This window comes from Pseudomonas cichorii, from assembly GCF_018343775.1.
GTDB lineage: Bacteria > Pseudomonadota > Gammaproteobacteria > Pseudomonadales > Pseudomonadaceae > Aquipseudomonas > Aquipseudomonas cichorii.
In genome coordinates, this window is record NZ_CP074349.1 from 4769608 (window position 1) to 4827278 (window position 57671).

Annotated in this window: 50 protein-coding genes and 1 tRNA gene (2 of these 51 only partly in view); 28 read left to right on the forward strand and 23 right to left on the reverse strand. The window is 58.1% G+C overall.

The genetic code is table 11. The annotated features are described in order from the left end of the window. The 3 genes from KGD89_RS20315 to KGD89_RS20325 all read left to right on the forward strand — a co-directional run. Positions 1-154, forward strand: partial view of a pseudouridine synthase gene (locus tag KGD89_RS20315; protein WP_025261601.1) — the 3' end only. The gene continues 539 nt to the left of window position 1, outside the view; only the last 154 of its 693 coding nucleotides appear in the window; its start codon lies beyond the left edge, outside the window; the stop codon is at positions 152-154. 307 nt (positions 155-461) lie between these two features. Further along, positions 462-1343, forward strand: coding sequence for an alpha/beta fold hydrolase (locus KGD89_RS20320; protein WP_025261602.1), 882 nt, complete (start codon positions 462-464; stop codon positions 1341-1343). Positions 1344-1501: 158 nt separating this feature from the next. After that, positions 1502-1575 (forward strand) — tRNA-Gly (locus KGD89_RS20325). 970 nt (positions 1576-2545) lie between these two features. On the opposite strand, the gene KGD89_RS20330 is transcribed toward KGD89_RS20325, so the two are convergent. Together KGD89_RS20330 and KGD89_RS26180 are read right to left on the reverse strand one after the other, a co-directional pair. Further along, positions 2546-2791: a hypothetical protein gene (locus KGD89_RS20330; RefSeq protein WP_143008668.1), complete on the reverse strand. Its 246-nt coding sequence runs from the start codon at positions 2789-2791 to the stop codon at positions 2546-2548. A 321-nt stretch (positions 2792-3112) separates the two neighbouring features. Continuing rightward, on the reverse strand, positions 3113-3238 hold the full coding sequence (locus KGD89_RS26180) for a hypothetical protein (protein ID WP_074568800.1): 126 nt from the start codon (positions 3236-3238) through the stop codon (positions 3113-3115). 177 nt (positions 3239-3415) lie between these two features. Here KGD89_RS26180 and KGD89_RS20335 point away from each other — a divergent pair, with 177 nt between their 5' ends. Continuing rightward, entirely contained in the window at positions 3416-4477 is a 1062-nt protein-coding gene (locus KGD89_RS20335) for an SDR family oxidoreductase (protein ID WP_025261604.1), read from the forward strand. Between the two features lie 85 nt (positions 4478-4562). On the opposite strand, the gene KGD89_RS20340 is transcribed toward KGD89_RS20335, so the two are convergent. The 4 genes from KGD89_RS20340 to yiaY all read right to left on the reverse strand — a co-directional run bounded on the left by KGD89_RS20340 (position 4563) and on the right by yiaY (position 8824). Further along, complete coding sequence (locus KGD89_RS20340) at positions 4563-5627, reverse strand: DUF4118 domain-containing protein (RefSeq protein WP_025261605.1); 1065 nt, start codon at positions 5625-5627, stop codon at positions 4563-4565. Positions 5628-5712: 85 nt separating this feature from the next. Further along, entirely contained in the window at positions 5713-7227 is a 1515-nt protein-coding gene (locus KGD89_RS20345; protein WP_038400574.1) for a sensor domain-containing diguanylate cyclase, read from the reverse strand. 114 nt (positions 7228-7341) lie between these two features. Further along, positions 7342-7665 (reverse strand): DUF2025 family protein, encoded by a 324-nt coding sequence (locus tag KGD89_RS20350; RefSeq protein WP_025261606.1) that lies wholly within the window; start codon positions 7663-7665, stop codon positions 7342-7344. 10 nt (positions 7666-7675) lie between these two features. Next, a complete protein-coding gene (gene yiaY / locus KGD89_RS20355) occupies positions 7676-8824 on the reverse strand; it encodes an L-threonine dehydrogenase (RefSeq protein ID WP_025261607.1) in 1149 nt (382 codons plus the stop codon). Positions 8825-9061: 237 nt separating this feature from the next. On the opposite strand from yiaY, the gene KGD89_RS20360 reads away from it, so the two are divergent. Further along, positions 9062-9961, forward strand: coding sequence for a DMT family transporter (locus KGD89_RS20360; RefSeq protein ID WP_025261608.1), 900 nt, complete (start codon positions 9062-9064; stop codon positions 9959-9961). Here the strand turns inward: KGD89_RS20360 and KGD89_RS20365 are convergent. The 3 genes from KGD89_RS20365 to KGD89_RS20375 all read right to left on the reverse strand — a co-directional run bounded on the left by KGD89_RS20365 (position 9954) and on the right by KGD89_RS20375 (position 12624). After that, positions 9954-11171, reverse strand: a complete 1218-nt coding sequence (locus KGD89_RS20365; RefSeq protein WP_025261609.1) for a class I SAM-dependent methyltransferase — start codon at positions 11169-11171, stop codon at positions 9954-9956. The two genes, KGD89_RS20360 and KGD89_RS20365, sit on opposite strands and share 8 nt — an antisense overlap. Before the next feature lie 111 nt (positions 11172-11282). Beyond that, positions 11283-11900: a TPM domain-containing protein gene (locus KGD89_RS20370; protein WP_025261610.1), complete on the reverse strand. Its 618-nt coding sequence runs from the start codon at positions 11898-11900 to the stop codon at positions 11283-11285. Between the two features lie 13 nt (positions 11901-11913). Continuing rightward, on the reverse strand, positions 11914-12624 hold the full coding sequence (locus KGD89_RS20375; protein WP_025261611.1) for a TPM domain-containing protein: 711 nt from the start codon (positions 12622-12624) through the stop codon (positions 11914-11916). A gap of 260 nt (positions 12625-12884) precedes the next feature. Between KGD89_RS20375 and bglX the strand changes: the two genes are divergently transcribed. From bglX to KGD89_RS20415, 8 genes are all read left to right on the forward strand, one after another. After that, positions 12885-15191, forward strand: a complete 2307-nt coding sequence (gene bglX, locus KGD89_RS20380; protein WP_025261612.1) for a beta-glucosidase BglX — start codon at positions 12885-12887, stop codon at positions 15189-15191. Between the two features lie 77 nt (positions 15192-15268). After that, entirely contained in the window at positions 15269-17038 is a 1770-nt protein-coding gene (locus KGD89_RS20385; protein ID WP_025261613.1) for a sensor histidine kinase, read from the forward strand. Further along, positions 17032-18354 (forward strand): sigma-54-dependent transcriptional regulator, encoded by a 1323-nt coding sequence (locus tag KGD89_RS20390; RefSeq protein ID WP_025261614.1) that lies wholly within the window; start codon positions 17032-17034, stop codon positions 18352-18354. The genes KGD89_RS20385 and KGD89_RS20390 overlap by 7 nt, the downstream gene beginning before the upstream one ends. Positions 18355-18432: 78 nt before the next feature. Next, a complete protein-coding gene (locus KGD89_RS20395) occupies positions 18433-20127 on the forward strand; it encodes a molecular chaperone HscC (RefSeq protein ID WP_025261615.1) in 1695 nt (564 codons plus the stop codon). Between the two features lie 5 nt (positions 20128-20132). Further along, a complete protein-coding gene (locus tag KGD89_RS20400) occupies positions 20133-21731 on the forward strand; it encodes a molecular chaperone DnaJ (RefSeq protein WP_025261616.1) in 1599 nt (532 codons plus the stop codon). A gap of 183 nt (positions 21732-21914) precedes the next feature. Further along, positions 21915-23243 (forward strand): MFS transporter, encoded by a 1329-nt coding sequence (locus KGD89_RS20405; RefSeq protein WP_025261617.1) that lies wholly within the window; start codon positions 21915-21917, stop codon positions 23241-23243. Positions 23244-23598: 355 nt separating this feature from the next. Then, positions 23599-23991, forward strand: coding sequence for a hypothetical protein (locus KGD89_RS20410; RefSeq protein ID WP_025261619.1), 393 nt, complete (start codon positions 23599-23601; stop codon positions 23989-23991). A gap of 106 nt (positions 23992-24097) precedes the next feature. Further along, positions 24098-24721, forward strand: a complete 624-nt coding sequence (locus KGD89_RS20415) for a flavin reductase family protein (protein WP_025261620.1) — start codon at positions 24098-24100, stop codon at positions 24719-24721. On the opposite strand, the gene KGD89_RS20420 is transcribed toward KGD89_RS20415, so the two are convergent. Next, the gene (locus KGD89_RS20420) at positions 24722-24961 is read right to left on the reverse strand and encodes a hypothetical protein (RefSeq protein ID WP_025261621.1); all 240 of its coding nucleotides are present in this window, start codon (positions 24959-24961) and stop codon (positions 24722-24724) included. Positions 24962-25136: 175 nt separating this feature from the next. Here KGD89_RS20420 and KGD89_RS20425 point away from each other — a divergent pair, with 175 nt between their 5' ends. Together KGD89_RS20425 and KGD89_RS20430 are read left to right on the forward strand one after the other, a co-directional pair. Then, positions 25137-25307, forward strand: a complete 171-nt coding sequence (locus tag KGD89_RS20425) for a hypothetical protein (protein WP_162883700.1) — start codon at positions 25137-25139, stop codon at positions 25305-25307. 140 nt (positions 25308-25447) lie between these two features. Further along, complete coding sequence (locus tag KGD89_RS20430; RefSeq protein ID WP_162883701.1) at positions 25448-26896, forward strand: MDR family MFS transporter; 1449 nt, start codon at positions 25448-25450, stop codon at positions 26894-26896. Between the two features lie 3 nt (positions 26897-26899). On the opposite strand, the gene KGD89_RS20435 is transcribed toward KGD89_RS20430, so the two are convergent. Both KGD89_RS20435 and KGD89_RS20440 read right to left on the reverse strand, forming a co-directional pair. Continuing rightward, positions 26900-28030 carry a DUF3396 domain-containing protein gene (locus KGD89_RS20435; RefSeq protein ID WP_025261623.1) on the reverse strand — a complete coding sequence of 377 codons (1131 nt, stop codon included), beginning with the start codon at positions 28028-28030 and terminating at the stop codon, positions 26900-26902. Positions 28031-28499: 469 nt separating this feature from the next. Then, on the reverse strand, positions 28500-29132 hold the full coding sequence (locus tag KGD89_RS20440) for a TetR family transcriptional regulator (protein WP_025261624.1): 633 nt from the start codon (positions 29130-29132) through the stop codon (positions 28500-28502). A gap of 236 nt (positions 29133-29368) precedes the next feature. Between KGD89_RS20440 and KGD89_RS20445 the strand changes: the two genes are divergently transcribed. The 3 genes from KGD89_RS20445 to KGD89_RS20455 are packed head-to-tail and all read left to right on the forward strand — an operon-like array spanning position 29369 to position 35124. Beyond that, on the forward strand, positions 29369-30529 hold the full coding sequence (locus tag KGD89_RS20445) for an efflux RND transporter periplasmic adaptor subunit (protein ID WP_025261625.1): 1161 nt from the start codon (positions 29369-29371) through the stop codon (positions 30527-30529). A gap of 3 nt (positions 30530-30532) precedes the next feature. Then, complete coding sequence (locus tag KGD89_RS20450) at positions 30533-33667, forward strand: efflux RND transporter permease subunit (protein ID WP_025261626.1); 3135 nt, start codon at positions 30533-30535, stop codon at positions 33665-33667. Further along, positions 33664-35124, forward strand: a complete 1461-nt coding sequence (locus KGD89_RS20455; RefSeq protein ID WP_025261627.1) for an AdeC/AdeK/OprM family multidrug efflux complex outer membrane factor — start codon at positions 33664-33666, stop codon at positions 35122-35124. The genes KGD89_RS20450 and KGD89_RS20455 overlap by 4 nt, the downstream gene beginning before the upstream one ends. A gap of 58 nt (positions 35125-35182) precedes the next feature. Here the strand turns inward: KGD89_RS20455 and KGD89_RS20460 are convergent, their stop codons facing one another. From KGD89_RS20460 to pcaR, 5 genes are all read right to left on the reverse strand, one after another. Continuing rightward, positions 35183-36487: an MFS family transporter gene (locus KGD89_RS20460; RefSeq protein WP_025261628.1), complete on the reverse strand. Its 1305-nt coding sequence runs from the start codon at positions 36485-36487 to the stop codon at positions 35183-35185. 128 nt (positions 36488-36615) lie between these two features. Beyond that, entirely contained in the window at positions 36616-37827 is a 1212-nt protein-coding gene (gene pcaF, locus KGD89_RS20465) for a 3-oxoadipyl-CoA thiolase (protein ID WP_176767535.1), read from the reverse strand. Beyond that, positions 37824-38603, reverse strand: a complete 780-nt coding sequence (locus KGD89_RS20470) for a CoA-transferase subunit beta (RefSeq protein WP_025261630.1) — start codon at positions 38601-38603, stop codon at positions 37824-37826. Before KGD89_RS20470 ends, pcaF begins: the two co-directional genes overlap by 4 nt. Then, positions 38603-39460, reverse strand: coding sequence for a CoA transferase subunit A (locus KGD89_RS20475; protein ID WP_025261631.1), 858 nt, complete (start codon positions 39458-39460; stop codon positions 38603-38605). Before KGD89_RS20475 ends, KGD89_RS20470 begins: the two co-directional genes overlap by 1 nt. A 151-nt stretch (positions 39461-39611) precedes the next feature. Continuing rightward, on the reverse strand, positions 39612-40454 hold the full coding sequence (pcaR, locus tag KGD89_RS20480) for a pca regulon transcriptional regulator PcaR (RefSeq protein WP_025261632.1): 843 nt from the start codon (positions 40452-40454) through the stop codon (positions 39612-39614). Between the two features lie 796 nt (positions 40455-41250). Between pcaR and KGD89_RS20485 the strand changes: the two genes are divergently transcribed. Both KGD89_RS20485 and KGD89_RS20490 read left to right on the forward strand, forming a co-directional pair. Further along, entirely contained in the window at positions 41251-41448 is a 198-nt protein-coding gene (locus KGD89_RS20485) for a hypothetical protein (RefSeq protein ID WP_025261633.1), read from the forward strand. Between the two features lie 210 nt (positions 41449-41658). Continuing rightward, positions 41659-43131, forward strand: coding sequence for an inorganic phosphate transporter (locus KGD89_RS20490; protein ID WP_025261634.1), 1473 nt, complete (start codon positions 41659-41661; stop codon positions 43129-43131). 42 nt (positions 43132-43173) lie between these two features. Here KGD89_RS20490 and KGD89_RS20495 read toward each other — a convergent pair whose 3' ends face one another. From KGD89_RS20495 to purU, 3 genes are all read right to left on the reverse strand, one after another. Then, positions 43174-44652, reverse strand: a complete 1479-nt coding sequence (locus KGD89_RS20495; protein ID WP_025261635.1) for a helicase HerA-like domain-containing protein — start codon at positions 44650-44652, stop codon at positions 43174-43176. Between the two features lie 111 nt (positions 44653-44763). Then, positions 44764-44940 (reverse strand): hypothetical protein, encoded by a 177-nt coding sequence (locus tag KGD89_RS20500; RefSeq protein WP_117148172.1) that lies wholly within the window; start codon positions 44938-44940, stop codon positions 44764-44766. A gap of 113 nt (positions 44941-45053) precedes the next feature. Beyond that, entirely contained in the window at positions 45054-45905 is an 852-nt protein-coding gene (gene purU, locus KGD89_RS20505) for a formyltetrahydrofolate deformylase (RefSeq protein WP_025261636.1), read from the reverse strand. Between the two features lie 349 nt (positions 45906-46254). Here purU and mvaT point away from each other — a divergent pair, with 349 nt between their 5' ends. Beyond that, positions 46255-46632, forward strand: coding sequence for a histone-like nucleoid-structuring protein MvaT (gene mvaT / locus KGD89_RS20510; RefSeq protein WP_025261637.1), 378 nt, complete (start codon positions 46255-46257; stop codon positions 46630-46632). Positions 46633-46710: 78 nt separating this feature from the next. Here the strand turns inward: mvaT and sbcB are convergent, their stop codons facing one another. After that, positions 46711-48147: an exodeoxyribonuclease I gene (sbcB, locus tag KGD89_RS20515; RefSeq protein WP_025261638.1), complete on the reverse strand. Its 1437-nt coding sequence runs from the start codon at positions 48145-48147 to the stop codon at positions 46711-46713. Positions 48148-48275: 128 nt separating this feature from the next. Here sbcB and KGD89_RS20520 point away from each other — a divergent pair, with 128 nt between their 5' ends. From KGD89_RS20520 to KGD89_RS20550, 7 genes are all read left to right on the forward strand, one after another. Then, a complete protein-coding gene (locus KGD89_RS20520) occupies positions 48276-49001 on the forward strand; it encodes an RDD family protein (RefSeq protein ID WP_025261639.1) in 726 nt (241 codons plus the stop codon). After that, positions 48998-49978, forward strand: a complete 981-nt coding sequence (locus KGD89_RS20525) for a stage II sporulation protein M (protein ID WP_025262630.1) — start codon at positions 48998-49000, stop codon at positions 49976-49978. The genes KGD89_RS20520 and KGD89_RS20525 overlap by 4 nt, the downstream gene beginning before the upstream one ends. Further along, positions 49965-51554 (forward strand): DUF4129 domain-containing protein, encoded by a 1590-nt coding sequence (locus KGD89_RS20530; protein WP_025261640.1) that lies wholly within the window; start codon positions 49965-49967, stop codon positions 51552-51554. Before KGD89_RS20525 ends, KGD89_RS20530 begins: the two co-directional genes overlap by 14 nt. Beyond that, positions 51551-52780 carry a DUF4350 domain-containing protein gene (locus KGD89_RS20535; RefSeq protein ID WP_025261641.1) on the forward strand — a complete coding sequence of 410 codons (1230 nt, stop codon included), beginning with the start codon at positions 51551-51553 and terminating at the stop codon, positions 52778-52780. Before KGD89_RS20530 ends, KGD89_RS20535 begins: the two co-directional genes overlap by 4 nt. A 166-nt stretch (positions 52781-52946) precedes the next feature. Beyond that, a complete protein-coding gene (gene hmpA, locus KGD89_RS20540; RefSeq protein ID WP_025261642.1) occupies positions 52947-54134 on the forward strand; it encodes an NO-inducible flavohemoprotein in 1188 nt (395 codons plus the stop codon). A gap of 226 nt (positions 54135-54360) precedes the next feature. Then, positions 54361-55416 carry an AAA family ATPase gene (locus KGD89_RS20545; protein ID WP_025261643.1) on the forward strand — a complete coding sequence of 352 codons (1056 nt, stop codon included), beginning with the start codon at positions 54361-54363 and terminating at the stop codon, positions 55414-55416. Further along, entirely contained in the window at positions 55413-56756 is a 1344-nt protein-coding gene (locus KGD89_RS20550) for a DUF58 domain-containing protein (protein ID WP_025261644.1), read from the forward strand. Before KGD89_RS20545 ends, KGD89_RS20550 begins: the two co-directional genes overlap by 4 nt. 10 nt (positions 56757-56766) lie before the next feature. On the opposite strand, the gene KGD89_RS20555 is transcribed toward KGD89_RS20550, so the two are convergent. Continuing rightward, positions 56767-57126, reverse strand: coding sequence for a PilZ domain-containing protein (locus KGD89_RS20555; RefSeq protein ID WP_025261645.1), 360 nt, complete (start codon positions 57124-57126; stop codon positions 56767-56769). A gap of 199 nt (positions 57127-57325) precedes the next feature. Beyond that, a protein-coding gene (locus KGD89_RS20560) for a tetratricopeptide repeat protein (RefSeq protein WP_025261646.1) crosses the window boundary here: on the reverse strand, positions 57326-57671 show its 3' portion. Its footprint extends 29 nt past the window's final position; only the last 346 of its 375 coding nucleotides appear in the window; the start codon falls outside the window, past its right edge; the stop codon is at positions 57326-57328.

Sequence of the window (57671 nt, forward strand, 5' to 3'; positions counted from 1 at the left end):
AGGCCGTTACCATCAGGTAAAACGGATGTTCGGTCATTTCGACAATAAAGTATTGATTCTGCATCGAGAAAGCATGGGGCCTCTGGCCCTGAACCCCGAGCTAGAGCCCGGCAGCTATCAGGCACTGAGTCGCATACAAATTCAGTCGATCTGAAAAAGTCACTACCATTCGGCGGAACGGTCCGATCAATTACGAACGGCACTTGCGGGTTCCCGGATCCCCTGCTTGAATCCAATCGTCAGTCCACATGTGACTGGCAAGTCAGCAACGCATTCTAAGAAACCTTTTGCCGTATCGAACCCTCGGGTTCACGACAAATTGCCCGCCAATAACAATACCTGTCGAACAGATCGTTCGGATCGACATGGGCCTTCAAGGCTAATGCCTACCTGTCACCAAACCGTGCATTTTTTTATTTGCGCTAGCGCATACGCATATCTGTAAGTCAGGAGACATACATATGAGGCCAGAAATCGCCGTGCTTGATATACAAGGACAGTTTCGGGTTTACACGGAGTTCTACCGCGCAGACGCCGCGGAAAAAACCATCGTCATGGTTAACGGCTCGCTGGCCACCACTGCTTCTTTTGCCCAGACCGTTCGCAATCTGTATCCACAGTTCAACGTAGTGCTTTACGACCAACCCTATGCTGGGAAATCCAAGCCGCACAACCTGCATGAAAAACCCCTGACCCGGGAAATGGAAGGCCAGATCCTGCTGGAGCTGATCGACCACTTCAACGCCGAACACGTCATGTCGTTTTCATGGGGCGGAGCCGCCGCCATGGTTGCCCTGTCGCACCGGCCAAAACGCATCGAGAGCGCTGTCATCAGTTCGTTCTCGCCGATCCTCAACGATCACATGCGCGACTACCTGAACCGTGGCCTGAAGCACCTGGGCGAGCACAACCGCCATGAAATGGGCCACCTGATCAACGACACCATCGGCAAACACCTGCCATCGCTGTTCAAACGCTTCAACTATCGTCACGTCAGCAGCCTGGACCTGCACGAATACGACCAGATGCACTTTCACATCAGCCAGGTGCTGGAACTCGACCCGAGCAACTACCTGACGGCTGCGAAAAACATCAACGTACCTGTGCTGTTCATGAACGGAGTGCGGGACGAATACACCGCAGCGGATGACGCGGTGCTCTTCGCCAAGTACGTGCAGAACTGCAGCTTCAGCACCATCGAAGCCGCCGGGCACTTTCTGGACATGGAACACAAAGCCGCCTGCCGCGACTCCAAAAAGGCACTGATGAGTTTCCTGCAACCTGTCGTAGAACCCGCTCGCCACGCCTACAGCCAGACTCAACACCATGCCTTCGCCTTCTGAGGCCGGCGCTCGACAGAGCCGAGGAACCATTCGCCAACGCAGGGAAAGCAGCAACTGGCGGATGGTCTCCCTGGGCGCAGTACAGCCAGAAAGCGCGGCTGGATGAATTTAGCGCTTTAACTCGCACCGGGCATCTGGTACAAAGTCAGCCGCTCAGAGCGGGTATAGTTTAGTGGCAAAACGAAAGCTTCCCAAGCTTTAGTTGAGGGTTCGATTCCCTCTACCCGCTCCACCTTCCAGCCAGTGTTTCCGGGCCTTTCAGGCAATTCCCCAGAGCCCTCAAGCCCAGAAAAACCTTCCCCCACAACAGGTCCAACCTCCCCTAAGCCCCTCCAGCAGCCACCAAAGTTTGGTGCACCGTCGACTCGTCCCAAAATTCGCTCCAATAGACCACCGCCGTGACTGTGGCAGCCCAACCCCCCCCTAAAAACGCAGATGTCGTTGGACACGAGCTCTGCAAGCCTCGCAATTTTTTCGGTTTCGCCGCCAGACATGGTCGTTCCCGTCACAAAATGAATGCGCAGGAACGAGGTCGGCCAGGGATCGTTGGCCCGTGCCGCTTGAATGCGTCCTGCAGTAAATATAGCTTCATGCCACTACAAACTACCGCAAAACGGTAACGTCGCCCATCACGGGATCAATCTTGGTAGGCGCTATTCGTCGGGATGGAGGGTTCCCGATCGGCCCAATGACACCTCAAAACAAGGAAATTTCGCTTCGGCCCCTTTTCAAAGCCCACCTGGGCTGATCCGCCTTGAGGGCACCGTTTTATTAGGTTTGAAAAGCGTGAAGGCTTGGATTGTAGTACCCAACTCAAATCGCCCAAGCTGCCCATCATGACTTACAGCATGTTTGCGGTCGCGGAGCACCTTGCTATCATCTGTTCATGGTGCCTAAACCAACGGCGGACGGTGCACCTTGGTGCACCGTGAAAATGCGTTGGCCTTTTCTGCATTTACGGGGTGTCATGGGCTGATCCCCCCTACACACATACACGCTTCTCGGGGGAAATGGCCAATAAAAGTTCGATTTCCTTCACCCGCTCCAGTTTCAAAAGCCTCCACTCTTCAGGCACTCCTTCACACAGAAGACTGCTGCCACAACACTCGCCAATGACCCTGGAAAACATCGATAACGACTAACCAAGGTCAATCATGGCTCAATACACAATATGAACTGCCCTGCCTGCATTATGGATACCGCTAACTATTACGCGGCATCGGTGGATGCATTCCCTGATCGAGCCTTATATTTACAATCTTTTCATAGCGCAGCACTTTCAAATCAGTACCATCCTGCTCGTCAAGCGTCAACGCATCAGTATCAAATTTCACGACCACGCCAATGCGGTCCGTGGTCAGTTTTGGAAAGTCAAAATACCCCGCTATACGAAGCTTTGACCCACTGGGGAAACTTTCAACTGTCTCCTTGGCTTCCTTATAGTCCATTTCTCTCACCTGCCTGTGGATGTATGACACCCTCAATATGGCCAGCGAGAGGTATTCGAACAACTGCGACAATTGACAGTCGACAATAATGATTGGGCATGAAAAATCCGCCCCATCATCCATTACAGGCATAACCGAATTTCAAACGGCGTGATAATAATAAAAGACAACACACGCGCCATTTTTCAGATGCAAACGGGAAAACCTCGATAGACGTATTCCATCTATCAAGGTGTCAGCGGCACATGATGCTGAGACGGGATTAAAAGCCGGCCCCGGCTACGTGCGCGGGGACTGGCTTTTAAGCGGGCGATCGATAATTCAGCATGCCCCAGGTGGAATGCCGTTCTTGTTGAAGTCCTTCAGCCGCTCTCTTTCCTCCTCGGTCGAATGCGCAGGGGTATCGTTCTCAGGTTTGTCCTGTTGTTTCTGCTTATCGTCACTCATGGTCTGACCTCCTTAGGCCATTAGTCCAGACAGGTTTTACGCCTGGTATTCAAAAGAGCCTGACAAGTGGATAACAGTTCCTGCGGATTGCCCCGTTACAGAGAAACCGACGGGTATCGCCTTTGAACTTTTCCGGAACGATGGGTTTCAGACACCTGAATTCTTGGAGAAAACCTTATGACCCAGACAGCATTGGTCGTCGGTGCCAGCGGCATCGTCGGTAGCGAAACCACTCGACTCCTGATTGAAAACGGCTGGCAGGTTGCGGCGCTTTCGCGCAATCCATCCCCCGAGAAAGGCGTGATCCCGGTCGCAGCAGACCTTCAGGACCCCGCATCGCTGCGCTCGGCGCTGGCAGACCTGAAACCCACGCATGTATTCATCACGACCTGGTCACGGCAAGCGACCGAAGCCGAGAACATCCGGGTCAACGCCGCCATGGTGCGCAATGTGCTGGATGCCGTTCGCCCAGCCGCAAGCGTGAAGCACGTAGCACTGGTCACGGGCTTGAAGCATTACCTCGGCCCTTTCGAGGCCTATGGCAAAGGCAGCCTTCCACAGACGCCGTTCCGTGAGGATCAGGGCCGTCTGGACATAGAGAATTTCTACTACGCGCAGGAGGATGAAGTGTTCGCCGCCGCCGAAAAGGACGGTTTCACCTGGAGCGTACATCGCCCGCATACAGTCACAGGTGTCGCCGTGGGCAACGCGATGAACATGGCGACAACCCTCGCCGTCTACGCCACCATCAGCAAACACACCGGACGCCCGTTCGTGTTTCCCGGCTCACGGGTGCAATGGGACAGCCTCACTGACATGACCGACGCCCGGCAACTTGCCAGACAGCAGCTCTGGGCCGCGACTACACCAACGGCGGCCAATCAGGCATTCAATATCACCAACGGCGATGTATTTCGCTGGAAATGGATGTGGGGCCAGATCGCCAATTACTTCGGCCTGCAGCCGGCCGACTTTCCATCGGCGCCCTCTCCACTCGAAACGCAGATGGCCAACGACCAGAGCGCCTGGAGTCAGATCGTTGCCGAGCATGATCTGCGCGAAGCCGACATCAGCCGCCTGATATCTCCCTGGCATACCGATGCAGACCTGGGACGCCCGATTGAAGTGGTCACCGACATGTCGAAAAGCCGGACATTGGGGTTCAGCGCCTATCAGGCCAGTGACCAGGCCTTTTTCGATGTCTTCGACAGGTTACGTTCGGAGCGTTTGATACCCTGACTTATAAGGAGAGGCCTTGGCCGCGACAGCATGAAGTCGCGTCCAAAGCCCCTCTCACAGGGTGTAAGTGCCATCCCTGTCTGCATCAATTCTGCACCACCGGAAAACTCAAGACGGTCGTAGCCCCGGTCGGATCTCCCGTGGTCGCGACAAGCTCGCCACCCAATTGCGCAGCCAATGCCCGGGTGAGTTTACGACCCAGCCCTTTGCGTTGCAGCGTGGAGTCATGGGTTTCGTCAGGCAAACCGATCCCGTCATCTGAAACCGTCAGTACAAACTGTTGGTCAGTGCGACAAAAATCCACGGTAATTTTACCTGTGCGCCCATCGGGGAATGCATGCTTCAAGGCATTGGTAATGAGTTCATTGGTGATCAGCCCCACAGAACCGGCACGATCCAGAGGGAGTTTAAGAGCCTGCGCCTCAACGAGTATTTCAACGGGCCGGGTTTCGGCCATGCTGTAATTCAACCCGGTGACCAGGTCCTGGAGGTATTCATTCATGTCTACGGACATTTCACCATCGTGATGAGCCAGCCGATCATGCATGGAAGCGACAACGTTTATCTGGCTGGCCGCCTGCCTGAGGGCAGAGGCGACGTCGGGAGCCGAGTGGACGGCTTGCAGATGCAGGGTGGCGATGGTGCGCTGCATGTCGTTTTTAACCCGGTGCCCGAACTCGACGAGCAGCAACTGCCGTTCGCGCTCGCCTTTTTCGGCCAGGGCACGCGCCTTCTCTGCATCCTCATGGGCGATAGCCGTCTGACGTTGTAATTGCTCGCTTCGGAGGTAGGCATTACGCAATGCCGAGCCCATTACCGTAATAAGCGCGCTGGTCAGGATGAACAACGCGAGGCTGAAGGCGGCATTGGGCGCAGCAATACCCAGATTGCCAATCGGAGGAAGGAAGAAATAAGCAGCGATAACTGAACTCAGGGCTGTGGCAAAAAAACCGAAACGCCGTCCGAAAAAAATCGCCGAGAACAGAATGGCCGGCAAAAAAAACAATATGGGCAACGGTGGAACAGCGGTGAATACTTTTGCTCTCAACAAATACGCGACCCATACAATCAGCAACGTTACTGCCCATTTAAGGGGCTGGGGCACATCCAGACGAATCAATGCGTGTACATCAAACCGGGTAACAGACATTACGTGTTCCTGAATAACCTGACTGACAAAACTCCCTTTCGTGACCGCTCAAACAAAGACTGAGCACAGCGCCATGATGCAAGGATCACCCTGTTTCAACCCGATTACGTCCCTGACTCTTCGCCCGATACAACAACCGATCCGCCACGCCCAGATTTGCAGCATAGCTTTCACCCTCAGCCAACCGTGCAGCAACCACACCGCCACTGATGCTGACGACATTCAAAGGGCTGGCCGAATGTTCAATACCCTCGGCAAATATGGCTGATCGTATGTTTTCGGCCACATTCAATGCACCCGCCAGGTCTGTATCCGGCAGCAGGACGACAAACTCTTCACCGCCATAGCGTGCGAGAAGATCGGCAGGGCGGCGGATGTTGGCTTGTATAAGGCGCGCAACCTGTTTCAGACATTGGTCGCCTGCGACATGGCCGTAGGTGTCGTTGTATTGCTTGAACCAGTCAATATCGAGAAGGATCAGCCCGATACTTTGTCCGCTGCGCCGGGCCTGGGCTTCCTCTTTCTGCAACGCGGCATCAAAACATCGTCTGTTGGCCACATTGGTGAGGCTGTCTGTTTGCGCCAGGATTTCAAGTTCGCGGCGGGCGATATTCAGCTCTTTTTCAGCGTTCAGCAGTTTCTGAACCTGGCTGTAAAGCACAACACCCATCACGGTCAGTGCTGAAATGATCAAGCCGACAACTGCGAACGAGCGATAGACGTATATCCACCAGTTGGCGAATACGTAATCGTACGAAAAGCCCGCAGCCGCGACCATGGGCAGGCCTTGAAGACGCCGATAGGCATATATGCGTTCTATATCATCCACTACGGAAGTCATGATGGCGGTGCCACTGTCGCTTGTGCTCAAGTACTTGCTGAAGATTTCACCCTTGGAAATATTGGTCACCACCAGGGTGCCAACGGCCGGGCGACGGGCCAGCAGGTCGCCGTTTTCAAGGGCGAGAAAGATGACGCCTGTGTCATCAACTTCCATACGCTCGAAAAAACGCTGGAAATAAGCGGCTGAAATCGTGGCCAGTGCAACGCCGGCAAAACGACCATCCGGGTACTGGATACGGCGACTGACCGGAATCACCATTTCTCCGGTCGTGCGACTTGTGATGATCGAGCCGATATGAATCGAGTCGTTGTTGTTTTCACGGTGATAGATGAAGTAGTCGCGGTCGCTGTTATTTTTCTTGCTGACATTTGGCGAGAAGGAGTTGGCAACCCAGTTTCCGTACTCATCGTAGATAAAGAGCCCCTGGATGCTCTTCATGACGGCAGTGTCCTCGGACATGAGCTTGTGCAGGCGCAGTTGCTGAGCCCTGTTCACACCCTCGCTTTCTACCCGTTCAACGATATCGCGCAGCTTGTAGTCAGCCTGACGAATGGTGTCCTGAGCCTGTTGCTCGGCAGCATTCACGATATTGGCAACGTCCATTTCTGCATCGGCCAGACGTTCATCAGCCGATTGTTTCATCTGCCAGGCAGTGGCCAACATCAGGGAAGAGCAGACCAAAACGATGAAACCTATGAGTGCTGCCGACAGGCCTCTAGGTGTAAGTCGTGCCGATACGAAAGGTATGGGCTTCATGGTTTCTCGTCATGTTTTTGGCACATCCGTGCTTTCTTGCACATTTCGTACCGAAGGTAATGACGAAAATCGTAGGACACGACCCTGTCGCTGGCAAGCCGCCGACCTCAGCCACTACACCTTCACCCAGCGCTCCACCTTGATCTCCGGTAAATCCTGGCGGCGCATGTAAACCCGCAGCGGTTCGGTGATGTTCAGGCGGCTGTCGATGTTCTGGTCGAGCAGCAGTTGCAGGCGCTCGCGGCTAAGGCTCATTTGTGCGCCGCTGCCCACGCTCCAGACGAACTCACTGGTTGGGGTAATGCTGTCTTGCGTGACGTCCATGCCGAAGGCGTCTTCGCTGAAGCGCACGATGAAATGCTTGTGCTTGTGGTGGTAGCCCACAAAGCCTTCAAGTTGCTCGGCCGCCGCGCAAATATCGCTGGAAGTGGTGCTCATCGTGGTGTCCTCAAAGAGCCTGACGGAAGATGCCTTCAATCTGTTCCTGAGTAGCCGGGCGCGGGTTGGTGAGGCCGCAGGCGTCTTTCAGGGCATTGGCGGCGAGCGTCGGTATGTCCTCCTCTTTCACACCCAAGGCCACGAGGCCCGAAGGGATTTCCACCGAAGTGGACAGCTTGCGGATCGCCGCAACTGCCGCACGCGCGCCATCCTGTGGGGACAGACCGCGAATGTCGGCGCCCATGGCGTGGGCCACGTCAGTCAGGCGAGCGGCACTGACCGTTGCGTTGAAGCTTTGTACATGAGGCAGCAATACCGCGTTGCAGACACCATGGGGCAAGTCATAGAAACCGCCCAACTGGTGCGCCATGGCATGCACGTAACCCAGCGAAGCGTTGTTGAACGCCATACCCGCCAGGAACTGCGCATAGGCCATGTTTTCCCGGGCGACGATATCCGTACCGTCAACGACCGCCTTGTACAAGTTGCCCGCGATCAGGTTCACGGCCTTGATCGCACAAGCGTCGGTGATCGGGGTTGCGGCAGTCGATACGTAGGCTTCGATGGCGTGGGTCAGTGCGTCCATGCCAGTGGCCGCGGTCAGGGATCTGGGCATGCCGACCATCATTTTCGGGTCGTTCACCGACAGGATCGGTGTGACGTTACGGTCGATGATCGCCATTTTCACGTGACGCACTTCATCGGTGATGATGCAGAAGCGGGTCATCTCGCTGGCGGTACCGGCAGTGGTGTTGATCGCAATCAGCGGCAGTTGGGGTTTTTCCGAGCGGTCCACGCCTTCGTAGTCGCTGATATGCCCGCCGTTGCTGGCGCACAGGGCAATGCCCTTGGCGCAGTCATGGGGTGAGCCACCGCCGAGGGAGATCACGAAATCGCATTGGCGTTCTTGCAGCAGCGCGAGGCCTTTTTCCACGTTGCTGATGGTCGGGTTGGGCTTGGCACCGTCGTACACCACCGCATCGATGCCCTGCTCCAGCAGCAGACCCGCGACCTGAGCTGCGATACCGGCCTTGGCCAGCCCGGCGTCGGTGACGATCAGGGCCTTGAGGAATCCGTATTTGCGGATGGCTTGCATGGCTTCCTCAATACAACCGGAGCCAATGATGTTCACGGCGGGAATGAAAAAGGTGCTGCTCATGGCTGATCCTCGTCTCTGGCTGGCTCAGATGACGGGCTCCTGAGCCTTGGGTTTGCCAGTAGCTTCGGCCTTCCGGCAGACGGCAGCCTTGATCCAGCTCAATGAAGCGCAACTGCAGGCTACCGGTGGTCGCAACTGTACGGTTGAATCAGTGCATAGCTGTAGGCGTCCGATCTGGCTGACCTGTGGCTATATGCCCATTCTGTATACAAAAAACATTAAAAATGGATTGGGATCATGTCTTCTCGTGAAAACACCGGTATGGCTCTGGGCCTGCTGGGCGTCATCATTTTCAGCCTGACGCTGCCGATGACTCGCATCGTGGTGCAGGAACTTCACCCACTGCTCAACGGCATCGGTCGTGCGCTGCTGGCGGCGATTCCGGCGGCGGCCCTGCTGTACTGGCGTCGTGAAAAATGGCCGACCCGGCAACAGCTCAAAGGCCTGACCCTGGTCATTCTGGGCGTCATCATCGGCTTTCCGGTGCTGTCGGCCTGGGCCATGCAGACCTTGCCCGCCTCCCACGGTGCGCTGGTCAACGGTATACAACCGCTGTTTGTCGCGATCTATGCGGCGTGGCTTTCCCATGAGCGTCCATCCAAGGCGTTCTGGGGCTGCGCAGCACTGGGCAGCGCCTTGGTGCTCGCTTATTCACTGATGAGTGGCGCTGGCGGCATTCAGGTCGGGGACCTCTGGATGCTGGCTGCCGTTGCTGTGGGCGGGCTGGGTTACGCGGAAGGTGGCCGACTGGCCAAGGAAATGGGCGGCTGGCAGGTAATCTGCTGGGCGCTGGTGCTGTCGAGCCCCTTGCTGATCGGCCCCTTTATTTATTTCGCCGCACAACACCAGGGGCCTGTGTCCAGCGGAACCTGGTGGGCCTTTGCGTATGTGGCGTTTTTCTCGCAGTTCCTGGGCTTCTTCGCCTGGTATTCAGGGCTGGCGATGGGCGGGATTTCGCGGGTCAGTCAGGTTCAACTGCTGCAGATTTTCTTCACCATCGCCTTGTCGGCGATGTTCTTTGGCGAGCATGTCGAACCCATTACCTGGGTCTTCGCCGCTGCCGTCATTGCCACGGTAATGCTGGGGCGCAAGACCTCGGTCATTGCGCCGCCAAAACCGGCCACGTCACTCAGCTGAGAAATCCGTCTGCCTGGAGCAAGGTTTCCAGGCAGTGCTCGGTAATGCCGTAGAACGCCTTGAGTTCCTGGATGCGCGCCAGCAACTGCGCCGGGTCGACCGGCTCGGCGCGTTTGACCGCCAGGATCATCTTGTTCTTGTTGGTGTGCTCCAGGGAAATGAACTCGAACACCTTGGTTTCGTAGCCACAGGCCTCAAGCAGCAAGGCACGCAGGCTGTCGGTGACCATTTCCGCCTGCTGCCCCATGTGCAGACCGTATTGCAGCATCGGGCGCAGCAAGGTCGGGCTCTGGATCTGCAGGCGGATCTGTTTGTGGCAGCACGGCGAGCACATGATGATCGACGCACCGGAGCGAATGCCCATATGGATCGCGTAGTCGGTGGCGATATCGCAGGCGTGCAGGGCAATCATCACATCCAGGGCGCTGGGCGCCACGCTGCGTACGTCACCATGCTTGAACACCAGGCCAGAATGCTCAAGCCGTTCGGCTGCGGCGTTGCACAGGTTCACCATGTCTTCGCGCAGTTCAACGCCGGTCACCTGCCCTTGGGCCTGCAAGGTGTTGCACAGGTAGTCGTGTATCGCGAACGTCAGGTAACCCTTGCCGGAACCGAAGTCCGCCACCTTGACCGGCTGATCGAGCTTGAGCGGCGATGAAGTCAGGGCGTGGGAAAACACTTCGATGAACTTGTTGATCTGCTTCCATTTGCGCGACATGGCCGGGATCAGCTCATGCTGTTTGTTGGTCACGCCCAGATCCGTGAGAAATGGACGGCTGAGTTCCAGATAGCGTTTCTTCTCACGATCATGCCCGGCCGATGGCGCCTCGCGTTCTTGCTGTGCCTTGCTCTTGAACAGCGTGCTCTTGCCCTTCTTGCCGAACTCCAGCTGTACCTCATCGGTCAGCGACAGCAAATGAGCATTCTTGAACGACTCGGGCAGCAGGCCAGCAATGACATCCACGGCCTCGCTCAACGGGAAGTTCTTGGTGATGTCGCGGGTTTTATAGCGATACACGAACGACAGGCAGGGCTGATCCTTGACCGTCAGCGGCTTGATGATGACCCGCTGCAACTCGGCTTCGGAGCCCACGTATCTGGCCAGAACCAGCTTGATGAGGGAGTTCTGGGAAAGGCTGGTATCCAGCAAACCCAGAAACTGCGCGCGATGATCCGGCGCGGGTTTGGAGGAAGTGACAGTGGCTGACATCGAAAAACGCCTCGGGCGGCTGGATCTGAACAGGAAGCGGGCTATTTTAGGCGGGTTGAGCGCTCAGGGTTAAGAAATATGTAGGCCACCGGCACTCATGTACCAGCGGCCTTATCCCAGGACCACCAGCCGGTTGGTCAACTCGCTGCGTTCACGGGTCACCGGCACATGATCGGCCAGTAATTCGCCGCAGGCATGAATACAGCCCAGGAAGCCCTGCAATGCCTGCCCGTCCCTGATCTGCTGGGTAAAGACATCGACCATCGCTTTCCAGGTGTCGCTGTGCAGGCGAGTGGCAATGCCGTGATCCACCAGAATTTCGACGTAACGCTCAGCCTCGCAGACGAACACCAGGATCCCGGTGCCTCCCGTCGTCTTGTGCAGGTTCTGTTCGAGAAACAACCGACGTGCCAGATTCCCCGCCCGCCAGCGCCGGACCGAAGTGGGAACAAGATGGCTGGTCACCGCCGGAATGCGGCACAGCAGGGCCACAAGAATGAAAGTGCTCATCTGCGCCAGCAACAGTTCGTTGGCACTCAGCATATCGGTGAAGAAATTGATGATGCCCGGCAGCAGCAAACCGATCAGCCCGGCCCATACCAGCGGCATGTAGGCGTAGTCGTCGGCCCTGGCCGCCAGGACCGTGACCAGCTCGGCATCGGTGCGCAGTTCAAGGCGGTCGATTGCTTCTGCAACCTGCTGTTGTTCGTCTGTATTGAGTAAAGCCATTTCCAGAGTCCTGTTACCAGTTGCCCGAGGCGCCGCCGCCAAATCTGCGATTGCCGTTTGCCGAACCTTCACGCGAGCTTGCGCAGACAAGCACTGCCCGTCTCAGGCAGGCGAACACGATGAGCAACACCACGACAATCAATCCACCGGCAATCTGCCAGGCCACATCGCTGCTGGCCTGCACATCATAAACACTGAACTCGGTGGATGGCTCGGGCTCTTCGGGCACATGCCCGCCCAGCGCCATGACCATGGCCCGGGCGCCGCGCTCGATACCCGTGGCAAAACGGCTGCGGTTGAACTCCGGCATGATCAGCATGTTGATGATGAGCGAAGCCTGGGCGTCGGTAAGACGATCGTCCAGAGCGGAGCCCGCCTCGATCAGGACACTGCGCTTGTCGCGCACGACGATCAGCAGGGCGCTGTCGTCCCGGCCATTGCTGCCCAAGCCCCAGGCGCTGCCCAGTCGTGAACCGTAGTCCGCGAGGGTCGTGCCTTGCAGGTCGACCACAGTCACCAGCACGACCCGTTCTCCGGTCGCCTGCTCATGGGCCTGGAGCATTTTCGCCAGACGCACCGTGGCCTGACTGTCGAGCATCTGCGCCGAATCAACCACATTGCCGGTCATGGGCGGGAACACAAGAGCGACCTGTTCCGCCTGGGCCTTTAATACGACTCCCCACAACACCACCGCATAAAACACATGCTGTAACACAAACTTCAACACCTGACCTCCGGTGATTTTTGTTCTATTGGATGGCCACTCCTTAGCCAAAATAGAAGTTCCCCGGCATAATCCCTCGCCAACGCCCAGGCAAGTCGAATCTGACAGGATTCGATATGCTGCAGGCCACGAAACGAACAGCGTCTACCTGCGTCTATCCTTCGCGCTGTTCGCACAATAAATGCCAAAGGTCTAAAACCCAAAATATGGCTACCCGGTATTAAACGCGAGTTACTGGCAAAAGCCTTGAGAAATCATTCATGAATAAGCTGTGTTTATTAGGTCTGCTGGTCGGTCTGGCCAGTCAATCGGTAATGGCCGATACCACTTCCACTACCGCTCCATCCGCCCAAGCCACACTGCAAGCCAAGAATGCCTTCATCTCCAAGCTGATGAAACAGATGACCCTCGATGAGAAGATAGGCCAGTTGCGCCTGATCAGCATCAGCGGCGATATGCCTCAGCCAAAGATTCTCAAGGAAATTGCCGCAGGTAGAATCGGCGGAACGTTCAACTCCATTACACGCGCAGAAAACCGTCCATTGCAAGAAGCGGCTGTCGCTCATAGCCGTCTGAAGATTCCGATGTTCTTCGCCTATGACGTGATTCATGGCCATCGCACGATTTTCCCGATCAGCCTGGGCATGGCTGCCAGCTGGGACATGGACGCCATCGCACTGACTGGCCGTGTTTCCGCCAGGGAAGCCAGTGCCGATGGCCTGGACATGACCTTTGCACCGATGGTCGATATATCCCGTGACCCACGCTGGGGTCGCAGTTCCGAAGGTTTCGGCGAAGACACTTATCTGGTGTCGCGCATCTCCGAAGTGATGGTCAAGTCCTTCCAGGGCAAGAACGTCGCCGCCAACGACAGCATCATGGCCGCGGTCAAACACTTCGCGCTGTATGGCGCAGTCGAAGGCGGACGTGACTACAACACCGTGGACATGAGCATGACGCGCATGTACCAGGATTACCTGCCCCCTTACCGCGCAGCCACCGATGCCGGTGCCGGTGGCGTCATGGTCGCCCTCAACTCGATCAACGGCGTTCCCTCCACCTCCAACATGTGGCTGATGCAAGACCTGCTGCGCAAGGACTGGGGCTTCAAGGGCGTGACCATCAGTGACCACGGCGCCATCAAGGAATTGATCGAGCACGGCGTGGCCAAGGACTATCGCGAAGCGGCCAAGCTGGCGATCAAGGCAGGCGTCGACCTGAGCATGAATGACGTGGCCTACGGCGAGCAATTGCCGGGGCTGGTGAAGGATGGCGAGGTTTCCATGAAGGAAATCGACAACGCCGTACGCGAAGTGCTGGGCGCCAAGTACGACATGGGCCTGTTCGCTGCACCTTACGGTCGTATCGGCGTTGCTGCCGATGATCCGGCCGACACCTATTCCGATGATCGTCTGCACCGCGCAGAAGCCCGTGATGTGGCTCGCAAGACCCTGGTCCTGCTGAAAAACCAGAACGAAACCCTGCCACTGAAGAAGGAAGGGACCATCGCCGTGATTGGCGGCCTGGCGAAAAGTCAGCTCGACATGCTGGGCAGCTGGTCCGCAGCGGGCCGGCCGAACCAGTCGGTTACCGTCTTCGACGGTCTGGCCAATGCCGTCGGTGACAAGGCCAAGCTGGTTTATGCCCGTGGCGCGAACGTCAGCGACAACGAACACATCCTCAACTACCTGAACTTCATCGAACACGAAGTGGAAGTCGATCCACGTCCTGTCCAGGAAATGATCGACGAGGCCGTGAAAGTGGCCGAGCAGTCCGACGTGATCGTGGCCGTTGTGGGTGAATCCCGTGGCATGTCCCACGAATCCGCAAGCCGCAGCAGCCTGAACATTCCGGGCAAGCAACGCGATCTGATCAAGGCCCTGAAAGCCACCGGCAAGCCGCTGGTGCTGGTGTTGATGAATGGCCGTCCGCTGGTACTGGTCGACGAACTGGAACAGGCCGATGCCATGCTCGAAACCTGGTTCCCGGGCACCGAAGGCGGTAACGCCGTGGCTGACGTGCTGTTTGGCGATTACAACCCGTCGGGCAAACTGGCCATGTCCTTCCCGCGTTCGGTTGGCCAGTTGCCGGTCTACTACGCGCACCTGAACACCGGTCGTCCCTACACGCCGGGCAAGCCGGGCAACTACACCTCGCACTACTTCGAGGAACCCAACGGCCCGCTGTTCCCGTTCGGTTATGGCCTGAGCTACACAAGCTTCGACGTGTCCGACGTCAAGCTGTCGGACAACAAAATGGCCCGCAAAGGCAAGCTGACCGCCAGTGTCACCGTCAAGAACACCGGCAAGGTCGCGGGCACCACCATCGTGCAGTTGTACTTGCGTGATGTCGCGGCGTCGATCAGCCGTCCGGTGAAAGAGCTGAAAAACTTCGAAAAGGTCACGCTTGAGCCAGGCGAGGAAAAAGTCGTTAACTTTACCCTCAGCGAGGACGACCTGAAGTTCTACGACTCGAAGCTGAAATACGCGGCCGAGCCGGGTGAATTCAAAGTCATGATCGGTCTCGACTCCGAGGCAGTGAAACAGGCGAGCTTCAACCTGCTGTAAATGCCGATAACGGCGTATTCGCGAGTGCAAGCGCTTGCGAATACGCTGGTTTTGAAACCCCAGGCAGCCCACGCGATATGATTTTCAAACATCGCAACTTGCGTATTTCCCTCTATACCCTCCTGATTCTGGCTGGCGCCGTCTTGTCTGCCGGTGTGGCCATGCTGCAGGCTCAGCGACATGCCCTGTCACAGGAAGCCACCCGTGCCAGCGGGCAAATGGTGCTGTACGCCAACACCCTGCATACCCTGATCGAACGCTATCGCGCCCTGCCCTCGGTGCTGGCGCTCGATGCTGAAATTCGCGCAGCCGTGAGCGGCCCGCTCACCGAAAGCGCCCGGCTTTCGCTCAACCTCAAGCTGGAAAAAATCAACGAGGCCGCCCACTCCTCCTCTCTGGAACTGCTGGATCGAAACGGGCTGGCCGTAGGTGCCAGTAACTGGCGACAACCCAACAGCTATGTTGGCCACAACTACGGGTTTCGTCCCTACTTTCAACAGACGAAGACCCAGGGCATCGGACGCTTCTATGCCGTCGGTGTCACCACCGGTATTCCGGGCTATTTTCTGTCCAATGCCGTGCGCGATGACGAGGGTAATTTCGGCGGCGCCATGGTGGTGAAGCTGGAGTTTCCCGATATCGAGCAGGAATGGAGCCAAGGCGACGACCTGCTGCTGGTCAGCGACAACAAAGGCATTGTGTTTATCGCCAGCCGCAGCGAATGGCGCTATCGCGAACTGGAACCCATTTCCCTCGAAAACCGTGCAGAGCTGCTGCGCACCCGACAGTACGACAAGAAGCCGCTGTCACCGCTGCGCAGTCGCCTTCTCGATCAGGTCGGGCCGCAAAGCCATTTGAGCCGGGTCGACGGTCCCGATGGCACGACTGATTACCTTTGGCAGTCCATGCCGCTTCCCGACGAAAACTGGACCTTGCACCTGCTGCGCAAACCACAGTTGGTCAATGACGACATCCGCAATGCCGCACTGGCAGGCGCCGGTATCTGGCTGACGCTGGTGTTTCTGGGGCTGTTCCTTTATCAGCGCTGGCGCTTGTCGAAACTGCGCGAACGCAGCCGCGACGAACTGGAGCGTCAGGTTCAGGAACGCACCCGTGACTTGCGCACCGCCCAGGAAGGTCTGGTGCAATCGACCAAGCTGGCGGCGCTGGGACAAATGTCTGCGGCACTGGCCCACGAGATCAACCAGCCGCTGACGGCCCAGCGCATGCAACTGGCAACCTTGCGCCTGCTGCTCGATCAGGGCCGCATCGAGGATGCCTGCAAGTCCCTGGATCCGCTGGACCAGCAACTGACCCGCATGAGCGCACTCACGGGCCATCTGAAAACCTTCGCCCGCAAGAGCCCCAGCGGCCTGCGTGAGCGACTGGATCTGGCGACCGTGGTCGATCAGGCCTTGCTGCTGCTGGACCCGCGCATTCGCGAAGAGCGAGTCAGTTGCGTGTTGCATATGTCCCGTCCGGCCTGGGTACGTGGTGATTCCATTCGCCTGGAACAGGTGCTGATCAACCTGCTGCGCAACGCCCTGGACGCCATGCGCGACAAACCCCTCAAGCGTCTGGAAGTACGCATCGATGCCCAGGCGCAGCACTGGCAACTGAGTGTCATCGACAGTGGCGGTGGTATTGCGCAGGAGCATCTGGGCAATATCTTCGATCCATTCTTCACCACCAAACCGGTGGGCGACGGGCTTGGCCTCGGGCTGGCGGTGTCTTATGCGATCATTCACGAACTCAAGGGTCGCCTGACAGCAGAAAACCGGGATAACGGTGCGGTGTTCTGGTTCAGCCTGCCCAATGACCTCATAGAGACTCAAACCCCATGCTGAACTCGGTCATCGTTGTCGACGACGAAGCCCCCATCCGCCAGGCCATCGAACCCTGGCTGACGCTGTCGGGCTTTCAGGTGCAGGTCTACAGCCGCGCCGAAGAATGCCTGGAGCATTTGCCCGAACACTTTCCCGGCGTGATCCTCACCGACGTGCGCATGCCGGGCATGGGCGGCCTTGAGTTGTTGGCCCGCCTGCAAGCGCTCGACAAAGACCTGCCGGTTATCCTGCTCACCGGCCACGGCGATGTGCCCATGGCGGTCGAGGCCATGCGTGAAGGTGCCTACGACTTTCTGGAAAAACCCTTCAGCCCGCAGACCCTGCTCACCAACCTGAGCCGGGCCATGGAAAAACGCCAGCTGGTCCTGGAAAACCGCCGCCTGACCGAACAGGCCGATGCCCGCACCCAACTGGACGCCACGCTGCTGGGTGTATCGCCCAGCCTGCAAGTCTTGCGACGCAATGTGCTGGAGCTGTCGCAACTGCCGGTCAACGTGATCATTCGTGGCGAAACCGGCAGTGGCAAAGAACTGGTCGCCCGCTGCCTGCATGATTTCGGGCCGCGAGCCAGCAAGCCCTTTGTTGCTCTCAACTGCGCCGCCATTCCCGAGCACTTGTTTGAAGCCGAACTGTTCGGCCACGAAAGCGGAGCCTTTACCGGCGCCCAGGGCAAGCGCATCGGCAGGCTGGAATACGCCGACGGCGGCACGCTGTTTCTCGACGAAATCGAAAGCATGCCCATGGCCCAGCAGGTCAAACTGCTGCGGGTGTTGCAGGACAAACGCCTGGAACGGCTGGGCTCCAATCGCAGCATTGACGTGGACCTGCGGATCGTCGCCGCAACCAAGCCGGATTTGCTGGAAGAGGCACGGGCCGGACGTTTTCGCGAAGACCTGGCCTATCGCCTGAATGTCGCGCAACTGCATCTGCCACCACTGCGTGAACGACGCGAAGATATCGTGCAGCTCTTCAATCACTTTGCCCGCACGGCTGCGGCCCGTATGGGTCGCGAAGCGCCTGCCCTCAGCGCCTTGCAACTGGGGCAGTTGCTCAGCCATGACTGGCCGGGCAATGTTCGCGAACTGGCCAACGCTGCCGAGCGCCAGGCACTGGGGCTGGATATCACCGAAGCACCACAACAGGGACAATCGCTGGCGGCGCAACAGGAGGCGTTCGAGGCTCAATGTCTGCGCGCTTCCCTGACCCGTCATAAAGGCGATATCAAATCCGTGCTCAATGAGCTGCAACTGCCGCGTCGCACCTTCAACGAAAAAATGCAGCGTCACGGGCTGGTGCGAGAAATGTTTCTGGCATGAAACTATTCATGGAATCGACCGATCAACCTTATCCCCCTTTAGAATCCGGACAGTGAATACGCAAGGAGAAAGCATCACATGATCGTCGGTATAGATTTGGGCACGACCAACAGTCTGGTCGCCGTCTGGCGCGATGGTAAAACCCAACTGGTTGCCAACGCACTGGGCGAAATGCTGACGCCCAGCGTGGTAGGGCTGGACGACGATGATCAGATCCTGGTGGGAAAAGCCGCACGCGAGCGCCTGCAGACTCATCCTTCCAGAACCGCGGCACTGTTCAAGCGCCACATGGGCAGTGCGCAAAAGGTCAGCCTGGGAGCAAACGCTTACCGGCCCGAAGAGCTTTCGGCACTGGTCCTCAAAAGCCTCAAGGCCGATGTGGAACGGGCTTTCGGAGAAACCGTGACCGAGGCCGTGATCAGCGTGCCCGCCTACTTCAGCGATGCCCAACGCAAGGCAACTCGAGTGGCAGGCGAACTGGCAGGCCTGAAAGTCGACAAGCTGATCAACGAACCCACCGCAGCAGCGCTCGCATACGGCTTGCATCAGAAGGAAGGCGAAACCTCGTTCCTGGTGTTCGACCTGGGTGGCGGCACCTTCGATATCTCGATTCTTGAACTGTTCGACGGCGTGATGGAAGTACGCGCCAGCGCCGGTGACAACTTTCTGGGAGGCGAAGACTTCGACCTTTCGCTGGTCGATCACTTCATTGACCTGCATCGCAACGAAACCGACTTTCCGCCCAAGGCCAGCATCGGCCCGTCTTTGCGCCGCGAAGCCGAGCGCGTGCGCAAGGCGCTGGGACAAGAGAGCAGTGCCGAATTCGTACTGCGCCATGCCGACCGTGAATGGCGCAAGACCATCACTCAGGAGCAACTGAGCGAGTTGTACGCGCCGCTGCTCTCCCGATTGCGCGCCCCCATCGAGCGAGCCCTGCGGGACGCGAAAATCCGGGTGGCCGACCTCGACGAAATCCTGCTGGTGGGCGGCACCACGCGCATGCCGCTGATCCGCAAGCTCGCGGCGGGTCTGTTCGGGCGCTTTCCGTCCATTACGCTCAACCCCGATGAAGTGGTCGCCCAAGGCGCTGCCATCCAGGCGGCGCTCAAGCAAAGAGACGCGGCGCTGGAAGAGATTGTCCTGACCGACGTGTGCCCTTACACCCTGGGCATCGAAACCTCCAATCGCTTTGGCAACTCCATCGAAGGCGGTCATTACCTGCCGATCATCGAGCGCAACAGCGTGGTCCCGGTCAGTCGCGTCAAAACCGTGCAGACCCTGAGCGACAACCAGAAGCATGTGCTGGTGAAGATCTATCAAGGCGAAAGCCGCTTGGTAAAAGACAACATTGCACTGGGTGAACTGGATATTCCGATCCCACCTGCCAAGGCCGGGGAAGTCGAGCTGAATGTGCGTTTCACCTACGACAACAACGGTCTGCTGGAAGCCGACGTTCAGATCCCGATGACCGGCCAGAGCCACAAGCTGGTGATCGAGAACAACCCTGGCGTCATGACCCCGGAGGAAATCCAGGAACGTCTTCAGGTGCTTTCAGCGCTCAAGGTTCATCCTCGCGAGCAGCAGGTCAATACACACATGAGCGCCCGTCTGGAAAGGCTGTATCAGGAATACCTGGGCGAAGCCCGGGAAATGATCGGCTACTGGGCCAGCCAGTTTCAGCGTGTGCTGGAAACCCAGGATGAGCGCCAGATCAGCGAGATGCGCAAAAGCCTCGAACAAGAGATCGATCGTTTCGAGCGGGGCGAGAGGTAACAGGGATGAATTGCTGGAGCGTCCTTGAGCTGGACAGAAATGCCGACGAGCGCAGCATCAAACGCCAGTACGCAAAGCTGCTGAAAGTGAACCGGCCCGATGAGGACCCGGACGCCTTTCAGCGATTGCGCGACGCTTATGAGCAGGCGCTGGATCAGGCACGCAATCGCTATGAGGCGGATGAAGACGAGTACGAAGAAGTCGATGCGAGCCCTGAACCGCTCATGCATCTGCAACTCGTCGAGACCGTACAGGTTTCAGAGCCAACGGTTGTCAGCACGCCTCCGCCTGTGGAGCAGAGCTGGTACGAAGTGGCACACAGGACCACAGCGCAAAACCTGCACTCACAACATCAGTTGGCCAGGGATCTGGGGGCGGATGCTCAGTTTCAGCAACATCTCGTACAGCGCTGCCTGATCGACACCGACGACAATCTGCAACTGCTCAAGGCGGCTGTAGCCCAGTTGCAATGGCTGACGCCCTGGCAAAAGGTGACGCTCAGTGCCCATCAGGAAAAACGCCTGACCCAGGCGCTGCTCGATGAAACACTGCCCCGCCTGCAAGCCCTGCTGGAAAGCCAGCAGGAGCGCCAGTTCCTGGACGAGCTCAAAGCCCTTGAACAGCAGCCCTGGCTGGAAAAGCTGGAACATCGCGAGCACTTGCAACGCTGGACCATGACCCTGCTGATCAATACCCGGGACTGGACACCGGCCTTGTTCGAGCGCATCTGCCAGCTCTTCGACTGGGATCAGAAGCATTACACCCCGACCGACCCGCCGTCGCTCTGGCAGCGGCTTGTCGAGCGCTGTGAGCGATACGGGTTTGCCAAACGCCTGGAAGAGCTGCTGGCTGAGAACAGCCATCACGGCGATGCGGCGAAGCTGCTGCTCGAACCGCCGCCACTGGACACGCAACTGCGCATGGCCAGAAACAGCGACCCGGCGGTCTGGGAAGGTTGCGAGCAACTGTCCGAAGACCTGACCTATCGCTACCCCGAAGCACTGGCGCAGTACCCGGACGCCGACCTCAAGAGCTGGCGAAAGCTTTATGACCAGGTCCACTTCAACGCTTACCTGAGAGCTTATCTGTTCGGGTTCGTATTCATCCTGATAGCCGGCATCGTCCCTACGTCCCGGGCCGGGAAATTCGACCTGTTCTATACGATTTTCACGGCATTCAGCTTGCCGGTGGTAATTCTTCTGGTGTTCTACGTGTTCATGTCGTTCTGGAAGCCGGTCTCCGCCTCCTTTGCGTCTGTGGATGAATACCTGAGTGAACGGCTGCTGCCTCGCTGGCTGAGCTGGCCGGGGCATCAGGCATTACTGCTGCGTCATGGCATCCCGATAGGCGTCGCAAGCGCCGCCTTCTCCAATAGCGGATCGATCGCAGTGGCCACCTACCTCATCATGCTGGTGGCCTGGATAGCGCTTTCTCCTTACCGGATCTCCAGGTTTCAAAGCCATTGCGCTGAAAAGACCGGAGGATGGCAACACGTGAAGCGCTACTGCTCGGAGAATATCGGCAAGGGCGTCATGATCATCCTCGGTCTGATGTTCGCCTTTGTGCTGGCCGTGCTGATTTTCGGTCCCGGCCACCCTCGATAAACCGGCGCCTCGCTGATATCGGCAATTTTCCGCTTATCCAGAAATGCTGGATAGGCGGATTTCCGCTCACTTCATTCCCTCATCCCCTCTGGAACGGGCCTCTCGGGCCTGGCACAACTCCTGCTATAGCTCAGGTCAGGCTGCGTGCAGCTGCCTTCTAAAAATAATGACTTAAGGAACACCATGGATACCTCCAACACTCTCTCGAAAGAGTCGGCTGGCGCACCCGCCGCTGAAAAGTCCACCTCCAGCCGTCTCAAGTCGATCTTCAGCGGCTCGGTCGGCAACATGGTCGAGTGGTATGACTGGTACGTCTATGCCGCTTTCTCGCTGTACTTCGCCAAAGTCTTCTTCCCCAAGGGCGACAGCACTGCCCAACTGCTCAACACCGCCGCGATCTTTGCCGTAGGCTTTCTGATGCGTCCGATCGGTGGCTGGCTGATGGGTCTGTACGCCGACTACAAAGGACGCAAGGCCGCCTTGATGGCCTCGGTACTGCTGATGTGCTTCGGCTCGCTGATCATTGCCCTGACACCGGGCTATGAAACCATCGGCGTCGGCGCTCCGATCCTGCTGGTCTTTGCACGCCTGCTGCAGGGCCTGTCGGTGGGTGGCGAATACGGCACCTCGGCAACCTATCTCAGTGAAATGGCCACCAAGGAACGTCGCGGCTTCTTCTCCAGCTTCCAGTACGTCACCCTGATTTCCGGCCAGCTCATCGCCCTGGCAGTACTGATCGTGCTGCAACAGGTACTGACCACCGAAGAGCTGCACAGCTGGGGCTGGCGTATTCCGTTCGCCATCGGCGCGCTATGTGCCGTCGTTGCGCTGTTCCTGCGTCGCGGCATGGAAGAAACCGAGTCCTTTACCCGCAAACAGAAAGACGACAAGCCCAAAGAAAGCCTGATGCGCACCCTGATGCGTCATCCCAAGGAACTGATGACCGTCGTCGGTCTGACCATGGGCGGCACCCTGGCTTTCTATACCTACACCACTTACATGCAGAAGTATCTGGTGAACACGGTGGGCATGAGCATCAGTGACTCGACCACCATTTCGGCCGCGACGCTGTTCCTGTTCATGCTGCTGCAACCGGTCGTTGGCGGTCTGTCCGACAAGATCGGTCGTCGTCCGATCCTGATCGCCTTCGGCGTACTGGGTACCCTGTGCACCGTGCCGATCCTGACCACCCTGCACACCATCCAGACCTGGTGGGGCGCGTTCTTCCTGATCATGGCCGCACTGATCATCGTCAGCGGCTATACCTCGATCAACGCCGTGGTCAAAGCCGAACTGTTCCCGACCGAAATCCGCGCCCTGGGTGTAGGCCTGCCTTACGCACTGACCGTATCGATCTTCGGTGGCACGGCTGAATACATCGCCCTGTGGTTCAAGAGCATCGGCATGGAAACCGGCTACTACTGGTATGTCACGGCCTGTATCGCATGCTCGCTGCTGGTGTATGTGTTCATGAAGGACACCCGCAAGCATTCGCGTATCGAAACCGACTGATCTCGCGTTTCATTGATGATCAAGGGCAGCCAGCGTCATGGGCTGCCCTTTTTCATGGGCAAGCGAACATGACAAGTTGTTTCAGGCTGGTGCGTTTTTTAGCCTGATTTTGCATGCAAGCCCTTAAATATATTTATGTTTTAATTTGTCAAGAGCCTTTATTACAAAGTTTTTCAGGAAACGCACCAAAAACACCCCTTTCCCGCTGAAAGGCCCGAAAACCGGGCGATGCGACTTACTATCATTTTCAGCGATGGTGGGTAGCAATCCGATTAACTTCTTAATAATCACCAGCCCCGTAACATTGCCTCCATACCGGGATGACAACTCACCCGACCCAAACTGGAGACACACCATGAAAACCACCAAACTGATTTTCGGCCTCGCTTTCTCTGTTCTGGCTTCGTCTGCTTTCGCACTGCCAGCCATCAATGCCAACGATTCGTTGAACGCACCTATCGTTGCTGAAGGTGGTTCAAACAACACCAATATCGGCCCGAATCGTCAGACCTCCGATGGTGCCGACCGCGTTGGTGCAAATCGTCTGGCCGCTGATGGCGCTGATCGCGTCGGTGCAAACCGCCTGACTTCCGATGGTGCCGACCGTGTTGGTGCAAACCGTCTGGCTGCTGATGGCGCTGACCGCGTCGGTGCAAACCGCCTGACTTCCGATGGCGCAGATCGCGTTGGTGCAAATCGTCTGGCCGCTGATGGTGCAGACCGCGTCGGTGCAAACCGTCGGGTGTGATAGCCACCTGTGACACCCAAGCCCGGCCAGTGCCGGGCTTTGTTGTTCCTGGGCTCAGGTCTACTATGATCGACTCTCCGAAACCGTGGTTACCAGGAATCAAACCATGTCAGACGATATTCACTCCTACGAGCCAGCCAAAGGTCATGGTCTGCCGCACGATCCGTTCAACGCTATCGTAGGTCCGCGCCCGATTGGCTGGATCTCCTCTCAGGACAGCGAGGGCAGGCTGAATCTCGCGCCTTACAGCTTCTTCAACGCGTTCAACTACATTCCACCGATCATTGGTTTCTGCAGTGTCGGGCGCAAAGACAGCCTCAACAATATCGAGCAGACCGGCGAGTTCGTCTGGAACCTGTCCACCCGCGCCCTGGCCGAAGCCATGAACCAAAGCTGCGCGGCCGTGCCACCGGATGTGAACGAATTCGAGCTGGCCGGCCTGACGCCACTGGCCTCGAAGATCGTCGCCGTGCCTCGCGTGCTGGAGACGCCGGTATCATTTGAATGCAAGGTCACCCAGATCGTGCAACTGCAGCGTGCCGACAAGGAGTTGGTACCCAGCTGGCTGATCCTGGGCGAAGTGGTGGCGGTACATATCGCCAAGTGGCTGCTCAAGGATGGCGTCTACGACACCGCAGCCGCCGAACCCATCCTGCGCGGTGGCGGCCCGGCGGACTACTTCCAGCTGGGGCCGGAAGCGCTCTTCAAGATGCACCGTCCAAAGGTCTGATTACGCGCCCGCCCATACCAGTTCACCTTCGCTATCTACGTCGGTCAGCCGCTCCAGTTCCTGAGTGGCGGCCTGATCGGCGTCATGGGCGGTCTTGAATTTTTCTCCCGGCAATACCGGATGAAAACGGGGCGCACCGCCCGCCTCCAGAGCCTTTACCGCAATCGCCGCGCTGTAACCGCCCTCACCCGGAATCACAGCGGAAACCGCCTCATATGCATTGAATGCCTTGCGTGCCATGGATAGCTGACCTGTCTGATGGATAAATCGAAGGGGCGTATTCTAATGCTGCGGCACGCATGAGCGAATTCATTCAAACCGTGTTCGCGAATAAATTCGCACCTACCAGTTGATGTGCAATTCTTGTCCTACAATTTCCTTGTGCCCTTTCTGTAGTGGGAATGAGGAATGCACCATGAACGTAAAAATAAAAAAATGCATGGCTGTATTGGGTGTACTCGCAGTGGTCGGAATGTACGCGGTGGGTGCTTATCGTATTGAGATGGCTCGCCAGGCGCCCAAGGTTGCGGCCTGCAGCTTTGGTCATTGCGTGCCGACCTCTGCAACGCTCAGCGCATTGCGATGACAGCCGCGATTAAACAAAGTCAGCTATCGATTAGCAGGCTATCGGACTAGACTGGTCAAATTTCCCTCCCGGCTTTCAGGTTTACCTTGACCAGTCTTGCGCACACTACTGTAAAGATCCGCAGCATCTTATCCGCACTGATGATGGCCGTATTTCTCAGTGCTCTGGACCAGACGATCGTGGCCGTCTCGATGCCGGCGATCTCCGCTCAATTCAAGGATATCGGCCTGCTGGCCTGGGTGATCGCTGCCTATATGGTAGCGCTGACCGTTGCCGTGCCCATCTACGGCAAGCTGGGAGACTTGTATGGACGCCGCAGGCTGATGCTGTTCGGCCTTGGGCTGTTTACCCTCGCATCGTTGTTTTGCGGGTTTGCCCAAAGCATGGAACAACTGGTACTGGCACGGGTGCTTCAAGGAATAGGCGCTGGCGGCATGGTGTCGGTCAGCCAGGCCATTGTCGCCGACATCGTCCCGCCTCGCGAACGAGGACGTTATCAAGGTTATTTCAGCAGCATGTACGCTGTCGCCAGCGTGGCCGGGCCGGTGCTGGGCGGGCTGATGACCGAATACCTGTCCTGGCGCTGGGTGTTCCTGATCAATCTTCCTTTGGGCCTGCTGGCACTGGTCGTGGCTTATCGCTCCCTGAATGGCCTGCCCGTACCGCAACGCAAACCGGTCATCGATTATCTGGGGACGGTGCTGATGATCATCGGCCTGACCAGCCTGTTGCTGGGCATCACCGAAATCGGTCAGGGTCACGGCCTGGGCAATCCGCGGATTCTGATCATGCTCGGTATCGCCCTGTTCACGCTGTCACTGTTCGTCTGGTACGAACGCAAGGCTCAGGAACCGCTGCTGCCCATGCACCTGTTTGCCAATCGCAGCGCCGTGTTGTGCTGGAGCGCCGTGTTCTTTACCAGCTTCCAGGCCATCTCACTGATCGTGCTGATGCCGATGCGTTACCAGACCGTCACCGGCGGCGGTGCCGACAGTGCAGCCCTGCATCTTCTGCCCTTGGCGATGGGGATTCCCATCGGCGCCTATTGCGCAGGTCGAAGGACCGCCGTGACCGGTCAGTACAAGCCTCTGATCCTGGCCGGCGCAGTGCTCATGCCCATCGCCATTCTGGGAATGGCGTTCACTCCCGCGCACTCAATCCTGCTCACAAGCCTGTTCATGGTCCTGACCGGCATTGCCAGTGGCATGCAGTTCCCCACCTCGTTGGTGGGTAGCCAAAGCGCAGTGGCAATCAAGGATATTGGCGTGGCGACCAGCACCTCCAATCTGTTCCGCTCACTGGGCGGCGCAGTGGGTGTGGCGATGATGTCGGCACTGCTGCTGGCCATGCTGCAAGACACAGGGATCGGCCAGCTCGAACCCGGCTCGCTGGGTGGCGAAGGCGGTACTGGCAATGCCTTGATCGACAGCCTCAATACCACCAGCGGTCCGGCCCTCGAAGCCTTGCGTGCAGAACTGGCGGTGACCTTCCGTCACTTGCTGATGATCAGCGCGGCGGTTTCGCTGCTGGGTCTGGCGACAGCACTGATCATGCCCAACCAGATGCTGCGCGGCGCAGAACGGAAATAAAGCTCAGTCGTCCTGCTGCGCCCAGAACCACTGGGTTCGGCTGGCCTTGATATGGGCGAATGCAGGCATGATTTCACCCTGAGTGAAAAAGCGTCGGGAACGCACCTTGGCATTGCTGAACCAGTAGCCGGATCTGGGACAGGCATCGCCTGCATTGACAGGCGGGACAGGCTTCTCGTCGAAACGGGCGTACCACTGCGCCGTGGTTTCCTTGGTAAACCCCACGCCCGGAACCAGATAAGGGTGAAGGCAGCCGGTGTCCTGCAGGCGGATCGGTTTGATGACCTTGTTGACCTCCCGATAGACATCGGGAGCCACTCCACGGCTGCCCAACTGCGGCACAGCGCCTGCACGAATCATCAAGCCGTTGCTGTAGGTATGGAACACGATATCGCTGCAGCCACTCAATCGGCCACGCACCGTATCGCTACCGCTCAGCCGCTTGACGAATGACTCGCCCAATACGGTGTACCAACCGACGCCCTTGATGTGCTCGAGCAGACGCAGGCTTTCTATATGCGGGCCAGGATCGACCATCAATCCGGGATACTCCTGGGCAAACTGATACTCCAGCGGCAGGTAATGATGGCCGTCCCCTGGCAGCACACAGGCCAGACTGCCAAACCCGTGATCGGCCTGGACCTCACTGCACAGGTATCTGATCCAGTCCTCATAACGCTTCAAGCCATCGGGCTCGGCCAGGTATGACCAGGGCAGAACCATTTTCAGACAGGAACGGTCATTGTCGGCCTGCCCTTGCGAGGTGTTCATCACAAACAGGCTGTAGGTGGCGACTTCGGCCTGGGTAGCGCTGGCGATGGACCATACGAACTGCACATCCGGCGGGCTTTGCAGAACCTGACGCCTGCAAGAAGCAAACCCCGAGGCCGTAAGACGCCGCATCCGGTTGTAGAGCTGCCATTTGAGCATCGGCTTGAAGGCGTTGTAGAAACGCGAGAAACAGGCCTCGACGCGACGCTTGGCTTCCTGGGTATGACCCTGCTTGAAATACAGCGTAGTGACCAGGCCAAGACGGACAACCGGGACGCCTTCGGAACAATCCACTGCCAGATGTTCAGATTGAGCGCCAAGCCGGGCCAATAACCTCACAGGGTCAGATACGGTTTCTGACATGACCGGTCCTCCCGATGATCCTTCGGATCAGGGTGGCGTCCATGCCGTACACGCAAGGCTCTGCCGTGACCCGAGCGGCTGCTCTCCTGCCACAGCCAGAACGGGCTATTTCGATAGTGGTGAAGTTGCTGCCGACTTCAGAGCATATGGGCGCAAGATTCAATAAAAACATGCAACCTCCCTCCCGTTTGTTTGTTAAGGGACGAAGATTGAAGGGAGTTTGAGAGCGGAGCAATACACGGAAATCAGTTTGGGAAATCAGCTACATGCTTCGAGAAATGTCCTACTCGACTCCTACAAGACGATTGTCATCCCGAGGCATCTATATAGCGCTGGCGAGACTGTGCCGATACCGCAAAGGTAAACGATAAGTAAACACACTACCCAAAACGTGGAGAACTCGCGTTAGATACTGGCCTGTACGTGCAAGTCAGGACTATATTGACCTGCCGCACAGCCGGGCTCGCACTCAGGCCCGCAAGGCAGGGCTGTACTGCAACATATCCATGCAGCTGTCGACGAGTTGCTCGGCACTCCCGGACAGCGAAAAGCTCTCGGGCACCAGCAGCCATTGATACATGACGCCATTGATATAGGAAAACAGGCTGACCGCAGCGCGTGTAACGTCCAGTGAAGCAGGCAATTGCCCACGGCGAACGGCATTGCTCAACGCGAGGCGGATGCGTTCATGACACAAGAGGGTGTTGGCTTGACGCTGACGCCGAAAATCACACATTTCATCCGTGAACTCGCACTTATGGAAAAGGATTTCGTTGATGCGCCGGGTTTTCGGATCGACTGCAATGTCATGAAACAAACGAATCAACAGTTTTCTCATGCAGCCCAGAGGATCGACTTCGTTTTCATCCTCGCTGGCCTGGGCCATGTCCTCAAGCGGTTCTTTCAGGCTGTCGAGCATCGCCTGCACCAGTTCAGCCTTGTTGGTGAAGTGCCAATAGATAGCTCCGCGCGTCACGCCAGCAAGCGTCGCGATATCGGCGAGCGTCGTACGGGCAACGCCCCGCTCGTAGAAGGCTTGTTCGGCAGCCTGCATAATCTGGCTGCGAGTAACCTGGGCTTCCTCTTTGGTGCGGCGGACCATGGCAATAAACCTCAAAAAATTCTTCAGGGTCGTTTATCAAGACCTGAAAACGGGCCCGGGCGGCATTTGTATGACCTTGTCCCGAGCTTGCAATCACCGGCGTCTGACAGGTAAGAAGATGTTTACAAACAACCGTGAATGTAAGTATATTCCTTAGCATGCTACTTATCTAGCCGAAATATTTTTTTACATTTCCAACTCCCTTGCGTAAACAGGCTCCTGCCCCGAGGATCTTCATGCAATTCAAGCCAGCTGTTACCGTTCTGGTCACTGCCGTCGCCCTGGCAACACTGCTCAGTGGCTGTAGTAAGAAGGAAGAGGCGGCGCCGCCGGCTCAGATCCCTCAGGTCGGTGTCGTCACCCTCAAAGCCCAGCCTTATGCACTGACCACAGAGCTTCCTGGCCGGACCACCGCCTTCCGTGTGGCCGAAGTGCGCCCACAGGTCAACGGCATCATCCTCAAGCGCCTGTTCACTGAAGGTGGCGATGTCAAAGCCGGCCAGCAGCTGTATCAGATCGACCCTGCGCTCTATGAAGCGACCGCGACCAGCGCCCAGGCAACCTTGCAGTCGGCCAGATCCCTGGCGGATCGCTACAAGCAACTGGTCAACGAACAAGCGGTGAGCCGTCAGGAATACGACACGGCCGTGGCTTCCAGCCAGGAAGCCCAGGCTGCCTTGCAGACCGCCCAGATCAACCTGCGCTACACCAAGGTGCTGGCGCCGATCTCCGGCCGCATCGGTCGTTCCGCAGTTACCGAAGGCGCGCTGGTCAGCAGTGCCCAGACCGAAGCCATGGCTACCATCCAGCAACTCGACCCGATCTACGTCGACGTGGTGCAGTCCTCGGCCAACATGCTCAAACTGCGTAACGACCTCGAGAGCGGCAAACTACAGAAGGCAGGCGACAACGCCGCCAAGGTCAAGCTGACTCTGGAAGACTCCAGCGCTTACCCACTGGAAGGCAAACTGGAGTTCTCGGAAGTCTCGGTTGATCAGGGTACAGGCTCCGTGACCCTGCGCGCTGTCTTCCCGAACCCCGAGCATCGTCTGCTGCCAGGCATGTTCGTTCACGCCCAGTTGCAAGCAGGTATCAGTGCCCAGGCCATCCTCGCTCCACAACAGGGTGTGACCCGCGACCAGAAAGGCACTCCGACTGCCCTGATCGTGAACAAGGACAACAAGGTCGAGCTGCGTACCCTGGTTGCCAACCGCACCGTAGGTAGCGAGTGGCTGATCGAAGAAGGCCTGAACGCCGGTGATCGTGTCATCACCGAAGGCCTGCAGTACGTAAAACCGGGCGCGGAAGTGAAAGTCGCAGAAGCAACCAACGTCAAAGGAGCTAACCCGGCGCCTGCCCCGGCCACTGAAAAAGCCGCTGGCAGCAAAGGGGAGTAACCCATGTCGAAATTTTTTATCGATCGCCCGATTTTCGCCTGGGTAATCGCCCTGGTGATCATGCTGATCGGCTCCCTGTCGATCCTCAGCCTGCCGATCAACCAGTACCCAAGCATCGCACCGCCAGCCATCGCGATTCAGGTGACCTACCCGGGCGCTTCTGCACAGACCGTGCAGGACACTGTGGTGCAGGTCATCGAGCAGCAGCTCAACGGTATCGACAACCTGCGCTATGTCAGTTCGGAAAGTAACTCCGACGGCAGCATGACCATCACTGCGACCTTCAATCAGGGTACCAACCCGGATACGGCGCAGGTTCAGGTGCAGAACAAGCTGAACCTGGCCACACCGTTGCTGCCTCAGGAAGTACAGCAACAAGGCATCCGTGTAACCAAGGCAGTGAGAAACTTCCTGATGGTTATCGGCCTGGTGTCCGAAGATGGCAGCATGGGCAAGGAAGACCTGGCCAACTACATCGTGTCGAACATGCAGGACCCGATTTCCCGGACATCCGGCGTGGGTGACTTCCAGGTCTTCGGTGCCCAGTACTCCATGCGTATCTGGCTTGACCCGGCCAAGCTGAACAACTTCCAGTTGACCCCGGTCGATGTCAGCAACGCTATCACTGCCCAGAACGTCCAGGTGTCTTCCGGTCAACTGGGTGGCCTGCCCGCCATCAGCGGCCAGCAACTTAACGCAACCATCATCGGCAAGACCCGTCTGCAGACCGCAGAGCAGTTCGGCAATATTTTGCTGAAGGTCAACGCCGATGGTTCTCAAGTGCGCGTCAAGGATGTCGCCACCGTGGGCCTGGGTGCAGAAAACTACAGCGTCGACTCCCAGTTCGACGGCAAACCCGCTTCCGGCCTGGCGATCAAGCTGGCACCCGGCGCCAACGCCCTGGACACTGCCAAGGCCATCCGCAAAACCGTTTCATCGCTTGAGCCGTTCTTTCCGCCAGGCATGAAAGTCGTCTACCCGTATGACACCACCCCAGTGGTCAGCGAGTCGATTTCCGGGGTTGTTCATACTCTGGGCGAAGCGATTGTCCTGGTGTTCCTGGTGATGTACCTGTTCCTGCAGAACTTCCGTGCCACGGTCATCACCACACTGACCGTGCCCGTAGTCTTGCTGGGTACCTTCGGCATCCTCGCGGCCTTCGGTTTCACCATCAACACCCTGACCATGTTCGGTATGATCCTGGCCATCGGCTTGTTGGTGGACGACGCCATTGTCGTGGTGGAAAACGTCGAACGGGTCATGGCAGAAGAGAAACTGTCCCCCAGGCAGGCAACCATCAAGTCCATGGAGCAGATCCAGGGTGCATTGGTGGGTATCGCACTGGTTCTGTCGGCGGTTCTGTTGCCAATGGCGTTCTTCGGTGGTTCAACCGGGGTGATCTACAAACAGTTCTCGATCACCATCGTATCGGCGATGGCGCTTTCGGTGGTGGTGGCCCTGATCTTCACCCCTGCCCTTTGCGCCACGATGCTCAAGCCCATCGATCACGAGAAGCATGGCCAACCCAAGCGCGGGTTCTTCGGCTGGTTCAACCGCACCTTCGACCGCAGCGTAGAAAGCTACGAGCGCGGCGTGGGCAATATGCTCAAGCATAAATTCCCGGCGTACCTGGGCTATGTCCTGATCTGCGTTGGCATGATCTGGATGTTCACCCGTATTCCGGCTGCGTTCCTGCCAGAAGAAGATCAGGGCGTACTCTTCGCCCAGATCCAGACGCCGGCCGGTTCGTCGTCGGAGCGTACACAGCAAGTCATCGACAATATGCGCGATTACCTGCTGACCAAGGAAAGCGGCGCCGTCAAATCGGTGTTCTCGGTCAACGGCTTCAACTTCGCCGGTCGCGGCCAGAGCTCTGCGATTGCGTTCGTGATGCTCAAGCCATGGGATGAACGTTCGGCTGAAAACAGCGTTTTCGAGCTGGCCAAGCGTGCCCAGGCACACTTCTTCAGCTTCCGCGATGCCATGGTGTTCGCCGTAGTCCCTCCATCGGTTCTGGAACTGGGTAACGCCACCGGTTTCGACGTTTACCTGCAAGACCAGGGTGGTGTGGGCCATGAAAAACTCATGGAAGCACGTAACCAGTTCCTGGGCATGGCGTCCCAGAGCAAGGTTCTGGCAGGCGTACGTCCCAACGGTCTGAACGATGAGCCGCAGTACCAGTTGATCATTGATGACGAACGGGCCAGCGCCCTTGGGATAACGCTGTCGGACATCAACAACACTCTGTCGATTGCCCTGGGTGGTCGCTACGTCAACGACTTCATCGACCGTGGTCGTGTGAAGAAGGTGTACCTGCAAGGCGACTCTGGCGCCCGGATGACCCCGGAAGACCTGAACAAATGGTACGTGCGCAACAGCGCGGGCGAGATGGTGCCGTTCTCGGCATTCGCCAGCGGCAAGTGGGTCTACGGCTCGCCTAAACTGTCACGCTACAACGGCGTGGCAGCGGAGGAAATTCTCGGTACACCGGCTCCGGGCTACAGTACCGGCGAGGCCATGGCCGAAGTAGAAGCACTGGCCAAGAAACTGCCACCTGGCATCGGCATCTCCTGGACAGGTCTGTCCTATGAGGAGCGTCTGTCCGGGTCGCAGGCACCTGCGCTGTATGCACTTTCCCTGCTGGTGGTCTTCCTCTGTCTGGCAGCGCTGTATGAAAGCTGGTCGATTCCGATCGCGGTCATGCTGGTAGTTCCACTAGGCGTCATCGGTGCGTTGATCGCAACCAGCATGCGCGGCCTGTCGAACGACGTGTTCTTCCAGGTAGGGTTGCTGGTGACAGTCGGTCTGGCTGCGAAAAACGCCATCCTCATCGTGGAGTTCGCCAAGGAACTCCACGAGCAGGGGAAAACCCTGACTGACGCTGCAATTGAGGCTTGCCGGATGCGCCTGCGTCCGATCATCATGACCTCCATGGCCTTCATCCTGGGTGTTGTCCCACTGACAATCTCCACGGGCGCAGGCTCGGGCAGCCAACACTCGATTGGTACAGGCGTCATTGGCGGTATGATCACCGCCGTCGTACTGGCCATCTTCTGGGTGCCACTGTTTTTCGTATCGATATCGGCGCTCTTCAAGAGCAAGCAGAAACCTATCTCTCACGATGAGGCTGGCCAATGAGCAAGTCCCTGATTTCTCTGGCAGTTACCGCGTTCATTCTCAGCGGCTGCTCCCTGATTCCCGAGTACAAGCAGCCGGAATCACCGGTTGCAGCACAGTACCCGCAAGGTCCTGCCTACCTGCCGGCCGAAAACGCCGAAAGAGCGGCCGCCGAGCAAGGCTGGCGTCAGTTCTTCCGTGACCCGGCACTGCAACAGCTGATCCAGACGGCACTGGTCAACAACCGTGACCTGCGGGTCGCGGCCCTGAACATCGACGCTTACCGCGCGCAATACCGCATCCAGCGTTCCGACCTGTTCCCGGCCGTCTCGGCCAATGCCACGGGCTCACGCCAGCGCGTGCCAGCCGACATGTCCACCAGTGGCGAGGCCGGCATCACCAGCTCCTACTCGGCAAACCTGGGTATCAGCTCCTATGAGCTGGACCTGTTCGGTCGTGTGCGCAGCCTCAGCGATCAGGCCTTGCAGACCTACTTCGCCAGTGAAGAAGCACGCCGCAGCACCCAGATCAGTCTGGTGGCCAACGTCGCCAACGCTTACCTGACCTGGCAGGCCGACAAGGAACTGCTCAAGCTGACGCAGGAAACCCTCAAGACCTACGAGGAAAGCTATCGCCTGACTTCGCGCAGCAATGAAGTGGGTGTCGCTTCGGCTCTGGACCTGAGCCAGTCGCGTACCTCGGTTGAAAGTGCCCGTGCCAGACTGGCCCAGTACCAACGACTGGTCGCGCAGGATCAGAACAACCTGACCATGCTGCTGGGCTCTGCCCTGCCTGACAACCTTCCAGAAGCGCAGCCGCTGTCTGCCGACCTGCTGACCGAAATGCCGGTTGGTCTGCCGTCCGACCTGCTGCAACGCCGCCCGGATATCCTGCAGGCCGAACATAACCTGATGGCAGCCAATGCCAACATCGGAGCAGCACGTGCAGCGTTCTTCCCGAGCATCACGCTGACGGCCAATGCCGGTACGGCCAGCCCCGACCTGTCGGGACTGTTCAAGGGCGGTTCGGGGACCTGGCTGTTCCAGCCAAGCATCAACCTGCCGATCTTCAACGCCGGTAACCTGCGTGCCAGCCTGGATTACTCCAAGATCCAGAAGGAAATCAACGTCGCCAACTATGAGAAGGCGATTCAGACCGCATTCCAGGAAGTCTCCGATGGCCTGGCCTCGCGCAAGACCTATAACGAGCAGCTCCAGGCGCAGCGTGATTTCGTCACGGCCAACCAGGACTACTACCGTCTTGCCGAGCGTCGCTATCGCATCGGTATCGACAGCAACCTGACGTTCCTCGACGCACAGCGCTCGCTGTTCAGCGCGCAACAGACGCTGATCACTGATCGCCTGTCCCAGCTCACCAGCGAGGTCAACCTGTACAAGGCCCTCGGTGGCGGCTGGTACGAGCAGACCAGCAGTGCGCAACCGATTGCCAAAGAGAAACCGTCAGTCCAGCTGTTCTGATCGGCCTTCACAAAAAAACCACCGTAACAGGTGGTTTTTTTATGCCCGGAAAACGCGATCAGTGATCGTGATGCAGATACGCAGGCTGCTTCGGCAAGCGCAGGCTGAACAGGAAAGCCACCACCATCATGGCGGTCACGTACCAATAGAAGGTGTTTTCCATGCCGTTGCTCTTCAGGCTCAGGGCAACGTACTCAGCCGAACCGCCAAACACAGCGTTGGCGACCGCATAAGCCAGACCGACACCCAGCGCCCGCACCTGTGGCGGGAACATCTCGGCTTTTACCAAGCCACTGATGGAGGTGTAGAAACTGACAACCGCCAGCGCCAGGGTAATCAGCACAAAAGCAAAGAACGGACTGGTGTTGCTCTTGAGGGTCATCAGGATCGGCACGGTGCACAAGGCGCCCAGCGCGCCGAACCACAGCATCGAGTTACGCCGCCCGATCTTGTCAGCCAGCATGCCGAAGAACGGCTGCATGCACATGTACAGAAACAACGCACCGGTCATGATGTAACTGGCGGTCTTGGGCTCCATGCCGCCCGTGTTGACCAGATACTTCTGCATGTAAGTGGTGAAGGTGTAGAAAATCAGCGAGCCACCGGCGGTGTATCCCAGTACCGTAATGAATGCCGCCTTGTGATGCTTGAACAACGCCGCAATGCTGCCGGCGTCCTTGTCCTGGCGACTTTCGGCCGTGGTGGTTTCATCGAGGGTGCGGCGCAGCAGCAAGGCAATCACTGCGGCACAGGCACCGATCACGAACGGGATACGCCAGCCGTAATCGCGCAGCTCTTCAGTGGTGAGAAATTGCTGCAGAATCACCACCGTCAGCACCGCCAGTAACTGCCCGCCAATCAGGGTCACGTACTGGAAGGATGCATAGAAACCACGCTTGCCACGCAAAGCGACTTCGCTCATGTAAGTGGCCGTGGTGCCGTACTCACCGCCCACCGACAACCCTTGCAGCAGACGCGCCATCAGCAACAGAGCCGGAGCCCAGGCGCCAATCGACGCATAGGTCGGCAAGCAGGCAATGATCAGCGAACCGGCACACATCATGGTCACCGAAATCAGCATGGAGTTCTTGCGGCCATGCTTGTCGGCCACACGTCCGAACAGCCAACCGCCAATCGGACGCATCAAGAACCCGGCCGCGAACACCCCGGCGGTATTGAGCAACTGGACTGTCGGATCATCGGAAGGAAAAAACGCCGGAGCGAAATAAATGGCGCAGAAGGCGTAGATATAGAAGTCGAACCACTCGACGAGATTGCCGGAAGAGGCGCCCACGATGGCGAAGATGCGCTTGCTGCGCTCTTCGCCGGTGTAAGGGGTGTGAGTTGTATTTGTCGTTGTCATTGTTCCCATCCTGGTCAGGCGATCTAGAAACAATCTGTAACACTCAAGCCCGACAAGTACAACCGCTCCGGCATTGCAAACCACACACTTCTGTTGAGTGCACCGGCTTCTCGCGAATGAATTCGCTCCTACGCGGGTTGTACTTCGATTGCCAATGCCAATCCCTGCCCGACGCCCACGCACATGGTCGCCAGACCTTTGCGGCCGCCAGTCTTTTCCAGGTGGTGCAAGGCCGTCAACACCAGCCGTGCGCCGCTCATGCCCAGTGGGTGCCCCAAGGCAATCGCGCCGCCATTCGGGTTGACCTGAGGCGCATCGTCGGCGAGCCCCAGCTCACGCAATACAGCAAGCCCCTGGCTGGCGAAGGCTTCGTTGAGTTCGATGACATCGAAATCGGACACCGCCAACCCCAGCCGCTCGACCAGTTTGCGCACTGCCGGGACCGGGCCAATGCCCATCACTCGCGGTGCAACACCGGCGCTGGCCATTCCCAGAATCCGTGCCCGAGGGGTCAGGCCATGCTTCTTGACCGCTTCTGCCGAAGCCAGGATCAAAGCTGCCGCGCCGTCATTGACCCCCGACGCATTGCCAGCAGTAACAGTCTTTTCAGGGCCATTGACCGGCTTGAGCCTGCCCAGGGTTTCCAGGCTGGTATCGGCACGTGGGTGCTCATCCTTGTCGACAACGGTTTCACCCTTCTTGTGAGCGACCCGCACCGGCACGATCTCTTCCTCGAAAAAGCCCGCAGCCTGGGCAGCAGCAGTGCGCTGCTGGCTGCGCAGGGCGAAAGCGTCCTGATCGGCTCGAGAAATCCTGAAGTCATCCGCCACGTTGTCGGCGGTTTCAGGCATGGAGTCGACGCCGTACGCCGCCTTCATGGCCGGGTTGACGAATCGCCAGCCGATGGTGGTGTCTTCCAGCTTCATGCTGCGCGAGAAAGCGGCATCGGCCTTGCCCATGACAAACGGCGCACGGGACATCGACTCGACACCACCGGCAATCGCCAGCTCCATTTCGCCCGCAGCAATGGCCCGGAAAGCAGTGCCGATAGCGTCCATGCCCGAAGCACACAGGCGATTGAGGGTTACGCCGGGAATGCTCGGCGGCAGGCCGGCCAGCAGAGCAGCCATGCGAGCAACGTTGCGGTTGTCCTCTCCGGCCTGGTTGGCGCAGCCGAGGAATACTTCGTCCACTTCGTCCCAGTTGACCGACGGATTGCGCTCCATCAGGGCCTTGATCGGCACCGCCGCCAGGTCGTCGGCTCGTACCGAAGACAGGCCGCCGCCAAAACGCCCGATGGGGGTACGGATTGCATCGCAGATAAAGACGTCACGCATCATGCTTCTCCTGCAACCTGGCCATGAGCCGCCGCAGTCCGTGCTTCCAGCTCACGCAGGGCGTTGAGTTCCACATCAGTGGGCTCTTCGGAATAAACGACCTGCTCGGCAAAGCGGATTTCCCAGCCGGTGGCCGCGATGACCTGCTCGCGAGTAACACCCGGATGCAGCGTAGTCACCACGAATTCGTTGGTGCCGGCTTCCGGCTCCATGATGCACAAGTCCGTGATGATCCCCACAGGCCCGGCGCCGGGCAGGCCGAGACGCTTGCGCGAGTCGCCGCCTTCGCCATGCCCGACCGAAGTCACGAAGTCGAGTTTGTTGACGAACGAACGGGCCGACTGCTTGAGGATGATCAGCACCGACTTGGCAGAACCGGCAATTTCCGGTGCGCCACCGGCACCCGGCAAACGGACTTTCGGGTTGTGGTAATCGCCCACCACCGTGGTGTTGATATTGCCGAAACGGTCGACCTGGGCTGCGCCCAGAAAGCCTACATCCACACGTCCGCCTTGCAGCCAGTAGCGGAATATTTCGCTGGTCGCGACCACGGTGTCGGCAGTTTCAGCCAGCTCACCGTCACCAATGGACAGCGGCAGTACCGTGGGTTTGGCACCAATCGGACCCGATTCGTAGATCAGAACCACATCCGGCGAAGAGGTCAGGCGCGCCAGGTTCGCCGCCTTGGAAGGCAGGCCGATGCCGACGAAGCAGACCGCACCATTGCGCAAGCGACGAGCGGCGGCGATGGTCATCATTTCACTGGTGGTGTAAGTCATTATTTTGCCTCCGCAGCGCTGGCCAACTTGCTCTGGAACTCACTGAAATCCGCTGTTCCATGAATGTATTCAGCAATCCACGCGCTGAAGGTTTCGCGGTCCCGGGCAATCGGGTCCCAGGCCTGGTAGAAAGGATTGTCCCGCTCGTAGTAGCCATGGGCGTAGGACGGATGCGCGCCGCCGGGCACCAGACAGACCGCGCTCAAGGCCCAGGTCGGCAAGACGCAGGCGTTCATCGGTGCCTTGAGATCGTCGACGACTTCCTCAACCGTCACGATGCAGCGTTTGGCAGCCAGTGCCGCTTCTTTTTGTGCCCCGAGAATCCCCCACAGCAGCACATTGCCCTTGCGGTCGGCTTTCTGGGCATGAATAACCGTGACATCCGGGCGCACCGAGGGCACGGCAGCCAGCACTTCACCGGTAAACGGGCAGGTTACGGTCTTGATCAGCGGGTTGACCTTGGGCAGGTCGGAGCCGGCATACGCGCGCAGCACCGCGAACGGCAAACCCGAGGCACCGGCTACATAGGCGTTGGCCAGGTCGGCATGGCTGTGCTCTTCGATTTCAATGGAATGGGGCCACTGCTTTTCGACGGCGTCCCGCAAGCGATGCAGAGAGCCCACACCCGGATTGCCGCCCCACGAAAAAACCAGCCGTTTCGCACAACCGGCACCGATCAATTGGTCGTAGATCAGATCCGGCGTCATGCGCACCAGCGTCAGGTCCTTTTTGCCCTGACGAATGATTTCATGGCCTGCTGCCGTGGGGATCAAATGCGTGAAGCCTTCAAGTGCGACGGTATCGCCATCGTTGACCAGTTGCTTCACTGCATCGCGTAGAGAAAGAATTTCAGCCATGAGGTGCTCCCGAACCCAACATCACGTTCAATGACCGGCGCGAAGAGCGCCGCAATGAAAATGAGGTTATGCCTGAGCACGAGCGCAAACAATCCGATAATCGACTAAGCGTTCGATAATCGAACGCATTAAAAAGTGGCTGTTCCGCTCATCAGGTAAACAACTGTGTGCTCAGATCCCGACTCGCATCGAGCATGATCGGCAGGAATCGCTGCTCCAGTTCACTGCGGGCCACGCGCCCGGCACTGGTACTGACATTCAGCGCGGCCAATACCTGACCCGATGCGTCATAGACAGGCACGGCAATCGAGCGCAGCCCCTGCTCCAGTTCCTGGTCGACGATGCACCAGCCTTGCTGACGAACCAGTTGCAAGCATTCCAGCAGCGCTTCGGTGGTACGGATGGTGCGGCTGGTCTTGGGCTGCAAATCCACATGATCCAGATATTCACGCAGCGACACATCGTCCAGCGCCGCCAGCAGGATACGCCCCATGGATGTGCAATAGGCCGGCAGCCGACCACCGACCGAAAGGTCGACGGAGATAAGCCGCTGAGTAGTCGCCGAGCGGGCGATATAAAGAATGTCGTCGCCTTCGAGGGTCGCCATGTTGCAGGCCTCGTGCAACATATCGCTCATGCGGTCCAGATAAGGCTGCGAAGAAACCGCCAGCGGCGTCGAAGACAGATAAGCGTGCCCCAGGGTAAGAACCTTGGGTAATAACGAATAGGTTCGACCGTCCGTCGTCGCGTAACCCAGTTTGATCAGGGTATGCAGGCAACGACGAACGGCCGCCCGGGGAATTTCCGTGCGGTGGCTGATCTGGGCAATGGTCAGATGTCGCTTGCGCTCCTGGAAGGCATGAATCACGGCCAGGCCACGCGCCAGCGAGGTCATGAAATCGGGGTCGCCTGTCAGCGCCTGGATACGCTTTGCAGGCGAAGCCACGATGGGCGGTGCCAGCGATGCAAAAGAATTACGCAGTTCATCATTCATTGCCAACACCTCTGTAACAGCTCTCAGGCCTTGTAAACCGCTGGCTTCAGCCCTTTTTCAGGACGTTTTGAGAAACCCGGCCTGTGCGATTATCGAACCAATGGCCGATAATCGCAATTGACCCATCGCAAATATACTTATACCTTTACCTCTGCCATGAAGTGGCTTCTTGGAAAATCCTGGTCAGGTACCCACTAAGAAGTCCATGGCAGCGGCCTTGCCCACGAAGCAAGGCCGTTTTCATTAGGGCAATCACAACTGCGACATTCTGACGCACCCTCCGATGATTGCCGATTAATCGCCCTGCCGAATTTCATTTGAATTTTGTCGTCAGTATTCTGTCTATGGATGCCGGACTTTCGATGATGAAAGTTCTGTCATATTCATTACTCACCAAAACTTCGGAAGAGTCTCACAAAAAAAACATTATTCATGAAATCTCCCGGCAACCGGACAACGCCTATAGTTGACGAGACTGTACTTCTTGGAGATAGTATCGATCACTTGATTGGCGATACCTTGCCCTCCTGCGCAACATGCAGTTAGTTTTTCGGCGCAAGGACCAGTCAATGTCAGCCCTAGTGCTTAACCCAAAAAACGAATGTCGCTACGACAGCTGTTTTTTCTGGTGCCCGTAGCCGCGAGCAGCAACGTGTCAAAGGCCTTGTGAAAAAAGCCGGAAGCCCTGCGTGGCCAGACAGCCACGAATGTATTTCGCCGGTCAGCTCACACGAGCGAACACTTTTGCGTGCTCAGCGTTATCACCAGACTCAATTGACTTAGATCAGGTAACTCAGTGACTAAAGATGAACTGCGCGCGGAACTTGAGCGCCAGGAGCAACGTTACAAGGATGTCTACGGCGGGGAAGTCACCACCTACGCCGCGCAGCCCGAACCGGAACGCAAGCCCTGGCGTAAAAGAGCCAGTCTGCTGGATCAGGCTTTCAAAGAAGAGCTGCAGAAAATGGAAAAAGGCCTGAAAGAAGAAACATGACAAACCCCAGGGTCTGAACGGCTTCAACCGTTCGTGCAGGCCTTGAGAATGCTGGCAGCAAAGGCGTCACCGTCCCATTTGAGCGATCAACCGGGCACTCCCGTCATGCCTTTTTTTTGACTTTAAGCGATACCAATCAGCGGCTGGCAAGTCGATCCGTATTTTTTCTGTCATAATCGCGCCCCCTTCAGACCGGGTCAGAAAACCTACATGATCGATTTATTCAGCGGGCTAGATGCTTGGGTGTTAGTGAGCCTGTTGCTCGCCCTGGCATTCGTCCTAACGTTCGAGTTCATCAACGGCTTTCATGACACCGCCAACGCGGTGGCGACAGTCATTTACACCAAGGCAATGCCGCCTCATCTGGCCGTGTTCTTCTCGGGTGTCTTCAACTTCCTCGGCGTCCTGCTGGGCGGTGTCGGCGTGGCCTATGCCATCGTCCACCTGCTTCCGGTGGAAATGCTGATCAACGTCAATACCGGACACGGGCTGGCGATGGTGTTCTCGCTGCTGGCCGCGGCGATCGCCTGGAACCTGGGTACGTGGTACTTCGGTATTCCGGCATCGAGTTCCCACACGCTGATCGGCTCGATCCTGGGTGTGGGCCTGGCCAACGCTCTGATCAACGACATCCCGTTGAGCGATGGCGTCAACTGGCAGAAAGCAATGGATATCGGCGCATCGCTGGTGTTCTCGCCACTGGCCGGCTTCCTGATTGCAGGCCTGGTGCTCATCGCTCTGAAATGGTGGCGCCCACTGTCCAAGATGCACAAGACGCCTGAACAGCGCCGCAAGATCGACGACAAGAAGCACCCGCCCTTCTGGAACCGTCTGGTGCTGGTCATCTCGGCCATGGCCGTGAGCTTTGTACACGGCTCCAACGATGGCCAGAAAGGCATCGGCCTGATCATGCTGGTGCTGATCGGTATCGTGCCAAGCCAGTTCGTTCTGGACCTCAACAGCACGACCTACCAGATCGAACGTACCCGTGATGCAACCCTGCACCTGAGCCAGTTCTATCAGCGCAACAGCAGCACGCTGGGCGAATACCTGGCCATGGGCAAATCCTTCAAGGGTGATCTGCCGTCCAGCTCCGCCTGTAATCCGGAGCAGACCGAGCCGACGATCGACGCACTGCTCGACACCCTGAAGGGCGTTGCCGATTACCACTCGCTGTCTGCGGAACAACGCATCGAAGTGCGCCGTTACCTGCTGTGCCTGGATGACACTGCACGCAAGGTCGGCAAGCTGCCGCACCTGGGCGCCCGTGAAAAATCCGACCTGGAAAAACTGCGCAAGGACCTGACCGGTACGACCGAATACGCACCGTTCTGGGTAATCCTGGCCGTTGCACTGGCGCTGGGTATCGGCACCATGGTCGGCTGGAAACGTGTGGTACTGACCATTGGCGAGAAGATCGGCAAGCAGGGCATGACTTACGCTCAAGGCATGTCTGCGCAGATCACCACGGCCTGCGCCATCGGTATGGCCAACATCTTCAGCCTGCCTGTTTCGACCACCCACATTCTGTCGTCGGGTGTTGCCGGAACCATGGTCGCCAACCGCAGCGGCCTGCAAGGCGGCACCGTACGTACGATTCTGCTGGCCTGGGTCCTGACCCTTCCAGCCACTGTCGCACTGTCGGCTTGCCTGTTCTGGCTCGCGTCCAAGGCGCTGGCCTGATACACCTGACAAAGGCGGTGCGCCCGCACCGCCTTTGTCGCCTCACCTGCGCTTCTTGCCGCCCAGCAACGACCCCATCAAACCCCGCACCAGCTCACGACCCAACTGAGTCGCCGCCTGACGCATGGCATTTTTCACGGCTTGCCCTGCAACGCTGCCCAGGAATTCACTGGCCTTGTCACCAAAACTTTCCGACTCCTGCGCAGGCACATCGGCCTGATTCGCCTCGCTTGCCTTGCGGGTCACAAGTATTTCATAGGCTGATTCCCGGTCGATGGGCTTGTCATAGCGCCCCGCAAGCGGTGACTGGCTGATCAGGCCTGCGCGCTCGGCATCGCTCAGTGGCCCGATGCGTGACTGAGGAGGAGCAATCAGCACACGCTGAACCATGGCCGGCGTGCCCTTGTCCTCCAGGGTACCCACCAGCGCTTCGCCGATCCCCAGTTCAGTCAGCACACTCAACGCATTGAACGCGGGATTGGGCCTGAAACCATCGGCCACCGCCCGCAGCGACTTCTGCTCCTTGGCCGTGAACGCTCGCAGCCCGTGCTGAATGCGCAACCCCAACTGCGCCAGAATGTCGTCCGGCAAATCTCCGGGCGATTGAGTGACGAAATACACACCGACGCCCTTGGAGCGAATCAAGCGCACAACCTGCTCAAGCCGTTCCTGCAAAGCCTTGGGCGTATCAGCAAACAACAGGTGCGCCTCATCGAAGAACAGGGCCAGCAGCGGCTTGTCCGCATCCCCTCGCTCGGGCAATTGCTCAAAGAGTTCTGCCAGCAACCACAGCAGGAAAGTGGCGTAGACCTTGGGAGCTTCGTGCACCAGACGGCTGGCATCCAGCAGATGAATGCGCCCTCGCCCATCGCTGGCGGGCCGCAGAATATCTTCCAGTTGCAAGGCCGGTTCGCCAAACAAGGCTTCTGCGCCCTGCTGCTCAAGGACAGCGAGACGCCGCTGCAAGGCCTGGCCGGACCCCGTGGTCATCAACGCGCCATCTTCGCCCAGCAATTGCGGGTTATCGCGCAAATGGTTGAGCAGCGCCTTGAGGTCCTTGATATCCAGCAGCAGAAGACCTTCGCGGTCAGCCACCTTGAAGGCTGCATACAGTGCCGATTGCTGGCTGTCGCTCAATTCAAGCAGGTTACCCAGCAGCAACGGCCCCATTTCACTCAAGGTTGTGCGCAAGGGATGGCCGGACTTGCCGTCGATATCCCATAGCGTGACCGGATAAGCCTGAGGACGATGATTGAGCCAGGGCATGCCGGCAATCCGTTCAGCAATCTTGCCTTGGGGATTGCCCGCAGCGCCGAGACCACAGAGATCGCCCTTGATGTCGGCGGCGAAAACCGCAACGCCCGCATCGCTGAAGGCTTCAGCCAGACGCTGCAGCGTGACGGTCTTGCCTGTCCCGGTTGCACCGGCCACCAGACCATGGCGATTGGTCAGGCGTAACGCCTGAAAGACAGGTTGGCCACCAAGGTCGGCCCCCAATGCAATTTCCTGAGAATCGGGCATTTCATCACCTGCTCAATACGACATGCACGGCTGTGGGAAGCCGCTGATCGGCAGCCAGCAGCTCTTGTGGAATGCTTAGTATTGATCAGTTTGCGCCGAACGGCTGAATACTCAAGCGTCGCTGTCGGGCTCGGGAGATTGCTGCTGAAGCTGACGCCACAATCTGGCGGCTTCGGAGAAGTCGGCACCGTTTTCGGGTGTCAGCTCATCGGGGTCGTAACGGCTCAGACAGCCTTCGCCCAGGGTGGGAGGTGCGGTGGAGGTGGCTTTATCGAGGGGATCGGTCATTCGCAAGGCACCCGTACATTCAAAGAACATCTATCGCCTTCAATGACGTCTCGCGAATGAATTCGCTCCTTCAGAGGCGTAGGAACGAATTTATTCGCGAAGGGCGCAAATGATCAATCAAAAACCACGGTCTTGTTGTCGTGCACCAACACCCGGTCTTCCAGGTGAGCGCGCAGACCACGGGCCAGGACCATTTTTTCCACGTCACGACCGAAACGCACCATGTTTTCGATGCTGTCGCGATGACTGACGCGCACCACGTCCTGCTCGATGATAGGACCGGCGTCCAGCTCTTCAGTGACGTAGTGACAAGTGGCACCAATCAACTTCACGCCTCGCAGCGAAGCCTGATGGTAAGGCTTGGCACCGACGAACGATGGCAGGAAGCTGTGGTGAATGTTGATCACTTGGTGAGCATATTCGCTGCACAGTTGCGGCGGCAGGATCTGCATGTAACGCGCCAGCACAACGACGTCAGCCTTGTGATGCCCCACCAGACGCGAGACTTCGGCAAATGCCGGCTCCTTGTCCTTGGGGTCCACAGGCACATGGTAATAAGGGATGTCGTGCCACTCGACCATGCTGCGCAGGTCCTGGTGATTGGAGATCACGCAGGCGATGTCGCAGTCGAGCTCATCGCTGTGCCAGCGGTGCAGCAGGTCGGCCAGGCAATGGGATTCGCGGCTGGCCATCAGCACCACGCGCTTTTTTTGCGCGGAGTCGGTGATGCGCCAGTCCATCGAGAACTCTTCGGCAATAGGCGTAAATGCCTCGCGGAAACCATCGAGGTCAAAAGGCAATGTATCGGCACGGATCTCGTGGCGCATGAAGAACCAGCCACTGAGATTGTCCGAATGGTGGCTCGCTTCGGTAATCCAGCCATTATGGGATGCCAAAAAGTTACTGACTTTGGCAACGATGCCAACACGGTCCGGGCAAGCAATCACCAGACGAAAAGTGCGCATTTAGGGAAACTCCAGAACTTCGCAAAGGCGCTATTCTAGCGACTGCGCGGCAAAACTGCAGTATTCCCTTTGCCCTTGGCCAGAAGAAAAACGGTGTCCCGGGATTGCACCCTGCCATCATCCCGTTTTCAGCGTTCAAGCCTCAAACAAGCCCTCTATTTAGAGGGGGGTTTAATAGGGACATCTTTGGTGATCCCTGACCTCATCGCTAGTTCCATGAATCTGTAGAAGGGGTGCTGTATTCTAAATAATTCAATAAAACTTTTATTTAATGTTTACTTGCTCAATTCCTCTGACTATTATTGCGTGACTGTCTCCCTGAAACCCATCACAACATAAGGTCCCCCTCATGTCCCTGATCAACGAATACCGCGCCACAGAAGAAGCAATCAAAGAACTGCAAGCCCGTTTGAAAAATCTGTCGCAAGACGACAAACTGCAAACCGAGCTGGAATTTGAAGGTAAACTGCGCACGCTGATGGGCGAATACCAGAAATCGCTGCGTGACATCATTGCACTTCTGGATCCAGAATCGAAAGTTAAAGCGCCTCGTGGCGGTGCAGTGAAAACTACCGGCACCAAGCGTGCTCGTAAAGTCAAGCAATACAAAAACCCGCACAACGGCGAAGTCATCGAAACCAAAGGTGGCAACCATAAAACTCTGAAAGAGTGGAAAGCCAAGTGGGGCGGTGACGAGGTTGAAAGCTGGGCCACTCTGCTGGGCTAAGCTTCATGGGCTGCACAACTGCACCCTTTAAAAACGCCAGCTTGCTGGCGTTTTTTATTAGTCCGATTTCCTTCAGTCTTATCCCTTTACGCCCAATCGCTCACTTAAATGTTGTACATAATCCTGCCACTGGCTCAACACGTCTAGCTGCTCTGTGGTGGCATTAAGGGACAACTCCACCAGCGCCTTTGTAAAACCTTGTAATGTGTTGGGAGCCCCTGCCTCAGGGCTGCGCAGCCTTGTCTGACAAAAACTGCGCCAGCGGTGTTGCTCTTCGCTATTCAAGGTTTCCGGAAAGTTGCGGGCGCGATAACGAAACAGCAACTCGGGCATACGCCCATCGTCAAAAGGCCACGCCTCACGGGCCAGTTGTTCTGGCTCGGCACAGCGCACTTGCTCACAAAGACGACGGTCACGATCACCAATAAAGCCATCATACAATTGCTGCTCGGGATCTTCAGAGGCCGTGAAGTCATCCTTGCCATACACGGCAGGCAATTTGTTCTGCCAAAGTTCACGGCTCTCGTTCAGCTGTGCCACTCGTGCCTGACAGGCCGCCATATCCAGCTGCAAGCGCTGTTGATCTTCACTGCGCAAGACAGACAGCGGCGCAATCACCGGACAGCGGTTTATATGCAGCAACTTGAGCGGTACCGGCAATTCACCTTCCGCCAGCTCCTCACGACGTGTATATAAACGCCGTTTCAAAACTTCGGCATCTTGATCCAGCAATGGCGAATGATCCAGATGCAGGTCGCACACAATCAGTGCATTGCGATTATGAGGATGCCAGGCCAGGGGTAATATGACGCCCAGATAATTACGAGCCGCCGAGAATCGTCCTGAGATATGTACCAGCGGTTGCATCAGACGAATCTGTTCCTGAACCTTCTGTTTACTGCGCAGCGCGAAGAGATAATCATAAAGCCGCGGTTGTTTATCACGCACAAGACGCGCCAGGGCAATCGTTGCCCGTACATCCGACAATGCATCGTGGGCATGACCGTGGTCGATACCGTTGGCCGCAGTCAGACGCTCCAGCTTGAGCGTCACCCTTCCCTCTTCCTGCGGCCATACAATCCCGTCGGGGCGCAGCGCATAGGCCGCCCGCACCACATCGATCAGGTCCCAGCGGCTGTTACCGCCCTGCCATTCCCGGGCATAGGGGTCGAAAAAGTTTCGGTAGAGGCTGTAACGGGTCATTTCGTCATCGAAGCGCAACGTGTTATAGCCAGAACCGCAAGTCCCGGGCGCTGACAACTCAGCGTGTACCCGCGTCATGAAGTCTGCTTCGCAGAGCCCTTTCTCAGCCAGACGCCCGGGCGTGATCCCGGTAATCATGCACGCGGCAGGGTGTGGCAGGATGTCGTCGGCGGGCTGGCAGTACAGGTTTACCGGCGCGGCGATTTCATTGAGGTCGAAGTCGGTACGAATGCCGGCCATTTGCAATGGACGATCATTGCGTGGATTGATACCGGTGGTTTCATAGTCGTACCAGAAAATGCTGGAAGTCACGGGCTGATCCTGAACAAAAGACCAACAAAGTGTAGGTCTTCGGGCATGCCTGTGGCGAATGCCTTGTTGCGCACCACTGCCGTGCTCGATAGCATCACAAATCGCTTTCAGGTGCCCCGCCCCCGACAATGTCATCGCCTCCAGCCTCGCCAAGGAATGCAGCGCCGCCCGCGCCACTGGATACCCGCATCGGGATCGAGACCCCGGAAGGCATCGATCTGGTCATGCGTCCGGCCGGCCTTATGCCCCGCGCATTGGCCTTCGGGATCGACCTGAGCATCCGCGTGCTGGTTATCGGCGCACTCCTCCTGTTTTTTCAGCTGTTCGACAAGCTCGGCACAGGCCTGAGCTCCATCGCCATCTTTCTGGTGACCTGGTGGTACATGGTGCTGTTCGAAGTCCTGAACCAGGGCTGCACGCCGGGCAAGCACATCATGGGGCTGCGGGTGGTTCATGACGACGGCACGCCCATCGGCTGGGGATCGTCGCTGATCCGCAACCTGCTGCGCGTGGTCGACATGCTGCCCTTTGGCTACAGCGTCGGAGCCATCAGTTGCCTGAGTCATCCCCAGTTCAAGCGCCTGGGCGATCTGGCAGCGGGAACCTGCGTGATCTATCGCGATGTACCGGTCCAGCGACCGGTCCTGCCGCAGGCCGATCCGGTCATCGCGCCCTTTACCCTGACGCTGGACGAACAGCGTGCCGTGCTGGGTCTGGCAGAACGCCAGGGCGAACTCTCCGCCGCCCGCACCGCTGAACTGGCCAGTATTCTCGCCGAGCCCTTGCACGTCGCTCCCGACCAAGCGGTTGACCACATCAATGGCCTGGCCCGCGGCCTGCTGGGGCCGACATGAAGCAGAGCCAGTTTGAAGCACGACACCAGCCACACTGGCTGCTCTTCGGCCAGCGACTGGATGCACTCGAGCGTGGCAAACACGATCCCGAAACCGGCGAGAACTTTGCCAGCGATTACCGGCGAATCTGCCACCATCTGGCGCTGGCCAGGGAGCGTGGCTACAGCAGCCACCTGATCGACCCGTTGCAGCAATTGGCAATGCGTGGCCATCAACAACTCTATCGCCATCGCAGCAGCCTCGCCGCGCAGTTCCTGAGTTTCATCCTCGCCGGGTTCCCGCGTCTGGTGCGCGAGCAATGGCATTTCGTGCTGGTCGCCAGCCTGCTGTTCTTCGCCAGCCTGATCGGCATGGGCGTGCTGGTGTATTTCTTTCCGGACCTGATCTACAGCATCGTCAGCCCGGCGCAGGTCAGCGACATGGAAAGCATGTACGACCCCGCCGCCCGGCGTATCGGGCAGGCACTGGAGCGAGAGTCCAGCTCGGACTGGATGATGTTCGGCTACTACATCATGAACAACATCGGCATCGCGTTTCAGACCTACGCCAGCGGGTTGCTGTTCGGCCTGGGCAGCCTGTTCTTCCTACTGTTCAACGGCCTGATGATCGGTGCTGTCGCCGGGCACCTGACACAGATCGGCTTTGGTCAGACATTCTGGTCATTCGTGGTCGGTCACGGAGCCTTTGAACTGACGGCGATTGCCCTGGCGGGCGCGGCAGGGCTGAAACTGGGTTGGGCCTTACTGGCGCCGGGTCGCCTGACGCGCGCCGAAGCCTTGCGTCAGGCCGCCAGAGTCAGTGTGCAACTGATCGGCGGTGTCATTCTGTTCCTGTTGATTGCAGCCTTTATAGAAGCCTACTGGTCATCCATGACCTGGCCCACGCCGCTGATCAAATACCTGGTGGGCGCTGCGCTCTGGACCCTGGTGATTGCCTATCTGACTCTGGCAGGACGGACAGCCCATGCGCCTGACTGACGCCAGCGTCACCATACGCCCGCGCAATCCCTGGGAAGCCATGGACCTGGGCGTGTTGCTGGCTCGCGAGCACCGAGGCCTGCTGATGAGCAGTTGGGCCATCGTCACCCTGCCATTCTTCGCGCTGCTGACCCTGTTGCTGTGGGATTACCCTTCGCTGGTGTTCTTTGTGTTCTGGTGGCTCAAACCGGTTTATGAACGCCTGCCGCTGCTGATTCTTTCAAAGGCATTGTTCGGCCCGGCGCCCACACTCAAACAGGCGCTCAAGGGCTGGCCTGCCACCCTCAGGAACGAGTTGCTTCCCAGCCTGGTTTCACGGCGCCTGAGCCCGAGCCGCAGTTTCCTGTTGCCGGTGCAACAACTGGAAAACCTGTCAGGTATCGAACGAAGCCAGCGCATCGCCCTGCTCAGCCAGAAAGACATGCGCGCCGCCCGATGCCTGACCATCCTCGGCAGCCACCTGGAGTTTGCGCTGTGGTTCGGCCTGATCCTGCTGTTCTATGCCTTCATTCCCCAACAGATCGAACTCGACTGGCGCTGGTACAGCATGCTCAATGCCAACGGCAGCTGGAACTGGCTGGAACACCTGAGCAATGCGCTGTATGCCTTGATGCTGGTGTTCTGGGGGCCGATCTACGTTTCCTGCGGATTCACCCTGTACCTCAATCGCCGCACCACACTGGAAGCCTGGGATATCGAACTGGTCTTCAGGCGCCTGCGCCAACGCCTGACCGGCAGCGCCTATGTGGTGCTGATCGCTGCCGGCCTGGCCCTGTCAGCCTTGCCAACATCGAGCTGGGCAGACGAACCCCAGAGCTACAGTTGCCCGCTCCCGGAGCCGGAACAAGACAGCAACGCCCAACCCTCCGCCGCCCCCGATACGCCACGCCTGACGCTTCAGGACCTGACCAGCGAAGAAGCCAGAAAAGACATCCGGGCCCTGTTGCAACAGCCGCCGTTCAAGAACCCCAAGACCGTCACCGGCTGGCGTTTCCCGGAGCACAAAGATCCGGCTGCCCAGGCAAAAGCAGGCAACGAGACCACCCTGCTCAAATGGCTGAACGGCTTGCTGAGATCGGCCGGCGTCATCGCCAACGTATTGGAAACCGTGCTCTGGGCAACCGCCATCGCCCTGACCGGCTGGCTGATCTGGCGTTATCGCCTGTGGTTCAAGACCTTCGTCAGCCGTGGCAGCAGCAAACGCAAAACCCTGCGCGACAAACCCGAGCAACTGTTCGGCCTGTCCATCACGGCCCAAAGCCTGCCTGACGACATCGCCGCCCACGCGCAGCGACTCTGGGCCAGCCAACCACGAGAAGCCTTGAGCCTGCTGTATCGCGGCCTGCTCAACCGCTTGCTGAGCGACTATCACCTGCCCCTCAAGAATGCCGACACCGAAGGCCAGGTGCTGGAGCAGGTCGCAAAACTCAACCAGCCACTGTTGAGCGAGTTCAGCCGCAGCCTGACCACCCATTGGCAAAACCTCGCCTACGGCCATCGCCTGCCACCTGCACATCTGCAACAGGAACTCTGCGACGGCTGGCGCCGACTGTTCGATGCCGGGGCAAAACGATGAACCGGCGCAAGCAGATACTGATCGGCCTGCTGGTGCTCGTGGCGCTGATGCTGGGCGGTGTCTATGCCTACAAGCATCTTGAGCCCTATGAGGAAGTCATCGATCAGGGGCCTTCGCCGGAGGTCGCGGCCAATCCGTATCTGGCGGCCGAGCACTTCCTGCGCCAGCGCTCACCTCTGGTCAACACCACCCGCAACCTGCTTGAGTTGCCCGATGTCAGCCAGCAGCCACAGACGCTCTTGCTGCTCGACAGTCGCGAAAACATGACGCCTGCCCAGGTCGAACGGCTGCTGGACTGGGCTAGATCCGGCGGTCACCTGCTATTTGTCGCCGAACAGATATGGGATGAGAAAAAGAACCGCAGCGGCGACCTGCTGCTGGACCGGGTCGAGATCCGCCAGTACTTCACACGGGACATCAAGCTGCAGGATCGCGAAGAGGAACGACTGGAAAACGATGCGCTCCCCAAACCGTCTATTCCACTGATCGCGCCCCGAACCAGCAAACCGTCCATGCGCTGGCCGGAACTGACGCGCCTGTATCTGGAAAACGAAAAAGAACCGGCCTACATGAGCTTCAACCAGGCCTTCCACCTGGAAGACCCGCAGGATCATGCCCAGTCCTGGGCCAACAGCGCCGATGCCACGCACATGATGCAAATGGTCTACGGCAAGGGGCTGATCACCGTGGTCACGGATTCAGATCTGTGGAAAAACCGCGCCATCACCCGATACGACAACGCCTGGCTGCTGTGGTACCTCACTCAGGACAGCGCGGTGACCATGGTCCTGGAAACCGGCCATGACAATCTGGCGAGCCTGTTGCTGCGCAACTTCCCGCTGGCGCTGGTGACACTTGCGCTGCTGCTCGGCCTGACGCTCTGGCATGCAGGCCTGCGCGAAGGCCCGTTGCAAGCGCCCGCGGCACGAGGTCGGCGTCAACTGGCCGAACACCTGCGTGCCAGTGCCGACTTTGTACGCCGACGCAGCGGCCATCAGGCCCTGATCAAAAGCCTGCAAACAGACATCCTGCGCCGCGCCCGCCAACGTCATCCCGGCTTTGAACGACTGGGCGTGACCGACCAATGGCAAGTCCTGGCGCGCCTGACCCGCCAACCCACCAGCGCCATCAGCGACGCCCTGCGGCCAAGGCCCAGCCAGCGGATGTCCAGTGCCGAATTCACCCGGCAGGTTGCACACCTCCAGAGTCTCAGGAATGCCTTGTGAGCACCCCGGCAGCGAACGAGTCGAATTGACCTCCCACGCCAAAAAAGAGTCTTTTTGACAAAGTCATAAAGACTCCAACCCCGCCTTTAAGGCCAGTTTTACACGGTTTTTCTGCTGGCATAGCTGTTGCTATGTCAGTAACACCAACCGAATGACTGGAGTCCACATGCTCACCCAATCGCAGCGCGACATCATCAAGGCGACCGTTCCTCTCCTGGAAACGGGTGGCGAAGCACTGACCACACACTTCTACACCATCATGCTGGCCGGGCACCCGGAAGTCCGCCCTCTGTTCAATCAAGCCCATCAGGCAAACGGAACGCAGCCCCGGGCTCTGGCGAACGGCGTCCTGATGTATGCCAAAAATATTGATCGCCTGGAAAACCTGGGGCCGCTTGCAGGCCAGATCGTGAACAAACATGTGGCTCTGCAGATCCTTCCTGAACACTACCCGATCGTCGGTGCCTGTCTGTTACGTGCCATCCGGGAAGTGCTGGGTGAAGAAATCGCCACTGATGAGGTGATTGCCGCATGGGCGGCTGCCTATCAGCAACTGGCTGATATCCTGATCGACGCCGAAGAGGGAATGTACAAAAGCATCGCTTCGGCTCCTGGCGGCTGGCGAGGGGGCCGACCGTTCAAGGTGTCCGCCAGGATTCCTGAAAGCTGCGAGATCACATCGTTCTACCTTGAACCGGTCGACGGCAAGCCTGTTGTGGCGCACAAGGCAGGCCAATACATCGGGGTTCGCCTGAACGTGAACGGGACGGAAGTTCGCAGGAACTACTCGCTCTCGGCACCTGCCACCGGTTCCGGTCTGCGCATCAGCGTCAAACGCGAACCCGGCGGCGTTGCGTCCAACTACCTGCATGATCAGGTTACTGTCGGTGCAGTACTGGAGCTGTTTCCGCCTGCGGGTAATTTCACTCTGGCTGAAGGCACCAGACCCCTGGTACTGATCAGCGGCGGCGTCGGGATCACTCCGACCCTCGCCATGGCTGAAACGGCGCTGAACGCCGGTAACCGGCAGGTCGTGTTTCTCCACTACGCGCGTAATGCCAGAGCGCAGGCGTTCCAGAAGGTGCTGGAGGGCTGGCAGGAACGCTTCCCGCTTTTCAAGGCCAATGTGGTCCACAACGAACTGGACACCGGGATAGAAAAACGCCCGAGCGCCGTGGGCATGCCTTCGATCGAACACTTACAGGAATGGCTGCCCGCCGACAGGGATCTGGATGTGTATTTCCTGGGGCCAAAACCTTTCATGGCCTTCATGAAACGGTCTCTTCAGGAGCTGGGAGTGCCACAAGACCAGATGCACTACGAATTCTTCGGCCCTGCTGAAGCATTGGTCTAGGCACCCGCAAGACGGCGCACGGAATACTTCTGCCGTGCGCCATTAACCGAAACGCAACAAAACCTCTGACGAACACTCAACATCGGGAGCTATCATGGGATTGCAGTTGCGAAGGTCAGTCGTCACTTACCCTCTCCAACCATAGAAAACTGAAAGGTCAGATAAGGTAAGCAGCTGATTTATGGACGATAAAACACATGTAACAGTCAGTAAGACTGCGGAACCCATGAGCGATCAACCGACCGACCAGCCCCACAACCTCGACAGCCTCCCGCCCACCGAAGCCTCGGTCAGCGCCGAACCTGCGCCCAGCAATCAGGCGCAGCAACGCCAGCGTGCCAGCCATCTGGCACAGGCGCTGCGCAACGAGCTGCAAAAGGCCGTGATCGGCCAGAATGCGGTGATCGACGATGTGTTGACCGCTTTGATTGGTGGCGGGCATGTGTTGCTTGAAGGTGTTCCGGGGCTGGGCAAAACCTTGCTGGTCCGCGCCCTGGCCCGCTGCTTCGGTGGTGAGTTCGCGCGTATTCAGTTCACACCCGACCTGATGCCCAGCGATGTCACCGGCCATGCGGTGTATGACATGCAGACCGAGCAGTTCAAGCTGCGCAAGGGACCGCTGTTCACCAATCTGCTGCTGGCCGACGAGATCAACCGTGCTCCGGCCAAGACCCAGGCCGCGCTGCTTGAAGCCATGCAGGAGCGGCAAGTCACCCTTGAAGGCCGTGCGCTGCCGATTGCCCAGCCTTTCATGGTGCTGGCCACGCAAAACCCCATCGAGCAGGAAGGCACTTATCCTCTGCCGGAAGCCGAACTGGATCGCTTCATGCTCAAGCTGCGCATGGATTACCCGGACACTCAGGAAGAGCTGGCCATGGTGCGGCAAGTGACTCGCTCGCCTCGGGCCGACATCCTCGAAGTGCAACCGTTACGGGTCATCCTGCAGGCTCGTGAGGTTCAGGCGCTGCAACGTATCGCCAGCGAGTTGCCCATGGACGAACAGGTGCTGGATTACGCCGTGCGTCTGGCGCGCAGCACCCGGACCTGGCCAGGCCTGAGCCTCGGTGCCGGGCCACGCGCTTCCATCGCCCTGGTTCGTGGTGGCCGGGCACGTGCGCTGTTGCGCGGTGGCGAATTCGTCATACCGGACGATATCAAGGGCTGCGCACTGGCGGTGTTGCGCCATCGGGTAAGGCTTTCGGCCGAGCTGGACATCGAAGGGCTTTCGGTGGATCAGGTGCTCAAACAATTGCTCGATCAGGTTCCGGCACCACGCCTATGAAACAGGCATTCAGGCCATCGACACGATTGCTGTGCTGGTTTGGCGGATTGGCGGGGGTTGCCTTGCTGCATGGCAGCCTCAAGGCGCTGGGTGTCGATCTGCCTCAACAGATCACCACCCTTTTCCGGGCCGCATTACTGGGCCTGATCGGCACGAGCCTGTTCGACCTCGTGCGCCTTGCGCGTCTGCCCTCACCCAGCGTGCAGCGCCAGTTGCCGGGCAGCCTGGCACTGGGGCGCTGGAGCGAAGTGCGGCTGGATATCGAGCATTCATCTGTGAACACCCTGGCCCTGCAGGTGTTCGATCACATTCCCGACGGCCTGGAATTTGAAAACATGCCGCTGTCGGTCACCCTGGCCAGCGGCGAAAAAGTCCAGGCGGGTTATCGCCTTCGTCCTGTGAAGCGCGGGCAATTCGTCTTTGAACACTGTGAAGTCAGCCTGCCCAGCCGATTGGGCCTGTGGTCGGCACGCCGCTACCTGCCAGTGTCTGGCAGCACCCGCGTATACCCGGATTTCGCCAGGCTGTATGGCGGGCAGTTGCTGGCTGTGGATAACTGGCTCAGCCAGATCGGCGTGCATCAACGTCAGCGCCGTGGACTGGGGCTGGAATTCAATCAATTGCGTGAGTTTCGCGAAGGCGACAGCCTGCGGCAGATCGACTGGAAAGCCACTGCCCGGCAACGCACGCCGATTGCCCGGGAATATCAGGACGAGCGCGACCAGCAGATCATCCTCATGCTCGACTGCGGCCGACGTATGCGCAGCCAGGATGGCGACCTCTCGCATTTCGATCACAGCCTCAACGCCTGTCTGTTACTCAGCTACGTCGCCTTGCGCCAGGGTGACGCCGTGGGGCTGACGACCTTTGCCGGCGATCAGCATCGCTATCTGGCGCCCGTCAAAGGGCAGAGCCATTTGAACCTGCTGCTCAACACGGTTTATGACCTGCAAAGCACTCAACATGCAGCCGACTACAGCGCGGCAGTGCGCCAGGTGCTGGCACGGCAGAAACGCCGGGCTCTGGTGATTCTGGTGACCAATCTGCGCGATGAAGACGATGAGGAATTACCGGCAGCCGTGAAGCAGCTCAGCCGTCATCATCGGGTATTAGTGGCCAGTCTGCGGGAGGAGGTACTGGATAGCCTGCGTCAATCGTCGGTACAGACCTACGACCAGGCACTGGCTTATTGCGGGACAATCGACTTCAGCAATGCAAGGGCCGGTCTTCATGAACGTCTGGCAGCCCAAGGCATACCGGTCATGGATGTACGCCCAGCGGAACTGGGCGCACAACTGGTCACTCGCTACTTGAGCTGGAAGAAAGCCGGAACACTGTAAATTTCCTGCGTCAGGCTGAAGCTTCTACAAGGTAGAAACAGAAATATTGGCGCAGTGCATCGGCAAGGTCACGATAGCCCTCAGGCACCGTATTCAGTGTAAAACCCGAGTTGTAATTTCCAGGTGTTTCATCTTCGTTGCACCACAGACAAGTGGCTTTTACGTCGACTACTTTTTGTCCTTCTGCGTTAACAGGCATCTTCATGCGCAAATCGAATATGGCGCCGACCAGCAGGGGTAAATCACTGATGAGCATCAATCCCTCTTCGGAGACATTGCCCAGCCAACCCATTGATCTACCTGTGTGACGATTCGATACTTGAAGATAATCTTGCAGTTGGTGACGTTCAATCCTTCGATTCCTTAGCATCTCAGCCGCCTTCTGAACCATTGGGCGTGATCCTGCACGCAAACAATTCAAATTCCATGGGGCTACGACCCACTCATGCCACATGGAAAGCCCTTGAAACAGGTTTAGCTCTGTACATTTCATTCCCTTGACACAGAGCCTAGCCGAGATTTTTCTAACATCCACCCGAAAACGCTACTTTTCCCCCAATTGGGTGTAATCATTTTGAAGCAGGGAAAGGCTTGGCAGGCTGTCCGGCGAGGTTGTGACCCAGCTGGGCCAAGGTATCGAGACGTGCGCGTGCGCGGTATGCATATTCACTCGATGGATATTTGGCAATCAGGAACTGATAGGTCTGCACCGCATCGACATACAGCTTCTGGCGCTCCAGGCATTGCCCGCGCAGCATCGACACCTCGGGCCACACATAAGAGCGCTCGCGGCTCTGACGCTCGACCTTGGACAAAGACAGCATCACACTGTCGCAATCGCCGCGTTCATAAGCGTGATAAGCCTCGTTGAGGTTGGCGTTCATCGCCCAACGGGTACAACCGCTGACAGCAACC

Excerpts from the sequence above, each read along its gene's own strand:
- KGD89_RS20320 (WP_025261602.1), top strand. The coding sequence starts at position 462 with ATGAGGCCAGAAATCGCCGTGCTTGATATACAAGGACAGTTTCGGGTT.
- KGD89_RS20330 (WP_143008668.1), bottom strand. The coding sequence starts at position 2,791 with ATGGACTATAAGGAAGCCAAGGAGACAGTTGAAAGTTTCCCCAGTGGG.
- KGD89_RS26180 (WP_074568800.1), bottom strand. The coding sequence starts at position 3,238 with ATGAGTGACGATAAGCAGAAACAACAGGACAAACCTGAGAACGATACC.
- KGD89_RS20335 (WP_025261604.1), top strand. The coding sequence starts at position 3,416 with ATGACCCAGACAGCATTGGTCGTCGGTGCCAGCGGCATCGTCGGTAGC.
- KGD89_RS20340 (WP_025261605.1), bottom strand. The coding sequence starts at position 5,627 with ATGTCTGTTACCCGGTTTGATGTACACGCATTGATTCGTCTGGATGTG.
- KGD89_RS20345 (WP_038400574.1), bottom strand. The coding sequence starts at position 7,227 with ATGAAGCCCATACCTTTCGTATCGGCACGACTTACACCTAGAGGCCTG.
- KGD89_RS20350 (WP_025261606.1), bottom strand. The coding sequence starts at position 7,665 with ATGAGCACCACTTCCAGCGATATTTGCGCGGCGGCCGAGCAACTTGAA.
- yiaY (WP_025261607.1), bottom strand. The coding sequence starts at position 8,824 with ATGAGCAGCACCTTTTTCATTCCCGCCGTGAACATCATTGGCTCCGGT.
- KGD89_RS20360 (WP_025261608.1), top strand. The coding sequence starts at position 9,062 with ATGTCTTCTCGTGAAAACACCGGTATGGCTCTGGGCCTGCTGGGCGTC.
- KGD89_RS20365 (WP_025261609.1), bottom strand. The coding sequence starts at position 11,171 with ATGTCAGCCACTGTCACTTCCTCCAAACCCGCGCCGGATCATCGCGCG.
- KGD89_RS20370 (WP_025261610.1), bottom strand. The coding sequence starts at position 11,900 with ATGGCTTTACTCAATACAGACGAACAACAGCAGGTTGCAGAAGCAATC.
- bglX (WP_025261612.1), top strand. The coding sequence starts at position 12,885 with ATGAATAAGCTGTGTTTATTAGGTCTGCTGGTCGGTCTGGCCAGTCAA.
- KGD89_RS20385 (WP_025261613.1), top strand. The coding sequence starts at position 15,269 with ATGATTTTCAAACATCGCAACTTGCGTATTTCCCTCTATACCCTCCTG.
- KGD89_RS20390 (WP_025261614.1), top strand. The coding sequence starts at position 17,032 with ATGCTGAACTCGGTCATCGTTGTCGACGACGAAGCCCCCATCCGCCAG.
- KGD89_RS20395 (WP_025261615.1), top strand. The coding sequence starts at position 18,433 with ATGATCGTCGGTATAGATTTGGGCACGACCAACAGTCTGGTCGCCGTC.
- KGD89_RS20400 (WP_025261616.1), top strand. The coding sequence starts at position 20,133 with ATGAATTGCTGGAGCGTCCTTGAGCTGGACAGAAATGCCGACGAGCGC.
- KGD89_RS20405 (WP_025261617.1), top strand. The coding sequence starts at position 21,915 with ATGGATACCTCCAACACTCTCTCGAAAGAGTCGGCTGGCGCACCCGCC.
- KGD89_RS20410 (WP_025261619.1), top strand. The coding sequence starts at position 23,599 with ATGAAAACCACCAAACTGATTTTCGGCCTCGCTTTCTCTGTTCTGGCT.
- KGD89_RS20415 (WP_025261620.1), top strand. The coding sequence starts at position 24,098 with ATGTCAGACGATATTCACTCCTACGAGCCAGCCAAAGGTCATGGTCTG.
- KGD89_RS20420 (WP_025261621.1), bottom strand. The coding sequence starts at position 24,961 with ATGGCACGCAAGGCATTCAATGCATATGAGGCGGTTTCCGCTGTGATT.
- KGD89_RS20425 (WP_162883700.1), top strand. The coding sequence starts at position 25,137 with ATGAACGTAAAAATAAAAAAATGCATGGCTGTATTGGGTGTACTCGCA.
- KGD89_RS20430 (WP_162883701.1), top strand. The coding sequence starts at position 25,448 with ATGATGGCCGTATTTCTCAGTGCTCTGGACCAGACGATCGTGGCCGTC.
- KGD89_RS20435 (WP_025261623.1), bottom strand. The coding sequence starts at position 28,030 with ATGTCAGAAACCGTATCTGACCCTGTGAGGTTATTGGCCCGGCTTGGC.
- KGD89_RS20440 (WP_025261624.1), bottom strand. The coding sequence starts at position 29,132 with ATGGTCCGCCGCACCAAAGAGGAAGCCCAGGTTACTCGCAGCCAGATT.
- KGD89_RS20445 (WP_025261625.1), top strand. The coding sequence starts at position 29,369 with ATGCAATTCAAGCCAGCTGTTACCGTTCTGGTCACTGCCGTCGCCCTG.
- KGD89_RS20450 (WP_025261626.1), top strand. The coding sequence starts at position 30,533 with ATGTCGAAATTTTTTATCGATCGCCCGATTTTCGCCTGGGTAATCGCC.
- KGD89_RS20455 (WP_025261627.1), top strand. The coding sequence starts at position 33,664 with ATGAGCAAGTCCCTGATTTCTCTGGCAGTTACCGCGTTCATTCTCAGC.
- KGD89_RS20460 (WP_025261628.1), bottom strand. The coding sequence starts at position 36,487 with ATGACAACGACAAATACAACTCACACCCCTTACACCGGCGAAGAGCGC.
- pcaF (WP_176767535.1), bottom strand. The coding sequence starts at position 37,827 with ATGATGCGTGACGTCTTTATCTGCGATGCAATCCGTACCCCCATCGGG.
- KGD89_RS20470 (WP_025261630.1), bottom strand. The coding sequence starts at position 38,603 with ATGACTTACACCACCAGTGAAATGATGACCATCGCCGCCGCTCGTCGC.
- KGD89_RS20475 (WP_025261631.1), bottom strand. The coding sequence starts at position 39,460 with ATGGCTGAAATTCTTTCTCTACGCGATGCAGTGAAGCAACTGGTCAAC.
- pcaR (WP_025261632.1), bottom strand. The coding sequence starts at position 40,454 with ATGAATGATGAACTGCGTAATTCTTTTGCATCGCTGGCACCGCCCATC.
- KGD89_RS20490 (WP_025261634.1), top strand. The coding sequence starts at position 41,659 with ATGATCGATTTATTCAGCGGGCTAGATGCTTGGGTGTTAGTGAGCCTG.
- KGD89_RS20495 (WP_025261635.1), bottom strand. The coding sequence starts at position 44,652 with ATGCCCGATTCTCAGGAAATTGCATTGGGGGCCGACCTTGGTGGCCAA.
- KGD89_RS20500 (WP_117148172.1), bottom strand. The coding sequence starts at position 44,940 with ATGACCGATCCCCTCGATAAAGCCACCTCCACCGCACCTCCCACCCTG.
- purU (WP_025261636.1), bottom strand. The coding sequence starts at position 45,905 with ATGCGCACTTTTCGTCTGGTGATTGCTTGCCCGGACCGTGTTGGCATC.
- mvaT (WP_025261637.1), top strand. The coding sequence starts at position 46,255 with ATGTCCCTGATCAACGAATACCGCGCCACAGAAGAAGCAATCAAAGAA.
- KGD89_RS20520 (WP_025261639.1), top strand. The coding sequence starts at position 48,276 with ATGTCATCGCCTCCAGCCTCGCCAAGGAATGCAGCGCCGCCCGCGCCA.
- KGD89_RS20525 (WP_025262630.1), top strand. The coding sequence starts at position 48,998 with ATGAAGCAGAGCCAGTTTGAAGCACGACACCAGCCACACTGGCTGCTC.
- KGD89_RS20530 (WP_025261640.1), top strand. The coding sequence starts at position 49,965 with ATGCGCCTGACTGACGCCAGCGTCACCATACGCCCGCGCAATCCCTGG.
- KGD89_RS20535 (WP_025261641.1), top strand. The coding sequence starts at position 51,551 with ATGAACCGGCGCAAGCAGATACTGATCGGCCTGCTGGTGCTCGTGGCG.
- hmpA (WP_025261642.1), top strand. The coding sequence starts at position 52,947 with ATGCTCACCCAATCGCAGCGCGACATCATCAAGGCGACCGTTCCTCTC.
- KGD89_RS20545 (WP_025261643.1), top strand. The coding sequence starts at position 54,361 with ATGAGCGATCAACCGACCGACCAGCCCCACAACCTCGACAGCCTCCCG.
- KGD89_RS20550 (WP_025261644.1), top strand. The coding sequence starts at position 55,413 with ATGAAACAGGCATTCAGGCCATCGACACGATTGCTGTGCTGGTTTGGC.
- KGD89_RS20555 (WP_025261645.1), bottom strand. The coding sequence starts at position 57,126 with ATGCTAAGGAATCGAAGGATTGAACGTCACCAACTGCAAGATTATCTT.